Raw genomic sequence first — 56,219 nt, 5'->3', positions numbered from 1 at the left:
AGGAAACGACGTCATTCCCGCGCCCGCTGCGTCAGGGAACCGAGCCCACTCGCTCGGAAAATCCGGTCCAGGTGGTGGTTCAGCACTGCGGCGGCGGATTGTGGGCTGCGCTGGCCGACGAGGACGCTGATGCCGAGTCCCGCAGACATGGCAAGCAGGCTGACCGCCTCCAACTGGACGTCCACGCCGGGCTGAACGAGATCCGCCTCCTGCGCCTGACGGAGGAGTCCGGCCAGGGCCTCCTCGGCGGCATCAGGGTTCCGGATGAACGGCTGGGCGGCAAGCGCCTGGTCGGTCACGGCCAGAACTGCGTACGAGGTATAGACGAGGTGGAAGGCGCGGCTCTCCTCGTCGGTCGGCAACGACGCCATCAGAAGCGCCTCAATCACTGCGCGCGGTCCCGGGCTGTCGCCGGCGGCCCGGGACCTGGCTGCGACTCGTTCCCCGAATCTCTCCGCCAGATGCTGCAGCCCGTAGAGCAGCAGCTTTTCCTTGGTCTCGAAGTAGTACTGCACCAGCCGCAGTGACACCCCCGCCTCCGCTGCCACATCGCGCATCCCCACGGCGTGCAGGCCGCGTCGTCCGGCGACCCGGACGAGTGCCTCGGCAATCTCACTACGCCGTTCTGCGTGGTCCACGCGCTTGGGCATCGGCCGCCTCTCTCTTCATCGGTTGACCTGGGCTGGCCCCCCTGGGTCATGATGATACATCTGTACCATTAACGTGGTACGTTCGTATCACCAAGAATCGATATCCCGGAGGGGGCCGTACCCGAGACCACGACTCGCACCCAGACCGATGTCGGCCGCTATGTGAGCGATGCCTTGCGTGACCGCTACTTCGCGGCCTGCGACGCCGTTTATGCACTGGGGGCGCCCACGCTCGCGGAAATGGACGTGGAGACGTCCTTCGGCACCACGCACGTCTACCGGTACGACCCTGTGAACCCAGCCGCCCAGTCCCGCACCCCCGTCGTCCTGGTACACGGGGCGGGCTCTTGCTCTGCCATGTGGTATCCCAACACTCCCGCTCTCAGCACCGACCGCCCCGTCTACGCGATCGAAACGCCAGGCGATCCAGGACGCAGCGTGCAGCGTGAACCCATCCATCAACCCGACCGAGCCGCACAGTGGCTGGACGAGACGCTTACCGGGCTCGGGCTTGACCGCGTGCACCTTGTCGGCTCCTCCTATGGCGGATGGCTCACCCTCAACCAAGCGCACCGCAGGCCCGGCCGCCTCGCGTCGATCACGCTCCTCGACCCGGGCGGTCTGGAAAAGGTTGGGCTGCGCTTCTTCGTCTGGATCTTCGCCAGTCTCTTCGCGACCTTCGCCCCCAAGTCGCTGCGCCCACGATTGGCAGCCTGGCTGGAGCAACCCGTCCTCATCGTGCCGGAGCTGCGCACGATGATCAGATCGGGTGTCCGCGCCTACCGCGTACGCCACCCGGCTCCACTCCCCTTGTTCGAGGACGAACTGTCCAGCATTCGCACCCCGCTCCATCTGGTGCTTGGCAAGCGAAGCCTCCTCGTGCACCCACAGCGGCAACTGGAGCGCATTCCACGCCTGATACCCGGGGCCCGCGCCGAGATTGTCTCCGACACCGGCCACGGACCGCAGATCGACCACGCGCAGGAGATCAACCGCCGCATGCTGAGCTTCATGGACTCCGTCAGCTGACAGCCGGCCAAGGGGCGGCCCGGCTCGTGGCTCGCGGCAGACCCCTGGACCCCTGACAACTCCCCAGTGCAGTCAAAACTCGGGTTCTGGCACACATTCCATGAGGACGATCAGCGGGGTGCTGCCACCATGACGTTTCGCCCCTGGGTCGTCAGCACGCAAGCCGGGGAGCTTCCCGGTCTCCAGCCCTTCGTCACCGGCCTGGAGACTGGGGCGCCATCGTCCAGGGCCTGACCACTCACTGGAACTCCGGTCCCGTCGAAAGCCGGGGTCAGCAACGATTCACTTGCGTTCGTCCTCCCGATCCCCACCTGACACCTCAAGGGCGCCGTTTCCTCATCGCTCACCACGGCGGTCTTCAGGCAGGACGAAGCTTTCGGAGTCCGTACCCCGACAGCCAGCGGAGAGGGATCGAACTGTCGCCGGCCAATCGATGTGAATCTCGGCGGGGTGTCCATCCGTGGCAAGTACCACCTCCGCGACATCAGCCTCCTCTGCACGGGCCTTGTGGACATCAGCAAGGAGAGTGCCAAGCATCGGGACATGCTGCGGATTTTCGGCTGAGACCGTCCACGATCACATACCGTTCGGCAGAATTTTGCACACCGTGCAAAATTGCATATCATGCACCTTCATGAGTGTCGGCGACATACCTCTCGGGCTGCGCGAACGTAAGAAGCGTGCGACGCGTGACGCCCTCGCGGACGTGGCGCTGCGCATGGCCGCGGACCGCGGATTCGAGAACATGACCGTGGAAGCGGTCACCGATGTGGTCGGCGTCTCTGTGCGCACCTTCTTCAACTACTTCCCGTGCCTGGAAGACGCGATCACCCGTCCCGACCAGGACAGCGCAGAGCGGGCCCGTCGGGCAGTACTCAACGCACCGAAGGAACTCACGGCACTCAATGCTCTGCGCGAGGCGATCGGCCAGGAACTCGCCCATATCGAGGAGGATCACGAACGCTGGGAGCTCCAGATGGCCGTGCTGAGGACGAGCCCTTCACTGCTTCCCGGATTCCTGGCGGCCCAGGGCGCGGACGAACGCGCACTGGTCGCTGTCGTGGCCGAGCGCCTCGGCCAGGATCCCGAGTCCGATCTCCACCCTCGGCTTCTCGCGCACGTGACGATCGCTGCCGTGCGCGCCGCCGTCGAGCTCTGGGTGGCCTCCGGCCGTACCCGCACGTTCCAGAGCATCTATCGCGAGGCGTTCGCCTCGCTCGCCGCCGGTCTGAGCGGCTGAAGCACATCCGAAGCCCCCACCGGGGCCTTTCACCAGAGAATGAGGAACGTCAGCCGATGACCGCTGCCGTCACACCCGAAACCGGTACCGCCGGTGCGCCCGAGAGGGACGCACCAGCTATGACGCGTCGTCACATACTCCAGGCCATGTCGGGCCTGATGGCCGGCATGTTCGTGGCCATTCTGGCCTCCACCGTGGTCTCCAACGCCCTTCCCAGGATCATTGCCGATCTGCACGGCAGCCAGTCCTCATACACCTGGGTGGTCACCGCCGAGCTTCTGGCGATGACGGCGACCGTCCCGATCTGGGGCAAGCTGTCCGACCTCTACGACAAGAAGCTGCTCATCCAGCTCTCTCTTTCGATGTTCATCGTCGGCTCACTCGTCGCCGGCTTCTCGCACAGTGTCGGCCTGCTCATCGTGAGCCGTGTCGTGCAGGGCATCGGCGCGGGTGGTCTCACCGCGCTCGCCCAGGTCGTGATGGCTGCGATCATTCCCCCGCGTGAACTCGGCCGCTACTCCGGTATCTTCGGCGCCGTCTTCGCTGTCGGCACCGTCGCAGGACCGCTCATCGGCGGCGTGCTCGTGGACACCTCCTGGCTGGGGTGGCGCTGGTGCTTCTTCATCGGTGTGCCGTTCGCCCTGCTCGCGATCGTGCTGCTCCAGCTGACCCTGAAGCTGCCCACGGTCCGCAGAGAGGTGAAGATCGACTATCTCGGTGCCGTCCTCATCATGAGCGGGGTCAGCGCACTGCTGCTGTGGGTGACCCTCGCAGGCAACCGGTTCGACTGGGCGTCGTGGCAGACTGTCGCTCTGGTCACCGCCGGTGTGGTCCTGCTGGTCGCCGCAGTCCTGGTCGAATCCAGGGTCCAGGAACCGATCATCCCGCTGGACATCTTCCGCAACCGCACCGTGGCGCTGACGACGGTTGCGAGCCTACTGGTCGGCGTGGCCATGTTCGGCGGCACGGTGTTCCTCTCCCAGTACTTCCAGATCTCGCTCGGCAAGTCGCCGACCGTCGCGGGTCTGATGAGCCTGCCGATGATCCTCGGTCTGATGCTTTCCACAACCATCGCCGGGCAGATCATCTCCGCCCGGGGCAAGTGGAAGGGATTCCTGATCGCGGGCGGCGTCATCATGACCGCGGGCATGGGCCTGCTGGCCACGATCAGCGCGGATTCATCGTTCGGGCTGCTCAGCATCTACATGGTGGTACTCGGCGTCGGCGTCGGCATGCTGATGCAGAACCTGGTGCTGGCAGCTCAGAACGACGTGCCCGCGTCAGAGCTGGGCGCAGCGACTTCGGTGCTGTCGTTCTTCCGCAGCCTCGGTGGGGCGATCGGCACGAGCGCGCTGGGCGCCGTGCTCAGCCACCGGGTGGCGAGCGAGATGGAGAAGGGCTTCGGCGGGGCGGCGGACAACGGGGGCGCCGGACACGGCGTCCCCGACCTCACCACTCTTCCCGAACCGGCCCGGCAGGTGGTCGAGCATGCGTACGGGGTCGCGACCGCGGATGTCTTCCTGATCGGAGCCCCCTTCGCGTTTCTCGCCCTGATCGCGGTGCTGTTCATCAAGGAGAAGCCGCTCAAGACGCAGAGCGGCATGGAGCGGCTCGCGGAGGAGAACGCCGCCGCGGCAAAGGCACAGACTGCCCCGACGCACTGAGCCCACCGAGTTCCAGGAGGAGTACCGCCGTGCCCGGACAGAATCTACGGACACGCAAGATGCAGCGTACGCGTGAGGACGTGGCGCGCACGGCGGCCAGGCTCTTTCTCGCCCAGGGGTACGAACGGACCACCGTCGACCAGATCGCGGACGCGGCGGAGGTCTCCCAGCGCACGGTCTTCCGCTATTTTCCCGCCAAGGAGGATCTGGTGCTGGCCCCGCTGACCGCGAGCGGGGACGCTCTGGTCACGGCTCTTCGGTCGCGGCCGGAGGAATAGAGTCCCATGCGCGCGATGCGCGCGGCGTTCGGTACGGTCCTCAGCGCTCTGCAGGAGGGCGGCGCATCCGGTGTCGATGCGCCGCTGCTTCGGCTGATCGACCGGACGCCGAGCCTGAGCGCCGAACTGCTGCGCCGCGCCGCCGGCCTTGAGACGCGGCTTACCGAGGTCATCGCTGAACGGGAAGGCATCCACACCGGTTCTGACCTGCGCCCCAGCTGATGGTCGCCGTGTTCGCCGCGGCCGGCAGCGTGGCGATGGGGGGGCTGGTGCGGCAAGGAGGACACCACTCTGTCGCACATCGGAGCGCTGCTGGAATCGGCCCTCGACCACATGGGTCCGGGACTCTTCGGAGACTGGCGGAGCGGGAGCGACGGTGGCACGGTCACGTCACGGCTGGATACCGACAGGTAGAACTGGTCGACGGTGGCGACCTCGCGATCCCGCATACTGTCCTCGACCCGCGGACCGGACTCATCACGTCGACGCCGCCACCCGTACGCTGCCTGCTCCTCCGGCGCCGCATCAAGCCAGTTGCGCTCAGCACGTGGGAACCACAAGAAGTTGAAGAAGGTACACAGGTCCCAGGTTTTTTTCTACAGGGGTGAACGGGTTCAGGCACGGATTCCGTGAAGTCGATCGTGCTCCTGTGCGCCGGTGACGCCCCGTCATCTTCGGGCGGATGCTGGCCGCGTGTGAAGAACTCTTCCTTCTGCTTCCGCATCTCGCCGGGATACAGGTCGAGTGCATGGAGGTGCGGGACGGCCGCGTGGTGATCGAAGCGTCGACGCCGGAAGACGTCCCCGTACTCTGCCCGGGCTGCCAGGCACCGTCTGGCCGGGTGCACAGCCGGTACGGACGGCGCCTGGCGGACGCGCCGTGCGGCGGGCGGGGCGTGGTGATTGAACTGTCGGTGCGCCGGCTGTTCTGCGACAACGGCGAGTGCCGGCGGGTGACGTTCGCCGAGCAGATAGACGGGCTGACCAGCCGCTACGGTCGGCGAACGCCCGTCCTGCAGCGGATGCTCGCCGCGCTGGGCGTCGTCCTGGCCGCCCGCGCCGTGGCCCGTCTGGCGCTGCTACTCGGCATCGTGGTCAGCCGGACGACCGTCCTGCGCCTGGTCATGGCGTTGCCGGACCCGGCCTGGACGACCCCGCGCGTGCTGGGCATCGACGAGTTCGCCACCAGGAAGGGCCACCGGTACGGCACCATCCTGGTCGACTGCGAGTCCCACCAGCCCCTGGACCTGCTGCCCGACCGCGACGCGGACAGCGTCGCCGCCTGGCTAGGCGAGCACCCCGGCATCGAGATCATCTGCCGCGACCGCGCGCAGGTCTTCGCCGACGGAGCCCGCACAGGCGCCCCCAACGCCCAGCACTGCGCGGACAAATGGCACGTCTGGCACAACCTCGCCGAGGCCGTCGAACGCCTCGTCTCCCGCCACCGCGCCCTACTGCGCGACCTGGTCGAAACCTCCCCTGAACCCGAGCGACCGGAACCAGAGCCCGCACAGGTCGAGACGGTCAAAGCGGCCGAGGAACCGTCCGAGCCCTACCCGCAGGGGAAGTTCCTCGACCGGCTCCGCGACACCCACGCCGCCGTCCGGGCCCAGGTAGAGCAGGGCCTGAGTCTGCGCGAGATCGCCAGACGCCTCGGTCTCGGGCGCAACACCGTCCGCAAGTACGCCCGCGCGGCCAGTCCAGAGGCGATGCTGCACAGCCAGTGGCAGAACCGGACCAGCAAGCTCGACGCCTTCAAGCCCTACCTCGATCAGCGCATCGCCGAGGGCTGCACGAACGTGTCCCGGCTCCATCGCGAGCTGCAAGAACGCGGGGCACGCTGCAGTTACAGCACTCTGCGCGACTACGTCCGGCCGCTACGTTCCGACCGTCGGGCTGCCGGGAGCCCACCACCGATCGCGAGGCCGCCCTCACCCCGCGAGGCCACCGGCTGGATCATGCGCCACCCGGACCACCTACGCCAAGACGACCAGCAGCAGCTCAAGAACCTGCTGGCTCGCTCACCCGAGCTCACGGCCGCCGCAGGTCACGTCCGCACCTTCGCGACCATCATGACGAACCGCGAAGGAGACCGGCTGCGGCACTGGATCGCCGACGTCTGCGCGGACGAGCAGTGCGGCCTGGCCGGCTTCGCCGCCGGACTGATCCCCGACCTCGACGCCGTCGTCTACGGCATGAGCACCGACTGGTCCTCCGGGCCCGTCGAGGGCCGCGTCAACGACCTGAAAGCCCTCAAGCGCAGCATGTTCGGCAGAGCGAAACCACCGCTGCTGCGCAAGCGGCTCCTCCTGATCGCGGCCAGCCGCCGACCCTAACCTCTGCCGCCTCGGGCCTGGCGGTCCAGGAACTCGATCACTCGCGTTTCCGAACGTAGAAGCCGCTCTCGCTGCTCAGGAGGAAGAGAGGCGAGGAGGTCGACCAGGACTCGCTTCCGCGGGACGTACACCATGTTGCCGGAGTAGATCCTGCAACCTGCACACCAGGCGAGTCCGATGCAGCGCTCGAACATGGAGGACCCGGGCGGATGGAAGCGATACTGGTACGAGCAGGCGGACGTTCGGCAGGCGGCGCAGACCAGTTGATCGCCGTCGGGAATCGTGTCCCAGCCCCCGACCTTTCGCCAATGCTGTCGCCCGGCCGGTGCTCTTCAAGTCGTCATGCCGAGCATTCTCTCTCACCGCGAGTCGCCCGGTCTCGGCGTCCGGGGAAGAATCGGGCCGACCACAGACCGTGACGGACCCTCAGGCGGCCTGATCCACTTCACGGAATCCGTGCCTGAACCGGTGAACGAGAGCCATTCGGGCAACGGGAGTGAGAGCCAGGTTGCTCTGTCCGTGGAGGAGTTGGACTGCGGTACAGGTCCGTGATCGGCAACGAGAATGGGAGCCACCCCTATCGGGTGACATTTGGCTGTCCCGTGACAAGGCGGGAGTATCCGCGGTAGCGACGAGTGCGTGAACCGACAGCTTTGGTGGTCCCGGGCCCTCTTGCTCGCGTCCCTGACAGGCGCCGTTCAGAAGGGCTCGGCTCCATTAGGTCCTGTTTCCCGGATCTCCTGACAGGCACTGGCGCTGGGCGCCGAGGTGTGTTCCGTGGTTGGTCGGGGAGCGTTGATGAATACCGAGTGGGCGCGTCTGGAGCCGCTTCTGCCGCGTGGCGGTGGCCGTGGTGGCCGTTGGAGTGATCACCGGCGGGTGATCGATGGGGTGCTGTTCCGGGTGCGTACGGGGGTGCAATGGCGTGACCTGCCCAAACGCTTCGGTCCGTGGGAGACGGTCTACAAACGCCTCCGGCGCTGGTCGGCCTATGGCACCTGGGAACGTCCGCTGACGCAGGTGCAGGCGGACGAGGACGTGGCCGGTGGAATCGACTGGGAGGTGTCGGCCGATTCCACGACCGCTCGTGCTCATCAGCATGCGGCCGGCACCCGGAAGGCTCCACCGCCCGCGGCTCTTCGAAAGGGGCCCCACCGGGGGCAAACCGGGTCGATCCGGTGACGGCGAGCCTGTCCGCCCGCCTGGCGGAGGCGGTCAGGGCATCGCGCCCCCCGAGTCCAGCGCGCCCGCAGCCATCGGCAGAGCCGTGACCGCTCATGCTCACCAGGCTACGCGTCCTTCGACCGCACTTGAGGACGAACGGCCACTGGGCCCTCGGCCCGGACCACGGCCGTGCCGGCGTCCAGGTCGACGCCCATGCGCGGCGGTGCGCCGTCCAACGTGTCGTCCTTGAGGACCTGTTCCTCCACGCGGTGTTCTATCTGTACGCGCTTGGCCGAGTTCAGGAACGCATGCAGTTCGTCGGCGACCGAGGCACCGACGCCGAGCCCCTCGCGTGGGGTGCGGCCGGCCAGGACGCGGCCCAGCCAGGCGGGGTGGCCCGTGCGGATCACCGCGTAGCGGGCCGATGCCAGCATAAACGGCACCATCACCAGCACGGCCATGATCAGCAGACTCGACAGCATCATCATGTCCGCCCAACGTCACTGGTGAGGAAGCGAGTTCCCCGGCCGGGGCGGAGTCCGGGTCTCAGCCGAAACGCCACCGTGTCTGGCTGAAAGGCTCGCATTTTACCGAAGCTGAAGGCCGTGTGCGGGCGTCACGGGACACCGCCTGGCGTCCACCACCAGCGCGCCTGTCAGGAGATCCAAGAAGCAGAACCTAGTACTGCAACGGCGCTTGAGGGGGTCTGTCAAACGAACGGCTCAGGCGTCGCTCCTGAGCTGGTCGCGTTGGATCTGGTGAGCGAGCGTGCGACGCATGGAGGCTGATGCGGTGACGGTGGTGGTGGACTTCGCGGGAATGTCGAGACCACGGCTGATCTCATTGTACGCGTCCCGGTAGCTACCGGGCATTTCAGCCTGGTGCAGCATCAGGTCCTCTTCGAGGAGGCGCCGCAGCTCGTCGATGTTCTGAGGAGTGAATCGCTTCTTCCCCCGGGCGATGGCGCTGACGTAGCGGTTGCAGCGGGCGGCGTCGAAGGTTTCGGAGATTTCCTCGGCGAGACCCCAAAGGCGCCCTTCGAGCCATGGGACGTCGTGCTGGTCGAGGGAGAGTCCCATCGGAGACGATGGGTCGCCCGCCTTGCACTTCGTCACCTGCTTGGACACGGCGGGCTGACTCATGCTGGTGAGCTGGGCAATTCTGTCCTGGGTCCAGCCGAAGCCGGCGAAGAGTTTGACCATTTCGGCGCGCAGCTTCCGCATCTCCTCGCCCGCGCGGATGACCTCGTTCATGGCGGCAAGCATGCGCTCGGCCTGTTCCTCCGTCAGTGCCTCGGGGTTCTGGTGCGTGTCCTCTTCGGCTGCCATGGCTCGGTTATATACCCGGGCACCCCGCCAGTCATAACCAGGTTGTATAACCAGGTTATGACTGGCAGGATCCAGGTCATGCCAGCCTTCTCTGCACCTGACGGAACCCAGCTCGCCTACCGCGTGATCGGAGACGGCGACCCGGTTGTCTGCCTCCCGGGAGGTCCCACGGATTCTCTCTACCTCGGCGACCTCGGCGGACTGTCCACGCACCGTCAGCTGATCGTTTTGGATTTTCGCGGCACCGGCCGGTCCGCGATCCCCGAAGACACCTCTTCCTACCACTGCGATCGCCTGGTCGACGACGTCGAGGCGCTGCGTGAACACCTCCGGCTCCCCCGGATGGATCTGCTCGGCCACTCCGCCGGCACGAATGTTGCGACGCAATACGTGGCCCGGCACCCGGAGAACGTCAGCAAGCTCGTCTTGATCGGTCACAGTCCCCGAGCTGTTGGTATAGCGATCACTGGGGAGATGCGACGCGAGCACGCGCAGCTTCGGAAGAAAGAGCCGTGGTTCCCGACGGCGTTCGCCGCCCTGGAAGCGATCACCGAGGGCACGGGCGGCGACTGGGAGGCCATCGCGCCCTTCTTCTGGGGCCGTTGGGACGCCGCGGCACAGCAGCACCATGTGGCCAGCCAGCCGAGCAACAAGGAAGCTGTCGCTCTCTTCGAGGCCGAGGGCGCCTTCGACCCGGAGACCACTCGTGCCGCGCTCGCCGACTGTGAGGCACCAGTCCTGCTCCTCGCGGGAGAGTTCGACTTGAACAGCCCCCCTCAGTCAGCGGCCGAGTTCGCGACGCTGTTCCCCGATGCCACGCTCGTGGTGCAGCCGGGAGCGGGCCACTACCCCTGGCTCGACGACGCCGACCAGTTCGTGGCGACCACTGCGGCATTCCTGCGGTAGAGACCTCCTCTCCCGCCCACCGGCCCGGAGTCGGATACAAGACGGTACCCATCGGGCCCTCTGCGGCAGAAGCTCCCTCACATGGCCACATCGCCATTGCCACGACGGGACACGCGCCTTTCGGGGACGGGTTCGCCGGAGTCGAGTCTCGCCTGATAGCTGTGAGGTACTGATTCGTCAGAGGTCCCGCTGGTCGCAGGGTCGGTAAGTGACGCCCAATACCAGCGGCGCGCCCAACACGTTCGGGCCCCGCCACAGGCCCGGCCGAATGTGGGGGCTCCACAAAAGCAGACACCAGCAGCATCACCGCCCGCCGCCGGGAGCTGTACCAGTGCCCATGCCAGTACGGAGTTTCCTCGCCGGTCAGCGGGTCCGGCACGCAATGGAACGAACCCGTGCCTCGAGCCACGGGCGATGTTCCGCTGGGCAAGAAGGACTACAGACACGTGCTCACCTCCACGGCGAAGTCGACTGAGTAATCCGCTCCGGGCTGTCAGGCCCGCGTCGTTGATACATCTGACCGACCTCACTTCCATCAAAGATGGCACGCTCCAGCCTGCAATCCATGAACCTCGATGCTGAACTGCTGGCGCTGGTCGCCGAAGATGTTCTTCCAACCGACCTGATACGGCGTCTGCTCCAGCACCCGGAGACCCGCCGCTCAGTAGCGTTGCTGCACCGAGACCTGACCGAGGAGCTGATCGCGGAGATCAACGCCCTCGGATCCATCCGTACACTGGCCGTCAACTCCTCGGCGCCCGCAGAAATCAGGGCCCCCTGGCCAAGCATCCGCAGGCGTCGGTCCGGGTGGCGGCGATCGCAGCGAGCGCAGCCGACAACCCGCCCGGCCTTCTGGCCGGCCTGGCGGACGATCCGGATCGTTCCGTCCGAGACTTCCCCGCGATGAACGACCATCTGGCCCCGGGGCTCCATGCACGCCTGGCCGCGGACTCGGAGGCCCGAGTACGGTCGTGGGTCATCCAGCACTGGCGCGACGCCCCCGGACCGGTGCGGTCCGATCGACCATGCCGGAAATCGCCGACACGCTGGAGGTCGGACCGGAATCCGGCACCTGTCTGTCTCCCGTTCTCGCCGACGCCGCGGTCGGGGCAAGACAGGCGCCTCCCGAACACCTCAATGAGTGACTGAATTGCTGCTCGATAAAGCCATGCAGGGGCTCACGCCGATGACCAGGCCTATGCATTCCGGCTGGGCGGACAGGCAGGCGGCCACATACGGGCCAGCCGCTCGGTGCTCTTCCGCGCCCGTATCTCGGTAACCGACGACCTGTCGGCCGCGTCCGCACGAGTCAGGCTCCGGCAGGCTTCTCGGCCTGCCGCGCCTGCGTCACCGCCTTCCGCAGTCCGCCGGTCGTCCAGGGCGTCAGTGGCGCCAGATGCCCGACCACTCGGCCCAGCCAGTCCACGTCGGCGAGTTGGCGCGCCTCGCCCGCGTCGGCAGTCTGCCTCAGCAACTCCTCCAGAAGGAGGATCTCGAACACCCGGTACCACCGGCGGTGCCGGTGGAAGTCCACCCTCCGGTCCTCGTACGGGTGGCGCAGCGTCATGTCCAGGTGGCCACCGCCGCGCCCCTTGAAACCCGGCAGGCCACCGAGCAGGCCCAGCAGTGTGAAGTTGCCTCCCTTGGCCGGGTACCCGCGCCCCACGGTCACTCTCACCCCCAGCATGATCCTGGACCAGGGGATCAAGTCGCCCTGCGAGACACGCGTGTGCTGATACAGCCCCTCCGCACGGAACTCCACCCAGGAGCCGCCCGGCCGCCGGGAATCTCCCACCACCCAGCGGCCGGCCGCCGTCACTGCGGCCGGCCGCGAAAAGGTCAGCGGTTACGTGCGTTCTGGGTGCGGCGCTTAAGGGTGCGCCGGTAGTCCTGGAACCGGGCCTTGGCAATCACCGAACGGTCGCCGCTGCGGAGCACGATGCCCTCGGGGTGGCCGCCGGCGCCCTCGTCCAGGGCAACGCGGGTCGTCGGCAGGTGATCGACAAGGAACGTCTGCATCTCAGCGATGCCAGTCGGCAGGTCGCCCGCGTCCACCATGGCCAACCGCGGGACGAGCTCGATGTCTTCGGTCTTGGCGGCCTTGATCAGTGCGTACTCGGAGAGAAACCCCTGCCCGCCGCCCTCACGCCAGACGGAGATCTGGGCCCGCGGCCGCTCCAGGACGTCGAGAGGGACGTCGGCCGCATCGAACATGCGGTAGCCGACAGCGCGATTACTGGTGTATTCGCGGCTGGCCGCGGTGACCTTGCCGCCGTACACCTCCAGGTAGAGGACCCGAATGCCGCTGGTGGGCGGGGTGATGCGGTCGGCGAGGGGGCGCAGTGCGTCGGCGATTCCGAGGGCGGGGTTCCCGATCAGGTCGCCCCGGGCGTAGAGAAGTTCCTCTCTGCTACCGAGGACGTAGTCACCGCCGGGGAAGCTGATGATTCGGCCGTTGGTGCCGTCGACCTTCTCGGTGAGGTACACATCGCCGTTGAACGCGGTCGCCTCCTCGATGAGGCCGCCGTTCTTCGGGTCGAGCACGTGGTAGGTGGGGATTGACGGATACTTGGTCGCCGTGTTGAGGGCAGCGAGGTCGATGGTGCGGATCACGGTGTGCTGTCCTTCCTGATTGAGGTGAGTGTCGTGAATGCCGGGGCGGAATGCGGAATAGGGCCGTGGTCAGAACTAGCCGCACGACAGCAGGAGCCAGCATCGAACATCCTGCAGCGGGCTCAGGCCGAGGCCGCTCAGGGCGGCGGTGAGCTTGGCACCCCACCCTGCGCCGACAGCCCGTTCGGCGAGCTCAGCCATGTCAACAGCCTCGGACGTGGCCGCGGGCCACGGTGATGACGTGCGCGGCAAGCGTGCACCGTGGTCCGGCATTTGAGCAATACGTTTTGATCTCGACGTCCACGTGGTCCGCGCACAGGTGCAGTGGTACTTGTACATGTCGCCGCAGTGCTGAACGTGTTCGTTGCCAAGACTGACGGCGACGCTTACTTCATGGATGCGTACGCTGCCCGGTTCGAACGCTGTACCTCGGTACACGCTGTCCGGCACGCGGTCCCCCATGGCCCATGCTTCGTCGAGGTGTTCATCGGCTGCGTCATGGCGACCGGCCCGTCCCGCGACAACTGCAGCCCTCATGTGGAGTGCCTCACGGGCGGCGATGGCCTCATGGCCGACAGGGGGTGGGCAGGCATCGATCGCCCGCTCCGGTGCGCGCAGGCCTGATGCGTGGGCTCGGGCGGCGAAGAAGACCTCGGCTCGGACGTAGCTGACGGCGGAGTCCAAGAGGAGATCGTCCGAGCCCGAGGGAGCCCAGCGCATCAGCTCGACGAGTCGTGCGGACAGGTCATGGGTTCCGTATTTTGTAGGCCCCGGAGTCGGCAGAGCGGTACACCGCGACAAGGAGCATGGCAAGGTCACGCCTGTCGGTGCCGGCCGGGCCCTGTGTTGCGCGGGCGAGTTCGGCCAGGAAGTCACGGCCGGCCAGGGCGATCCGCAGATAATGGGCAGACCGGCGCCAGGCTGTGGTCTCGGCGACCGGGGACCTCAACTCAGGCAGCCGACGGGAACGGCCCGTCGTAGGCGGTGATTGCCGCCGCCAGGGCGGGCAGTGCGTCACGCGTCCGGGTCGACGCATGCTCTCCGTAGGCGATGAGCCCGCACGGGGTCACGCCGAGGGCTGCGGCAATCGCGTCGAGAGTGTCGTCGGTATCGCCTCGCTCACGCCGCTCTATGTTTCGGATCGTGCCCAGGGCTACGCTCGCGGCGCCGGCCGGCTTCTGCTGAGTCATGCTGGGGCGGGCGACGATGTGGTTGTACGCGATATATCGGCCTGTCACACCAGTTGAGGACGGCGGCATACGTGCTCCGTTCACGGCCTCCGCCTCGGACCGTACCGGGATTTTCATCTCAGAGGTATGCATACGGTTCCGCCCGAGTGCTTGAGTTCAGGCGAGGGCCCTCTGGCCGCGTCACTCGCTGACGATGCCCGTCAGGTCCGTGAGCGAAGTGATCGACCACTCCGCGGTGGCAACGACGTCGAGGTCGTCGGCCCACCAGTGTCCCCACGGTCCGCGGCGAATGTGGGCGGGCCGCAGTCCTGCAGCCTTGGCAGGGAAGACGTCGTTCGCCGGGTGGTCGCCCACGTAGACGGTCTCGTGAGGGGCGGCTCCCGACGCAGCGAGTACACGTCGGAAGAACTCCACATCCGGCTTCGCGACACCCCACTCCGCCGAGGTGGCGACGAGGTCGGCAGGAAGGCCGAGCGCGCGAAGCATCTCGCCGGCCTTGCTGGTCTGGTTCCCGGCGACGATCACACGGACGCCGAGCTCGCGAAGTCCTTCAAGAGCAAGGCGCACATCTGGGTAGAGGTCCGTCTCGTCGAGGTACTCACCCTGGCCGGCTGCTTCGCGGGCAGCGTACTCGGCGGCGATGTCGATGTCCGGACGGATTATACGCAACGCCTCTGTGTTGTCGCGACCTTGGGTGACGACAGCACCGACGAGGGCACTGACGGTGTGACGTGGGACGCCGAGCCAGTCGGCCCAGGATGCCCAGTAGCGGTCGTCTCGGGTGAGGGTTTCTCCGATGTCGAACACCACTGCGCGAATCATGGGCCGCATCCTATGCGGGCGCCCGACCCCGAGTACTGAATGTTGCGGCAGTCATCAGAACTCACACGCCACTACGGGTCACCATTTCCGCCGTCGCCGAGACGTGTCTGCCCATTCCGACCGGCAGCGCCATCACCGCCGTCCTTCCCCACGGGGCCAGGACCAGCAGGACCGGTGTCGCCCTTCGACCTGCGCAGTCCAGAGGCGGCATCTGGAGTGGTCAAAAGGTCGGCTTGGTTCAAGTCCTCCTACAGCGACGTCCAAGGAAGAGCATGCAGGGCGATAGCCGGCCTGGGGCCGACCCGGCACCTATCGCCCCAGGGCGGCATGGGTCTCTTCCTGGGCCTCGTCCACTCCGGCTGGGGCGACTTCAGCAAGACCACCCCACAGCCCTCAGGAGATCGGACCGCACCCTGGCGCCCGCGCAGCCAGAGATCGCCGATGCGTTCGGAGCCCGATACTGGATCCCGTACGAGGCCTGCAACAGTGGTCTTGAGTCCGGTGAGATATCCGGTACTTCGCATGGGAGTCAGTGCGCGATGCCATCGATCAGCTCGCGTGCGCCTTGGCGCAGCAAGCTGACGGCGACGGAGGTACCGAGGGTGGCGGGGTCGAGGGGGCCGGCCCATTCGTGGGCGTTGAGCACGGTCTTGCCGTCGGGCGTGAAGACCTTGGCCCGTAGCGACAGTTCGCCGTTACGTTCCACCTGTGCGTATCCGGCGATGGGGCTGTTGCAGTGGCCTTGCAGTACATGGAGGAACATCCGCTCGGCGGTGGTCTCACGGTACGTGGCGGGGTGGCCGAGTGGACTGACGGCGTCGGTCAGGGCGGTGTCGCCTTCGCGGCACTGGAGGGCCAGGATCCCGGCTCCGATCGGCGGGCACATCACCTCGGGCGACAGGATCTCGGTGATCACGTCGGTGCGGTCGATGCGTTCGAGTCCGGAGACGGCCAGAAGCAGGGCGTCGGCCTCGTCTGCGGCGAGTTTCTCCAGGCGGCGGTTGGCGTTGCCGCGCATCGGCACGCATTTCAGGTGCGGGTGGGATGCGGCCAGCTGAGCGATGCGGCGTACGGAGGAGGTACCGATTCGGGAGCCGGCAGGGAGCTGGTCGAGCTGCAGGCCGCCCGGATGGATGAGGGCGTCGCGGATGTCGTCGCGTTCGAGGAAGGCGGCGAAGGTGGTCCCGGCGGGCAGGGGTCGGTCGGCCGGGATGTCCTTGACGCAGTGCACCGCGAGGTCCGCCTCCCCGGTCAGCAGGGCCTGGTCGACTTCCTTGGTGAACGCGCCCTTGCCCTCAACCTGGGAGAGGTCACCCATCCATTTGTCGCCGGTCGTCTTGACGGGGACGACTTCGGTGGCAGTGGCGGGGTGGAGCGCGGCCAGCTCGGCACGGACGCGCTCCACCTGAGCGAGGGCCATGGGCGAGTCGCGGGACACGATGCGGATCAGCTCAGGGGCGGACATGCCGCTCACGATAGCCCGTCAGATGCGGGTTCCGATGAGCACCCCGGACGCCCATGTCGCGTGAGCGGCAGGCAAGTTGACTTGATCGGGCAGGTGTGCGAGGAACATGTCGACGCGGGACTGGTGGTCGTTGGGACATGTGGGTTGTGGCAGCAGGTCGTCGACGACGTGGAGACCACCGAGTCCAGCAGGTCGAGAAGGTCGTCCAGGCGGTGGAACTTTCCGGGTCGGCAGTCGACGTACGCCAGGGCGAGCGGCGGTCCGCGGTAGGTGCCGGCATCGGCCGGCGCGAAGGCAATGCGGGGGTCGGTACCGAGGTGCTCGGCTGCGACGGCCTGCCGGGCGCTGTCCGTCTCGACGCCGGTCAGGCGGGCGTCAGAGCTCATGCCGTGGAGCAGCCAGGTGGCCCCCGCGCCGACTCCGGTCCCGAGCTCGACCATGTCGCCGTGCGGCTTGGGCTCCTAAGAATCGGTTTCTTTTCCGAATCTGATGTGCGAGTTTCCGCAGGTCAGGCATGACGTCCGCGTTGTCGAGGCAGGCTTGGGCCATCTTGTTCGTCAGACGAGGCGGAGGCAGCGGATGCCATCGATGCGGGCAGTGCTCGAGCACCGTGAGAAGGCTGCTTTGATGCAGGTGGAGGAACTGCGGGCCGAGTTCGAGCGTGTGCGGGCGGCTCTGGCTGAGGCGGAAGAGCTGCTGAACCGCCGGGTGATCGGCCCGGAACAGTATCTCGAGGCGCTGGCTGAGCAGGACGCGCCCGCCGTGGGAAAGACGCCGGTGCCGACTGCTGTCCAGGCCCCGCTGAAGGAGCCGGTGCCGGTGGCCGGGCCGCGCAGGACGGTGGCCCGCCGTGAGGACGGGGTGCCGGTGGAGGTCCTCGGACCGGACTACCGGCGGATCATGGCCGCGCTCGACGAGGTGGGCGGGGACGGTCTTACCGCGCGGCAAACGGCGGTGGCACTGGGCTGGGACAGCTCTGTCGCGTCCCGGGTCGAGGGCGCCCGGGGGCGGTTGAAACGGCTGGTGGAGCGGGGCTGGCTGGTCGAGGGCGGGCCGGGCCGGTTCACGCTGCCCGGACCAGGTCCGGCCGCTGCTGCCGCGCAGTGACCGCGCGGCGGCCGAGGCGACGGCTCATCACCATGGTCATCGACCAAAGGATCATGGCTTCGCTGCTGGCCGGCTGTGCTTCGTAGTCACGGGCCAGCCGCCGGGTCCGCATCAGCCAGGAGAAGGTGCGTTCGCCGATCCAACGGCGGGGCAGCACGGTGAAGCCGCTGGTGCCGTCGCTGCGTTTGACCACCTCCAGGACGAGGCCAAGGTCCTGGGCGGCCCAGTCAACGAGGTGACCGGTGTAGCCACCGTCCGCCCAGATCAGCCGCAGTCGGCAAAAGCCTTCCCGCAGGGCGGGAAGTATCGTGCGGGCGGCGTCCCGATCCGTGGTGGAGGCAGGCGTGACCAGCACCATCAGCAGCAGGCCGAGGCAGTCCGTGATCAGGTGCCGTTTGCGGCCGTTGATCTTCTTGCCGCCGTCGTAGCCGCGCGAGTCGTTTTTGACGGTGGCGTCCGCCTTCACCGACTGCGAGTCCACGATGGCTGCCGTCGGCTCGACGTTGCGGCCTTCCGCCCGGCGGACGCCATCGCGTAGCCGGTCATGGAGTTCGCGGACCAGGCCATGATCGCGCCAGCGGCGGAAGAACGCATAGACGCGGTTCCACGGCGGGAAGTCCGCGGGCATGGAACGCCACTTGATGCCGTTGTCGGCCAGGTAGCGGACTGCGTCGAGCATCTGGCGGTGGCAATAGCTCTCCGGTCGGCCGCCCCGGCTGTCCATCCATGCCGGCGTCGGGAACGCCTGCCGGACCACCGCCCACTCCGCATCGCTCATATCCGACGTGTAGCGGGGCTCCCGGCCCGGATGATCGGCCGCGTTCCCGAACCTGTGGGCGAGACAGTCACACCCCGGGGTGGCCGAACTGGACTCCGCGGACGTGACCACGTACAACTGCGACACAGGGCCTCCTGCCCGCTCTGGCTTCGACAACCGCGAGCTACCAGGAGGCCCCCTCTTCATGCGCGTACGGCCGCCAACTCACTCAATCCAGCACTCTGTTCGATCAAGAGCGACCGCCTGATCGAAAGGACCGCGGCTTGTTAGGCAAGCCAGGGCTGATCGACGACCGGGCGCAGGCGCTGTCCGTGCGGGGTGAAGGTGAACGATTCCCGGAACAGGCCGTCGCCGTGGCGCACGGCGAGCAGCAGCGGCTGCTCGTGCGCGGGGGGCCAGCCGTCGCCGGGACCGGGCTCGGTGCCGTTCCACAGATGGAAAACCACCATGGGAAGCCCAGGGTCGTCGGTGAGGTAGCCCAGTGACTTGCTGTACAGCGGGTTGCTGCCGCCGAACAGTACCGAGGGCGGCCCGAACCGGTCAATGACGTCGGCCCAGGTGCGGTCCTTGCCCGCCCAGTCACGCACCTGGTCGACCATGGCCTGGTATGCCTCGGGGGCCAGAGTGCGGTCCGGCCTGAGCCAGCCACGCGCCTGCGCGAACTCCGCGTACACCGACGCCATCCCACAGCTGTAGTTCGGCTTCGGGATCAGGTCCCGGAAGGCCCCAGCCACCCCGATCGCGGTCCACATCCCGCGCTCTTCCCACGATCGCTGCAGCCGCCCGAACGCCTCCGGCTCCCGTTCGGCCATCAGCAGATGGTCGATCAGCAGCCGTAGGGAAATCTCGCCCCCGAACATCTCCGGCCCACTCAACGCCTTGTTCAGTCGCTCGACCAGATACGCGTGGATCTCTTCGGCCGACGCCAGCCCACGGGAATCACCAGAATCGCTCACCCGTACAGTTTCCTCCACCACCGACACCGGCAGCAACCCGCCCCGAGGCCACTGCGGGCTGAACGGTCAGCCGACGGCCTGCTGTTCACCGCCGGAGCGGCCCGTGGTCAGCGGATCACGTTCGGTTGAGATACGGCTTCTAACGCAACGCGGGTTGCAGGCGGGCCGTGTCTTAGGGGCGAGCCAGGGGTCCGATCAGGGTGATCACTGATGAACAACGGCGACTGCCCTCAGCAGAGTGCCGGAGTCCCGGCCGACACGACCGGCCGGGACGCGAACAAGAAGGTGCCGGGACGCAAGCGGGGACTGGCCGTTGACGTGCTGGGCCTGGTGATCGCGGTGGCGGTGCTGGCCGCCTCTGTCCAGGACAACGCCGTCGGCACCGCGCTGCTGGACAAGGTGATCGCCGGCACCGAGCCGGGCGCCGTGAAGAAGGCCCGGTGGACCAGGGGTTCAAGAACACTGTCAAGGACCACGGGGCGAAGGTGGGCATCGAGATCGAAGTGCTGAAACGCAACCCTGGCGACACCGGGTTCGTCCCGCAGCCCAAGAGATGGGTGGTGGAGCAGACGAACGGGGTCGTGATGCTGCACCGCAGGCCGGTGCGCGACTACGAGCATCGGCCCGCCTCGGCCGAGTCGAGGGTGTACTGGGCCATAAGCGACCGCATGTCGAGGATGCTGACGGAGACCTCCGATCCCCCCTGGCGCGGCGCATGACCGGTGGAGAGCTGACCTTGGGGGCGGTGCTGGCGCGGCCGGAAGAGCGGGAGCGGGAGATCGTCGCACAGGCCGAGGCGGCCCGGGAGAAGATCGCGGAGCTGACCGCGCTGCTGGACGGGTTCGACACGGCCGCCGAGGAGATCCGGATCACTCGCAAGACGCTGTTGGAGCTTCCCGATCCGCGGCCACCCACGCCGCCGTCCCCGAAGCTGCCGGATCATCCTGCCTACCAGCAGATCATGGCGGTGCTCGCCACAGCCGACGCCCCGTTGCGGGCGCGGGCGGTGTGCGGGGCGATGGACGTGGAGATCGCGCCCAACAACGTCAACAACGTCCGCCTGAAGCTCACGCGGCTGGTCGAACGCGGGATCCTCGTTGAGGCCGAGCAGGGGTTGTTCACCCGGCTGCGGCCATAGCCGCCCAGCGATCCCGCGACCAGGCCGCTTATCCCAACCGAAAGGGCAACACGGGCACCAACTCACATAGCCCCTCTGGGTTGCCAATCAGTCGATGCGGTCGCTCAGGCCCAACACTTTCGGATCATCGCCGGGGAAGTCCCTGGGCAAGCCGGGCACGTCGAGGGTCCGCCGGTACACGTCCGCCAGGAACTCGACGGCACCGACCGGGAACTCCGACCAGTCGCCGTTGTCTGTGCGGACGACCACCGGCCATGCGTCCGGGTCCGCGGGGCTCGTCCTCCAGTAGAAGGAGTCCCCCGAATTGGACTCCGCCCAGCAGATCAGGCCTCCCGGCTGCGGGAAGGGAACGTAACCCTCGGTGTCGCCCATCTCGTACAGATCCTGAAGGATCTCGTCCTCCCTGGACTCGGACGCCCATGACGCCTCGGCGCCGGGCCGGGGAACGGACACCTTCAGGAAGTCGTCGACGACCAGGATTGGATACGCCGCAGCGAGAGAGCGGAAGTCCGAGGGCAGCGCCGTCCCGAGGTCCGCCTCGAGGGCAGCCCAGTCCACGCTGCGTCCACCTGGCACACGCCACCGTGCAATCGAAGGAAGCGCGGCCTCCAGCTCTTCGACCCTCAGCATGCCGTCTGCCAATCCGGGGAGTTCTCAACCACGACGTTCTCGAACAATACTCAGTCCTCGGTGTAGGCGGACATGGTGACGACAAAACCGCTCAAAGAATCACGAACCGCCCTCTTAGAGGGCGTTTAAGTACCTCTGTTCCGAAAAGCGGCTTCTATCGCTGCCTCAGTTCATAATGATTACAGCCGTTATGCGGGCTTCATCTCCCCTTGATGGGTGAACCTCGTAGTCCGTTTCGCGAACTTCTGCTACCGGAAGTCCGTCTGGTTTGAAAATGCGACAGAACCGCCCGATGGTCAGCGGAACAATCCATTCCGCGCCATCCGTGAAGACGGTACAGCGTGAGCCAGCGCAAGCCGTACCCCAGCGACCTGTCCGACGCCCGGTGGGCCTTGATCGAGCCGACTCTGACGGCCTGGCGGAAAGCCCGGCTCGACCGCCGCCCAACCGGTCAGCCGGCGAAGGTCGAACTCCGCGATGTGTTCGACGCGATTCTCTACCTGAACCGCACCGGAATCCCCTGGAAATACCTCCCGCATGACTTTCCTGGCCACGGCACCGTCTACTTCTACTACGCCGCCTGGCGCGACGAGGGAATCTTCGCCCAGCTCAATTACGACCTCACCGCCCTGGCCCGCGTGAAGGAAGGCCGCAAGCCCGATCCGACGGCCTCCGTCATCGACACCCAGAGCATCAAAACCTCCACCAACGTGCCCGTGACCAGCCAGGGAACCGATGCCGCGAAGAAGATCGTGGGCCGGAAGCGAGGCATCCTCACCGACACGATCGGCCTGATCCTCGCCGTGACCGTCACCGCCGCCAGCCTCTCTGAAAACGCCCTGGGGATACGCCTCCTCGACCAGGCGAAAAACACCTACCCAACCATCGCCAAGAGCTGGGTCGACACCGGCTTCAAGAAGGCCGTCGTCGAACACGGCGCGAAGCTAGGAATCGATGTCGAAGTCGTCGACAAGAACCCCGGAACTCGCGGCTTTCACGTCCTGAAAAGGCGCTGGGTGGTGGAGCGGAGTATCGGTTGGATCATGATGCACCGACGCCTTGTCCGTGACTACGAAACCCTCTCCGTCAGCTCCGAAGCCATGATCCACCTCGCTTCGATCGACAACCTCGCCAAGCGCATAACGGACGAGACCACGCCAACCTGGCGAGGAACCTACTAGGGCATAAGAGGCAAGTCGCCCACTCTAAACGCCCTCTTAGAGGCGGCGAGTAGGGATCCGGTGCGGTCTTCGCACGACATGGCGAACCCGAGTTGCACCGCGTCGGCGAGGATGCCATCGAAAGCGGCCGGGCGGAAGCAGGGCGGTCATCCACGCCGTTCCTCCAGGGATGTGGACACCTGCTCGGCGGTGGAACAGCAGGCTCCTGAGTAGGGTCGCGGCCGGCGCTGACATACGCCCCTGCGTGTGCCTCAGCCCTGCTCTGCCTGGAGCTGGGCGACGAACGCTGCACGCCAGTCGGGAGGCTGACGCTGCTTCAAGGTGGTGTCGTCGGTATCCCACGGTGGCAGGGCCAGCAGACCGAGGAGTGCGGTAGCGGCCCGGGCCTGGTCCTGCCAGGCACTGCACTCGTCGGCGCTGAGCAGGGGCCGGCGGTTCTCGTCACGGGGCTGGTAACGGCTTGCCGCAGCATCCGCGAGGACGGTGCGCAGACGTCTACCGAGGGGCGATTCGGCGGCGGTGCCCGGCGGCTGCTCAGGTCGTCCTCGTCGCGGTTCAAGCGCTTCAGCGCGTCCGTCACCTCCGGGTACGTGTCGAAGCCGGTTCCCTGCTCCGGTGGGGAGGCCACGTTGAAAGCCTGCGGCATAAGCGTGGCTAGGCTGCCGAAGTAGCGCTGGGCACCTCCCGGACCGAGCGTGGTGCCCCATACGACACCCTCCGACCGTCAGGAACCGGCGGCGCGGAAGGCAGTAGCACGGACAGTGCTGCCGCACAGCGCGAAATCGCCACCGTCGTCCGGCGCCAGCTGCTGCCTCCCGCCCGCGACACCCACCACGATCGAGGGCGCGACGGAAGGCGCGGCGCCGGAGGCGCAATACCCGCCCGCCTCACCAAGAACCGGCGTAAAGGAGAGTTGCGTAGAGGCCCGGCCGCCGACCGCCAGTTGCACTGGCCCCACCTTGCCCTGCCGGACGACATTGAGGGGCTTGTTCCTGTCCGGCGAGCCCTGACCCGCTAGAGCCACGGCGGGAAAGCCACTCAGCACGCACGGATTCGGACCCTGGTTGACGACGGTGATCCGTACCTGGCTGGGCTCCATCCGCTGCGCACTGTTCGCGACGAGTTGGGTACGCGTGCATGGGGTAACCGGGGCCTGCCTAAGGGCGGTCCCATCTGCCGATGCCCCGGAACCGGCACCTGCCAGCAGGCATCCAACCAAAGCACCCACCACGAGCAACACGGACGAGTACTTGGTCACGCTGCTTCCCGATGTGTATTTCATGGGCCGTCCTCCCACGGTTCACAAAACGCCTCAAAGCCCCGGCCGCCAAGTGCTCTCCAACTGGTTCGACAACCGGGCCCAACGGAGCGCTGGAGCGGAACCGCCACAAGACTGAATGACACCGCCCCGCTCCATACCGGCTCCCACCCCCTCCCAGCGTCGCACCAACCCCCGCCATCGGCCCGCGTAGGGCTCTGACCTGGTCGTGACCACGGATGGTGCACGGACGGCCACGCGAGAAAAAGAGCCGTAACCGTGCGCCGCCCCGTGAGCACAGGACCGGTCTGAAGTCTCACTCGCCGACGGGCCAGGCGTACGGGCAGCACCTCTTCGCTCATCCCCTCGACGCGGTGCGGCACGAGCAGCATCCCGCCGGCTCCCGACGCTTGCGTCGCCGGCGGATCCGGCTCCACCGGATCGGGCTCCACCACCGGATCGTCCCGCCTGCCGCCGTCCGTCGCCTCGGCGTACCGGCCGAACACCACCTCCGCGGCCTCCAGCCGGGCCACCTCGACATCGATCTCGGCGAGCTCCTTACGCAGCCGCTCGGCGCGGTCGGCCAGCAGGACCCGCCGTTCCACCGTCCATGTCAGTACATCCACCATGAACTCCCCCTCCCCGGGCCGGATCTTCCTGCCGGACCCTACGAGGAGACAACCGCCCGTACGGCGACTTCCGCGAACGAGGCCCGTGGCAATCGATCACCTGCTACCGATCATGTTCCAGACCAGCCCGAGTACCCCGCCATCGACTCACGCCAGCCCCGTGACCTGCGAAATCAGGATGGAAATTGATCAATGCTTCCAAGACCCGCCCTCCGAGAGGTTTCAGGAGTTTTGGGCTTCCTTGACGCGCTGATAGTGGCGTCGGGCCTTCATCCGGTTGCCGCACTCGGCCATGGAGCACCAGCGGGCACTGTTGGGCTTGCTACGGTCGAGCAGGAAGCGTCGACACTGCGGGTTGGCGCAGGGCCTGAGCCGTCCCGGCTTGGCCTCCTGCAGGCCGGCCCAGGTCAGCACCGACTCAACCGCCATGCGGCGCGTGGCATGTACCTGAAGGGACCATTCGAGCTTCCCGCCCGAGATGTCGGGAACGCTGCTGACTCCCTTCAGGAATTCACCCAGGCACGCCGCTTCGCGCCCGCCTCTCACGACGTCCTGAAGGGCGTCGCGTGCGGCAATGAGACACCTGAGTTCGTCGCTCGCCCCGCTCCCTCCGTGCCGGCGCGCCCATGCACGGCCTGCAGAAGGCGTGCCGAGAGCATCCCATGTCGAGCCCTCGATCACGGGGGTCGTGTTGAGCAGTTCCAGCAGCGCGTCTTCTTGGGCCCTGTCGATCACCACACCCCGACCCCTAACCTGTTTCCTGTCATTGACAGGTTAACCTACTTCGAATTCAACATAACCGCCAAACTTCACCATATAGGTTACATATGAGTGGGCGGACATCACGCTCGTTCGCTGACGGCACTGCGACGGCTCGGGGATCTTCTTCGCGAGCTCTGGCGACAGCCGGTGGCAAATGTCCGGTCGGCGAAGTCGGCGACCAGCCGGGCCATCTCGATCGCGCCGCCTTCCAGCTGAGAGGTGTCGGGTTGAGTGAGACCGATCACGCCGGACGCCGCAGATCTGCCAGGAGCGTCGTTGCAACACTCTCGATGGGCGACCAAGTCGCAGTCACGGCAAGCAGTTGAGGGCGCCGAGCCACGCCTGGGACCGCTTCGGGACCTTGCGCAACGAGTGCGGATGAGCACTGGTCAGTCGAGAAGGACCTGCCCAGCAGGCGCACCTCGCCGCGTAGGACACCGTCCAAGTTCTCGCCGGACAGTTCTCACACCAGCAGGCCGCCGCCCTGTCCGGCAATCCGCGAAAGTGAACCCTGAAGTCGAATCACGGCTCTCGATGCGCCACCGCCAACCATGCACGAGCTCGTAAAGGCTGCCTCGTAACTCGGCCGGCGGCCTGAGGTCATGTGCCCGCCGGATCGGTGGTGTTCAGCCGGCGAGGGCGAGGCTGTACATACAGGCGATGCCACTGGCGGCCCAGCGGACGGCTTCAACCCTTGCGCCGGCAGGCGCGGAGGATCTTCCAGTTCTTCGTGTGGGAGATGGTGTGTTCGATGCGGGCCCGTACCTGACGGTGGGGGCGGTTGGCGTCCTTCCGCCTCGCCGTCGGTGCGGGATGAGCATGCCGGTGTCGCGGCGTGCGCCGTCGGCGAGCGCGCCGGCAGCGCGGCCGCCGGCGATACGCTGAAAAGCGGTGCCAGCTGGCGCATCGCCAGATCGGTCCGGCAGTAGACCTCGACCGGCAAGACCCGGCGCGAGTTTCTCAGCGGGACCCACCGGGCGTCCGCCGACGACCACATCGCGTCCGCCGACACCAACGACGTCCCTGACCAGCAAAGCAGGAGAGACGGTCCGGGCGCACCGGGATCGCAGAACCGGCTACGCGCCACGGACGGCTGTCCCCCTGCCCTGGAAGCCGGCCCCCCTGCCGCCCACTCCGCCCTCAAGGACCCGTGGGTGCTCAGCAGATTGCGGGCGGTCTTCGCGTTCGACCGGCTCCGGCCGTGCCGGGCGCAAGCCTCCGGGTGGCATCCATACTCCCGCTCACCGAACGGCCGGCCCGAGGACGGGCCCATCCGCGAGAGGCGCACGGCGAGGGCCGGCAACCAGCAAATCCAACCATTAAAACTTATTTGACAGGTTAGGCATAGCATGCTGAACTGCAACCAACCGTTCAAAGCCATCTTGGAGATTGGTATGAGCAGCGTTGTGCATCACCGCACCGCCACCGTCAACGGCATGGATGTCTTCTACCGGGAGGCCGGAGACCCGCAGTCACCGGCGCTCGTGCTGCTGCACGGCTTCCCGACGAGCTCACACATGTTCCGGAACCTGATCCCGGCGCTCGCTGACACCTACCGCGTAGTCGCGCCCGACATGATTGGGTTCGGGCAGTCGGCCATGCCGACGGTCGACGAGTTCGACTACACCTTCGACGCCCTCACCGACGTGACCGCCGGCCTGCTGGAGCAGCTCGGCATCGAGCGGTTTGCGGTCTATGTACAGGACTACGGAGCACCGATCGCCTGGCGGCTCGCCATGCAGTCTCCGCAGAGCATCACCGCGATCATCACGCAGAACGGCAACGCCTACACCGACGGATTCGTCAAAGCATTCTGGGACGGGCTGTTCGCCTACGCCGAGAGCCCGACGCCCGAGACCGAAGCCCCTCTCCGCGGAGCCCTGACCCTCGAACTGACCCGCTGGCAGTACCTGAACGGGGTTACGGATCCGAGCCTCGTCAGCCCGGACAACTGGACCATTGACCAGGCGCTGCTCGACCGTACGGGCAACGACGCCATCCAGCTCGCGCTGTTTCGAAACTATCCGACCAACGTTGCCCTCTACCCCCACCTGCAGCAGTACTTCCGCGAGAGCCAGGTGCCGCTGCTGGCTGTTTGGGGAGCCAACGACGAGATCTTCGGCCCCGAGGGAGCCCGCGCCTTCCAGCGCGACCTGCCCGACGCCGAGATCCACCTCATCGAATCCGGACACTTCGCCCTGGAGAGCCACCTGGAGGACATCACCGGCTACATCCGCGGATTCCTCGCCCGCGTCACCTCCTGACACCCACGGTCTGTGTGCCCCGGCGGCCGACCGGGGGCAAGCCTTGGCCGGTGTGCCACAACGGCCCGGCCCTGGCCGGCCGCGGCGCCGAGGCAGTCAAAGACGCGATCGCCGCCACGATCACCGCGCTGCCCGAGCATTTGCGCCGCTCGCTGACCTGGGACCGCGGCAAAGAACTGGCCCAGCATGCCCAGCTCCGCATCGACACCGGGCTGCAGGTCTACTTCGCCGACCCGCACAGCCCCTGGCAACGGGGCACCAATGAGAACACGAACGGACTCCTTCGCCAGTACTTTCCGAAGGGCACCGACCTGTCGCGATGGGATACCGACGAACTCGCGGCCGTTGCTCTCGCACTCAACAACAGGCCCCGCAAGACCCTCGGTTGGAAGACACCCGCCGAAGCCCTGAACGAGCACCTACTCTTGATCCAGGAAGCCGGTGTTGCGACGACCGATTGAGTCCGGGCAGGTTCCACCGATCGGCCTGCCTCTCACTTCTCACAGTGCCGCTGCCGGCGATGCGTGTGAGCCCGGCACCTGACGGTCCCCCACCCGCCGCACAGAGAAGGTGCCCCGCGCAGGTCTTGCGCGGGGCCACGGCGGCGCTCCGCTCCGACGGCCGGCCGGTCACAGCAGATGTTCGATCCTGATGGGCAGTTCGCGGACGCGGCGGCCGGTTGCGTGCAAGACGGCGTTGGCGATGGCAGCGGCGACGCCGACTGTGCCGATCTCCCCGATCCCTTTGACTTCCAGGGGGTTGATCACCTTGTCCTGGACGTCCACGAACTCGATGTCGGGGGCGTCCGCGTTCACGGGCACGAGGTATTCGCCGAGGCCGGCGTTGGCCCAGCGGCCGTCGCGGGCGTCGACGAGGGTAGATTCCAGCAGGGCATGGCTGAGGCCCCACAGCATGCCGCCCATGGCTTGGCTGCGGGCGGTTTTGGCGTTGAGCACGCGGCCGGGGGCGAACACTCCAGTCATACGTCGTACGCGGGCGATGCCGAGGTCGGGGTCGACGGCGACCTCGGCGAACTGGGCACCGAAGGTGGCGAGCCCGTGGGGCACGTCGTGAGGCGGCGTGTTCCAGCTGCCGAGCGCGTCGAAGTCCGTCTGAACCCGCCCCCATGCGTGCGCAGCACAGAGAAATGTACGAACGCATCGCCGCGGGAGACGCCGATGCCGCATGGGCGATCGCCCTCCTGCACGTCCGCAAAAGCCGGGAACTCGCACTGCAGGCAGTGACCGCCACAACCATCCCCTGAACAGTCTGTATGTGCGGCCGTGGGGCCCTGCGTGCTCGGAGCGTGCCCGGAAGCCAATGGCGGTTCTCCGGCCGCTCTTTGCTTACCCAGACGATCTGGCAACAGAAGGGCAGGGCTGGTTCGACGTCTTCCCGTTTCCCCGCGGCCGCCACCGTTCCCCGGCACCGGGCAGGGCAGCCGGTCGCGGTGAGCGAGATCTGTGGGGTTGGCGCCCACCCAACAGCGGATGTCGCCCGTCGCCCAAACCGGCACGGCTCAGAGCCCGACCACGATCCCGAAGCGGGGGCCCACTCGCCTGATTGCCATCGTCTTTTCGGGCGATCGATGCGCTACGACAGCACAGGGTGCAGGGCGTATGACCCGAGGAATGGTCGGATGTGATCCAGAGTCAGGAAATGAGCGAGAGGAATGGTCATGTTGAAAATCTCGGAGAGGCACGCTCGTCGCATCGCCGTAGGCTCGGGCGCTGCCGCAGTCATCGTGCTCGGTGCTCCGCTGCTGGCCGCTGCGGCTCCCGCTCAGGCTTCTGTTCCCGTGGAGCCCTACGCCACGGTGATCAGTCAGAGTGGGGTGAACGAGCGACAGTACCCCAGCACCGACTCGTCGGTGCTGGGCATCCTCCAGTACGCCGATCAAGTGGGCCTGCGATGCAAGGTGCGTGCGCAAAGCATCGCCGACAACAACCTCTGGTACCTGCTGCGTGACGAGCAGACATGGATCTCGGCCAGGCACGTAGTCCAGACCGGGACCGTCCCCTACTGCAAGGACCTCGTGCAGGACCGGCTCACTTACAACCCGCAGGCGACCGACGCCACGGGCTGAGCGCACCCGTCCCTCAGAACGTTCGACCATGGCGGACACGGTCTGGGTCGACAGCTGCGCCGCGGGGCGGCTCTGAGCCGACAGTGTTGGCGAATCCGAAATGAACAGAGACCCTTGGTCCAGTCACTTCGTTGGTGACTGGACCAAGGGTCGTTTCGCGTTGGAGGGTTCGGTGTCGCTTCGAAGTGGCGTCGTGGGTGAGGTTCCGCCGAGCACGGCTTTGGTGGCGAAGGCTGCGTTGCCCCAGGGGCAGCCTGGCGATCCGTGTGCGTGATGAGCTGAGACAACTGATCGACTGTCACGGTCGACGGCCCGGCACAGACCAGTCGATCTTCGTCACCGGACTGGTCAGCCACCTCCACAAACGTGGATTCACCAGCGCACCCCGCTGTTTCGGCCTGCAACGAGACCGGCGGTGACACGTTCCGCTGTCTGCCCGGCCGTGTACCGGCCAGATTCCAGCGCCGGAGCGGCGATCAGCTTGCGGGCGCAGGTGCTCTTCTGCGCCCGCTGCACAAAGCCACTCGCGGCAGCCACCTCGCCGGAGACTGCCAAGTCGTACGCCATCACGCCCCGGCCCGCACACCGTCGCCTTCCGCAACGACCGGCCCGCGGCACCGCACATGCGCAGGCGGCCCGGGTGCGGATCCCCGCCGGTGCCTGCGGGATCGACGCCCCTGTCCCTGCCGGACTCTTCGATGCTGTGCTCGACCGCCAAGTCCGCAACACCCTTCGGCCGAGCGAGCGCCTCATCGCTCCCGCGCCACACGTGGCCGGCAGCGAGGACATCCGCTCCCGCCTCGCTGGGTCCAGCGTGAACACGACCACACAGCCACCAGAGGCGCCATCTTCGCGGCGGCCCTGCGCTGACTCCAGCGGGTTGGCCGGGCCGGGGTGGGACAGGACTCGCAGCGGCGCATGGCCCGCCCGGTCGACGTGCGAAGGGCTCCCGGGCGGGCTCCGCCCTCCACATTGCCCGGCTCCCGCTGTTGCCGCACGCGGCACGGCCGTTGGCTGGGCCGAATGGAACGTTGGCCACTGCCAGGACTTGTCCGGTCGATCACACGTCCAGTGCCGCGGCACGCAACGTGAGCCCCGATCGGCTTGCGGTGCTGTCGCCTGGTAGTGTCGCTCTCTTTGGCGGCGGCCTGCTGGAGTCTTTTCGGGGTGCTCTCTTTCTCTTCCGAATGCCGGTGTTCTTGGTGTTGTGGTGGCCAGGGTCGCGGAAACCTTCGGTGGCATGACTGCCCAGGCGGACGAGCCCGGCTGCGGCCGGTGCTTCGACGAGGGGGAGGTCGCGCTCCTGGGGACTCCTGATGTCCCTCTCCCGGCGGACCTTGTCCACCAGGTCGCGCAGAAAGATCCTTTCCACTGGAACGACCAGCCTGCCATCATCCGGCGGGTACTCCCTCAGCTCGTCGCGTTGCTGGCCGAAGGAGCGCACGAGTCCGATCTCATGGCCCGAGAACTCTCCGCGGCAGGCTGGTCGCGCCGGCCCCGTGAGCAGGCCCAGACTGCCGCCGGTTTCCTGGATGTGTGGTGAAGACCCATTCCTCCCCGGGCTGAAGCCCGGGGCATCCTGGGAGAAATCCTGTGAAGCGGCCGCACGGGCACGGGCCAGCCCGAAGTCAGTGACCTTGACTACGAGGTCGCCGTCGGCAGGGTCGAGGAGAACATTGGCCGGCTTCACGTCCTGGTGAACAAGACCCCGGCAGTGCGCGTAGTCCAGTCCCCACGCGAACTGGATCGCCACGTCAAGGACGCGCAGCGCGGTCTCGATGGGCGAGCCTTGATAGAGGCGGCGGTCGGCGATCCAGTTGTGCAGGCTGCCGCCGGGGACGTATTCGGCGAACACCATCGGCACGCCGTCGAACTGCCGGACATAGTGGCAGCAGCAGACGTTGGGATACAGCCCCAGCGATACCCAGGTCTCTGCTTCGTCGATGAAATGCTCGCGCTGCTCGGAGTCGAGTTGGGCGTCCGGGCGGAGGAGCTTCAATGCCAGGTCGGTGCCCCACTGTAGGTGCCTGACTTGGTAGACCAGCCCCATCCCGCCTTTCCCCGCAAGCCGTACCACTTCGTACCGGCCGTCGACGGCATCGCCCGGTTGCCACACCGGACTGTCCGTGGCTGTGGGCACCTCAGTCTTCCTCGTCCAGGAGAAACAGGTCGTCGGGTATCAGAGTGGCGCTCTTCAAGAGCGCCCGGATGAGGTTGACGTTGAGGGTGTTGCCCACGGGTTCGCCGATACCGTCCTCACGGAGGATCCCGGAGACAGGGTTCTTGCCGCCCGACAAGCGTTTGCGGACCGCGGCGACCGTGTGCTCGGCGATCCGTGGCGTCCACGGCCGGTATGCGGCCACCCGGTTCAGGTCGTCGGACACCTGCTTCCACGACACCGGCTGCGGACTTCTCTCATTGCGCAGATAGCGCTGGGCCAGCACGGTGACGACCAGTCGCTCGGCATGACTCAGATCGTAGACATCGGAGGCGACGGTAGGCAGTTGTGAATCGCCGTCCTGCTCGACTCCGAGGTACCCGACGATGTGGACCTCCAGTAGATGCGACCGGTATTTCGGCGTCTCGATCGTCAGCGGTGTGTAGCCCGGCGCCATCTGCAGCTCGTGCCCGCGCAGAACCATGTCCGCGCCCGGCAAGTGGATCGGCCTCCTGCCCTCGTTGCGCAGCCACCACTGATTGCCGTCACAGGTGAAGACCCCGTGCAGTCGGCTCACGAAAGGGTCCTCGGCTCCAATTGCAACGTGGACGTACTCCGGCGCACTCGACGGTCAATGTGGGCTCAATTGCTCATGATCTGGCGACGGGCTGTTCCCAGGACACAGCTCACCGCTACGCACACCGCAGGTCAAAGGCCCGCGAGTGCTCACGGATCCTACAAATGAAACGGTCCGGCGCGTCCCGTGAAACGATTCGGCTTCGGCCCGCCCAAGTCGGCAGCCGGCCCGCCCACGCGGCCCTCGGCACGCATGCGTGCACTCTTTCACCAGGACCGCGAGATAGCTACCGTACGCCACCTTTTGACTACCCGTGGTATCGAAGCGGGGAAGTGTGTGCACCGCCGACGGGTGGTCGCGCCTCGTGCAGGTTGCCCTGGAGCGGTGCACGGGACGACTCTGGAGGGGGCATGGCCTGCGGCTCGGAGAACTCGGCATCAGGCTGTCCATCCGAAAGACGACGGAGAGGCGCCGACCGTGAACGGTCGGGAACCTGTGGGGAAGCAGCCCGGCGCGTGTGGGCACCGGGCTGTGCCACACACCGCGGACATGCGGGTGGAGGCATGGTCGCCAACGGCCGAGGGGTGCATCGGAGAGGCGGTGCGCGCGGTGCTGGAGGGCTTCGCCGACACGTCCGGGGCCACAGTTGTCGGTGAACGCGAATACGTGGTCACGGCGGAGTCCGATGAGGATCTACTGGTGTCCGTCCTGGAGGAGGTCGTCTACCGGATGGATGCCGACGGTGAGATCCCACTCGCTGTTGAGGTGGGGTCGATCCGGTCGGCGGGGGACGGTCGGGGCCTGTCGGTCCGCTTCCGGATGGCCGACGCTGGCACCGCCGTGCCGATCGGTGCGGTGCCGAAGGCCGTTTCGCTGCACGACCTGCAACTGCGCGGCGGCCCTGGCGGCTGGACCTGCCGGGTGACCCTCGACGTCTGAGTGCAGGGCGGGAAGGGACAAGATCATGACACTCACGGTGGCACTGGCAGGCGACACCATGCTCGGGCGCAGCGTCGCCGAGGAGCTGCGCCGCTCGCCGGCGCCGGGGACGCTGGTCTCCACGGGGGTCAGGAAGGCGCTCGCGGAGGCGGACCTGTTCGTGCTCAACCTGGAGTGCTGTGTCTCCGACCGCGGGCAGCGCTGGCCAGACCCGCGAAAGGCTTTCTTCTTCCGCGCTCCCTCCGCTGCCGCGATGGTGCTCGCCGAACTGGGGGTGAGCTGTGTGACGCTCGCCAACAACCACGCCCTGGACTACGGGTTCGACGCCATGGCCGACACCCGAACCCTGCTGGTCGGGGCGGGTGTCCACGCGGTCGGTGCCGGGGCGGACGTACGCGCGGCCCGGGAGTTCGCGGTGCTGGAGGCGGGCGGTGTGCGGCTTGCGGTGGTGGGCGTCACGGATCACCCGCGGGAGTACGCAGCCGGCGAGGACAGCCCCGGTGCGGCCTGGGCCGATCTCCACGCGGGGGTGCCCGACTGGCTGACGGAGTCGGTGGGCCGGGCCGCTGCGGCGGCGGATGTCGTGCTGGTCACCCCGCACTGGGGCCCCAACATGACCTCCCGGCCGCCGCGCCACATCTCGGCCGCGGCCCCGGAGCTGCTGGCGGCGGGAGCGACGCTGGTCGCCGGGCACTCCGCCCATGTCTTCCACGGGATCGCCGACCGGATCCTCTACGACCTGGGCGACTTCGTCGACGACTACGCCGTCGACCCGGTCCTGCGCAACGACCTGGGGCTCCTCTTCCTGGTGACCTTGGACGGCCCGGATGCTGCGCACCTGGTTCCCGCTCGGGTGGCGGCGGTGCCGCTGGCCCTGGACTACTGCCACACGTGCCTGGCGCGCGGCGAGGACCGGGAGTGGATCCGCGAGCGGCTCACCACCGCCTGCGCCGAGTTCGGCACCGCCGTCGCCGACCGGAACGGACGGCTGACGGTCGACTGGAGGTGAGGGACGTGGACATCGCACTGGTGGAGAAGAGCCAGTACCGCTTCTGCATCGAGCGGCGCGAGCCGATGCGCGTACCCGGGGTGGTGTTCGCCTCGCGTGCGCTGCTGCCGCAGGCCGCCGGGGACAAGGCGCTGGAGCAGGTGGCGAACGTGGCGACGCTGCCCGGCATCGTCCGCGCCTCCTTCGCCATGCCCGACGTCCACTGGGGCTACGGCTTCCCGATCGGCGGGGTGGCCGCCACCGACATCTCCCACGGCGGGGTCATCTCGCCCGGCGGCGTCGGGTTCGACATCTCCTGCGGCGTACGGCTGCTGGCCGCCGGCATCGACCGCGAGGCGCTCGGCCACGACCGGATGCGGCGGCTGATGGACATCCTCGACAGCACCATCCCGCGCGGCATGGGGCGCGGCGGCCTGTGGAAGCTGTCGGGGGCCGCGGAGATGGACGAGCTGCTGGTCGGCGGCGCTCGGTACGCGGTCGAGCACGGCCACGGCGTGCCACGCGACCTCGCACGCTGCGAGGACTACGGCGTCCTGGACGGCGCGGCCCCGGGGCAGGTGAGCACGCGCGCCGTCGAGCGCGGCCTCCACCAGGTGGGAAGCCTCGGCTCGGGCAACCACTTCCTGGAGGTCCAGGCGGTCGACCGGATCTACGACCCGGCCACCGCGGCGGCCTTCGGGCTGCGGGTGGGCCAGGTGTGCGTCATGATCCACTGCGGCTCGCGCGGCCTGGGACACCAGGTGTGCACCGACCACGTCCGCGTCATGGACCAGGAGCTGCACCGGCACCACATCCAGGTCCCGGACCGGCAGCTGGCCTGCACGCCGGTCGACTCGCCGCGGGGCCGCGGCTACCTGGGAGCGATGGCGGCGGCCGCCAACTACGGCCGGGCCAACCGCCAGCTGCTGTCCGAAGCCACCCGCCACGCCTTCACGACGGCGGCGGGAGTCGGTCTGGATCTGGTCTACGACATCTCGCACAACACCGCCAAAATCGAGACCCACGAAGTGGACGGTGCGGCACGTCCACTGTGCGTCCACCGCAAGGGCGCGACGCGGGCGCTGCCGCCCGGCGACCCGAGCCTGCCGGAGGACCTCGTCCGGGCGGGCCAGCCGGTACTGGTCCCCGGGACGATGGGCACTGCCTCGTACGTGATGGTCGGCCTGCCCGGTAACGACGCCTTCCACTCCGCCTGCCACGGTGCCGGCCGGGTCTGGAGCCGCCACCACGCGCTGCGCATGGTCCGTGGGGAGCAGCTTCGCGGCGAGCTGGAGGCCCGGGGCATCGCCGTGCGTCCCTCCTCATGGCGTGGTCTCGCCGAGGAGGCGCCGGAGGCGTACAAGGACGTCGACGCGGTCGCCGCCGTCACCGAGGGCGCCGGACTCGCCCGGCTGGTCGCCCGTCTGGTGCCGCTGGGCGTCGTCAAGGGCTGAGCCGGTACGGAGCGGGAGAGAGGGACGCAGCTTCCCAGAGAGCCTGGTGCGCGCGGCCGGTGCCCGCGAGAGTGGCTCCTCCGCGCTCCCGCCCGGCTCGTCGGCAGCACGCGGACTCACCAGACCTTCGAGCGTGCTCCGACCAGGTGGGCTCCCGCGCCTGGTCGGAACGCGAGTAGCGTGGAGGTAGGTGCAGGGTCGGCAAGAATTCCGGTCGAAAGCCGAGAGCAAGGATGACAGATTGCCGTCCTGCAGTTGTCGGAGATCGTGGGGCGAAAAGGCCCACCTTCTTGAGGCCATCGAGCAACAGCACGTAGACGCAGCAACCGTGGGAGGAGCGGCGATGGCGGCCTCGGATCCGGAAGTCGTCGTGCACGCCGGACCGGTCCGGCTCCACGGGCAGCTGTCTGTCCCCGAAGGAGCCATGGGCGTCGTCGTGTTTGCCCACGGCAGCGGCAGCAGCCGGCACAGCCCGCGCAACCGATTCGTCTCGACCTCGCTGAACAAGGCCGGCCTGGCCACGCTGCTGTTCGACCTTCTCACGGCGGAGGAAGAATTGGACCGCGCCAACGTCTTCGACACCGCTTTGCTGGGCCGTCGCTTGGCCGACGCCACGCGCTGGCTGCTCGGCCGGTCCGAGACCGATGGCCTCGCGGTCGGCTACTTCGGCGCCAGTACCGGCGCAGCCGCCGCGTTGTGGGCGGCCGCGGAGGCGGACTCCGCTGCCGCGGCGGTCGTCTCACGCGGCGGCAGGCCCGATCTGGCCGGGGCCCGCCTGCCAGCGGTGACCGCGCCCACGCTGCTCATCGTAGGAGGCGATGACGTAGTGGTACTGGACCTCAACCGCCAGGCCCAGGCGCTGCTGCGCTGCGAGAGCCGACTGGCCGTGGTCCCCGGCGCCAGTCACCTGTTCGAGGAGCCCGGTGCTCTCGGAGAGGTGGCGGACCTGGCCAGAGAGTGGTTCGCCGGCCACCTGGGTCGTCGTGCAGGGCCAGGAGGTTGAGCCCGGCGCGCCGCGCGGACAGGTTCGCCCCCGTCGATCGACGCGGAGCAAGGTCCTTGGCCATGCGGAACGAAGCCGTCTATGCAAGCCGCTTGTCTACGCGCATCATTGGGTTGCTTCGCTCGCACAACCATCCCCGGCCGCAATACGGGCGCCCCCGCTTCACATGTGCCTGTCCCCGGTCGGTCCAGCATTTGTCATGCACTTGTCACTTCCTGGGAGGGCAACACGATGGCTTGCGGATCAACCAGCCTGTGGGCCGGTGAAACCAGCTGGTTCTGCTGCGGCAACGCCTGGGGGCCATGCTCCAGTGCCGGCGGCGGCGCCTGCGGCAACTGCCAGTCCAGCGCACACCACGGCGCGTGGCCCAACGCCTCACAGGCGTGCTGGAACATCACCCGGCCCGACCTCTGTGGCGAGAACATCCCCAGACGCGGCTGCGGTGCGGTGATGAACGTCAAGCACCAGTGCTCCGGCGCGACGGTGTGCATCACGATCACCGACTGCGGTCCGCGCACCAAGGACTGGTGCGGTGAGGCGACTTGCTGCAACGGCACCTGTCGCACCAACCGGGTCCTCGACCTGACCCCGGCCGCCTTCTCGGCGATCGGCAACCTGAGCTCGGGCAAGCTGCCGGTCTACATCTACGAGTGAGGAGGACCGACATGACCGTACGACACGACCGGGCCGACGGGATGCGCCGCAGGCGCTTCCTCACCAATGCCGCCCTCGGCGGCGCGACCATCATCGGCGCGACCGCGCTCGGCGGCCTCGACGCCGAGGCCGCTTTCGCCGCGGAACCCTCGCTCGACCCCGCGATAGCCAAGTCCACCTTCGTTGAGGGCCGCATCACGGGCATCACCGGCAGCATCCTGGAGGTGGCCGGATCCAATGGCGGCCACTCCCGGGTGCAGATGACCAACGTCACCAGCGTGTGGAAGGTACGCGCCACCACGGCCGAAGTGATCGAGGTCGGCGACGGGCTCTACGCACGCGGCGTCAAAATGCCCGACAGCACCGTGGCCGCCGACGCGGTGTGGGTGAACATCGTGAATCTGGACACGCAGATCCGCGGCATCGCGAAGAACCGGCTGCACCTCGCCCACGGGCAGCACGAACTGGTGGGCCACGTCGCCCCGGACGCCAGCGCCTCCTACGCGGGCCGCGCGCTGACGTCCGACCTGTCCCGGCTGCGCATCGGACAGAGCGCCCAGGTGCTCGGTGCCTGGCGGCCGTCCGACAACTCCGTGGACGTCGTCCGCATCTCCGTCGGGCACTGATGCAGGCCCAAGGACGTCGGGCACTGATGCAGGCCCAAGGACACAGAGAGAGGAAGAGATGCTGTCACTGACAACGAGCCTCGCCCCGCTGGTCCTCGCGGGCCTGCTCGGGTGGACCGGAGCGGTCAAGGCGTTCAGCCGGGGCACCGCACAGCTGGCGCCGAAGACGGTGCTGGCCCGCATGCTGCGCAGCAGTGAGCGAGCCACGACGGTGCTGCGCGCGACCGGTGCAGGTGAACTCCTCATCGCCGCAGGTCTGCTGGTGGTCCCGGCGAACCCGGTGCCGGGGGCCGCTGCCGCGCTCCTCGGGGCGGGCTTCCTCGCCTACCTCGGCTACGGCCGGGCCATGGCGCCGGAGTCCTCCTGCGGCTGCTCGGCAAGTGAGGACACCCGCATCACCTGGCGGGCGTTCGCACGGGCGGCGGTCGTGCTCATCGGCGGGGCCACGGTGGCGGTGGCACAGGGCACCTGGTGGTCGGCAGTCTTCGAGCGGCCTGGCGGCGCCCTTGCCTTCCTGGCCGGGGCGGCGGCGATTCTGGTCGCCCTCTCGGCGGACCTCGACCGGTGGTGGCTACTGCCACTGCGCCGGACGAGACTGCGTGTCTTCGGGCACCCGCTCCTCGGCACCGCCGCCGGGAATCAGGTGCCGGTCGCGGCGAGCGTCGAAATCCTGGAGAACTCCCTGGCCTGGCAGGCCGCCGCGCCAGTGGTCCGGTCTGCCTTGCTGGACCACTGGGAGGACGACGGCTGGCGCATTCTCCAGTACTCGGGTGTGTACGGGGACCGGGAGAACGCGCGCCCGGTCGCGGTGGTGTTCGCACTCGACGCCACGGCCGGCCGCGACAGCGGTGGCGACCCGATCGTCCGTGTCAGTTATGTCGACGCGGACAGCGGGGAAGCGGTGGCCGTGGACGAACTGAACGCGGTGCCGTCGCGGAGGATCCTGCCGATGGCGGGCTGACGCCACGGACGGATACCTCGGCCCGCACACAGGCCTGAGGAGCACAGCAGTGCCGGTCCCGCGACCGCCGCGGGTCCGGCACTGTTGGGACGGCGAGCCGAAACCTACTGCCTACGCGCCGCCGACTGGATCCCCAGTTGCCGCGGAAAAACCCCGGACTTCTGCTGCACGAGACGGGTCGCGCCGAGGAAGGCGAAACCGTCAGGCGCCACGCCGCCACCGGACACCAGTGCCGCCACCAAGCTCGTGCTGAAATACAGGCGCGTAATGTCCAGCTCCCCAGTCTCTTTCATTACAGGCGGCAGGTCCTCCATCGCCCCCTGGGGCGACGTCTACCGCACCCACGGCGGGACCTACTTCCACGGCTGCTACCCCATCGGCGACGACACACTCCGGGGCGCCAACCGCCGCCGGAAGAGCACCGCCAACAGCCTGGCCGCGCTCAGGTCAAACCGCGCCGCCCACGCCGACGGCGCCCCACGCCGAGATCCGCGGGTGGGCGCGGAAGAACAACGGCGAGTTGTGCTTCACGCCGACGAACGCCTCCTGGGCCAGTCCGATCGAGGCGCACTTCGGGCGGCTGCGGTAATTCACCCTGGCAGACTCGAACCAGCCCAACCACACCGTTCATACTCGCGAGCTGCACCGCCATCTGCGATGGCGCAACGCCAACGCCCGCCACCCCGACCTCCCGGCCGCCCACCGCACCGAACGAACCCGCAGCCGCAGCCGCAGCGAATAAGGCCTCCGATGGGGCGGCCGACCGCGGCAGCGGTCTGAGGTTTCCCGCCACGACGGTCTACTCGGCCATCTCCTCGGGAGATGGCCGAGTGACCTTCTTTCCCGCTTCGGTCGCGACCAGGGTCAACGCGCCAATCCAGTTCCCGTCTTCGGGATACTCCCAGGTGGCCGCGTCATCGACAATCACCGGAAGCTGATCACGAGGCACCAGCTCGCCGGGCTGGAAGCCGTTTTCCCCGGCGGGGGAGGTCCACGGCTCAAGTCGGCGGACCTCGATCCGCCCACGGTCGATGAGAGCGAGCAAGATTCCCGCCAGCTCGTTGACCGGTCGGGACTGGTCGGCTTCGTCGAGATCGCCCCAGACACCAGGCAGGATGTCGATCTCATTGGAATTGGCCAAGAAGGCTTCTTCAGACTTGGTCAATGTGTCCCACTCTTGCTTGCTCACTCAGCAATCCTCGCAGAGCCGGGGGCACAGGCCCCGGCCCCTCGGCGGCAGCGCCCGGCCCGGAAGCCCGCCAACCGGGCGGGCTTCCGGGCCGGTCCGGCATGGCGCCGTGCCGAGGCGCGATGTGCCCGAATGCTGATGGCCTCCGAACCATGCAGGAGAGATCGTGGACGACCTCAGCTCTCAAGAAGCCCGGCAATCATCATCCATTGGCGCGGGCCATGACACTCCCGGCCAGCCGGGGGTCATCGGCATTGCGCTCGCCGCCGTGTTAACGGCCGCACTCGCGCAGGGTTCCTGGCAATGGTTCTCCACATACATCGGAGTGACGCTTCTCGCGTTGATTTTCTGCTTTTACCGACTGCCGACGTGGATCCCTGGCCTCGGATCCACGTACATGCGGAATCTGGCCGCGTATTCGCTGGTTGTCGGTCTGTGCGTAGCGATCACACTGGCCCCAGCGCTGCAGCGCTGGGCATGGCTGTTTCCGATGCCCGGCACTCGTAGCGGGTGCCCTGAGCTCGGCAGGTACGAAGGCATCCGCACGGAGGCCGCGCTGGCAAACCTGGTTGGTCGCGACAGTGCCGCCGTGGCTCACGCGCAGGAGGTCCAGATCCATGATGCTGTTGCCGACTGCCTGTCAGCCACTACAACCCTGTGGCTGCCGGTGTACGGAGCCGGGGCGGCCGTACTGGTGGGTCTGGGCGCGTGGTCCCTTGACCGGGCTCGGGTGAGGAGGGAAACGGCCGTGGCCAGCCGAAATCCCCCTAGTAAGGACTGAGCAGGAGTGCGAACGCCACAGGACGGCGAGGAGTGACTGTCAGGGCCACCGCCAGCCTCTGACCGATTGTGACAAGCGGTGTGTCTCGATTCCCCGTCGGCCCCGCCGAAGCGGACCCTTCGCGATCGCGCAAACTGCGTAAACCCAGTGTCCAGCAGCGCTGAGCAGTGGGCCGGGAACACCCGGCATCACATGCGCGCGTGGTGCTCGATGTCTTCTCTGAACTTGGTGAGAGCCTGGTCGGTGAGTGTGGGGCGGGTGTCGGCGATGGCAGCGAGGTAGTCCTCGGTGCTGGCCGGCGCGCCTTTGCGGTCGATGACTTCGCGTTCGAATGCGGTGTGGGAGCCTTTGCGAGCGGCGAACTCGATGTCGGCGGGTGTGAACATCTCACTGGCTGACACCAGTCGGTGCAGCTTGATGTCGTTGGCCGCAGGGCCGAGGTAGCGCTGCCAGATCGCCGCCCGTGCTTTCGGATCAGGAGGGCCGACCGGAATGACGTAGTCGAACCGGCCGGGGCGCAGGAACGCGGGATCGAGGGAGCGGACGGAGTTGGTGGCGCAGATCAGCAGGCGGTTGTCGTGGTCGCGGAAACCGGGGATCAGCTTGAGCAGCTCATTGGTGACGCCGTGGCCGGGATCGACAGCCTGACCGGACCGGACGCCGGCGATCTCCTCGACCTCGTCGATGAACAGCAGAACGGATTCCAGCTCCGCCAGTTCGGCGAATGTGTCCCGCAGTGAGGCGGCCAGGCCGCCGGTGGCGCCCTCCGTGAGCCGGGAGGGAAAGAGTTCCACGAACGGCCAGGCCAGCCGGGAGGCGACCGCCTTGGCGAAACTGGTCTTTCCGGTGCCCGGCGGTCCGAAGAGGATGACGGCTTTCGGCGGCGTCACTCCGTATCGGTCGGCCAACACGGGCTCGGCCAACGGCAGCACGATCCGCCGCTCGATGGCTTCCCTCTCTCGTTCCATGCCCGCGAGGGCACCCCAGAGTCCCTGCGGCAGCACCCTTCCGCCGAGCTCCGCGAGCAGACCTGCATCACTCGCCCCGAGATGCTCGACCTTCTCGTAGAAAGTCAACCCGTCGCGAGTGCGGTAGCCGGAGTTTTCCAGCGCCGTGGCTCCGGTGGCCCCTGGAGCGAGCAACGCACCGATCCGGCGCACCCCCTGTATGCGCAGACGCCTCTCGATCTCCGCGATCAGCGCGCTCCCGAGTCCGCGGTTACGCCACATCCTTGCGAGCGCCACCAGCGTGATCCAGGCCCGCTCGCCCTGGGCCTGCGCCACCGCCATGCCCACCAGGTCCTCGCCGACCACTGCAACGACTACGGTCCCGCCGGTCCGGGCTGAGGTCATGGCCTCAGAGACGGGGAACACAGGAGGCATATCGTCGTCCTGCCGGTCCTGATCCCAAATCTGGATTGCACGGTCCAGATCGTCGTCACGGAAGTCCCGCAATCGCCATGTAGGCATCATCGCCACCTTGCCGGCAGGTCGCCACCGCCACGCCGACACCCTTGCCGCAGGCTGCCCAGCGCCTGGCCCACTCCTGCTCCTACCTCATTCTCCGCGCCGATCAGATGCCCGTCGACCGGGCGGGCGGGTGTCCACCCCCCGGGGAGAGATCCCGGCGTTTGATAATCGGCAGCAGTCCCGGCAGGTCCCGGCCTTTCAATTTCGGTGGCACGGTCTTCAATCTTCAGCGGCAACGCTCAAGCTTCTATGGCACAGCACACCTGTGGGTGACCCCGCCGACGGGGGTGCGCCGGGGTCAAGGCCAGTGTGCCAGGCGCATCCTCCCTCTCACTGCGCCTCACACAAGGCGACCTCACTTGAGGTGTCCTAGCTTGGGAAGGGCAAGAATTCGTCCACGTGAGGAGTCGTGATGGCTCACGGAAGCAGCAAGGACAAACTCACAGGCAAGGCGAAGGAAGCCATGGGCAAGATGACTGGCAACCGACGCAAGGAAGCCGAAGGGAAGGCAGACCAGGCCAAGGCGCGGGCGAAGGAAGCCGTAGATGACGCCCAGAAGCGCATTCCCGGAAGGTCCGACCCAAAGGATCCGCTGATCACCGACGACGAATAGTTGCAGGCCCCGGGCCCCCGTCCGAGCGACGGGGGCCCGGCCCCATAGCAGATATCCCTTAATCAAACAAGTGTCTGCCGACACATTGACGATTTGGCTCGTCGTTTCCCTGGACCGGGGTCTGGCAGCAGGTCGCGGCGGTCGCACAGCGGCAACGTCCGTCCGGATGCATCAGACGCTTTTCGGCTTGCGCGCGTCTGCCTCTTCGACGCCGGATGGGCCATCTCGGTGGGTGCTTGGCCGCAGGACGGGTGCACATCGCGCTCCCGAACCGGCCCGAAGCAACCCAGCAGAGCGGCTACTTCCACGCGGGAGCCACCAGCGCCATCGCGGACCGCGCTGGCGGCCGCGCGGCATTCACCCTGTTCACCGAGAACACCTCGGCGCTCACGGTGGAGTACAAGATCAATCTCCTGGCCCGGCGGCGACCACATTGAAGCCATGGGAACTTGAAGTCCGGACGAACGCTGACCGTGTACCCACTGGGGGTATTCGACGTCCAGAGCAGCCAGAGGCCGCTCATTGCCACGGCCAGTAGCCGCTGGTATCTGCGTGAACGCACGCCCCGAACAGTGAATGACCCCTGCCAGGGAGACAGATTCCTGATGGATCGAGGCACCGAGCAGTGGCAACCTCGTTCAGACGCAGACAGCGCCCACGGTTCTTTCGCCGATGACGCGGCTCAGGTCTCACTGCGTCATGCCGAGATCCGCGAGAACCCAGATGCCGGCAGGCGGCCCGGCCAGCCAGTTAGGGAGACAGGCCAGGGGCGACCGGGCCACCGCCGGCATCTCCATCCTCATGCCAGACCCGCACCGCCGCATCCGGGCCGGCCAGATGCGCCCGCCGTTACCTCAGGCCACCCTGGAGTCATGGCAACACCACCGAAGCTGCGCCATCTTGAAGTGGCTGGTCAAGGTGCTGGTGTGATGCCGGTTCGGGATGCTCGTGCTGGTCGTGGGCGGCAGTCTGGGGTGTAGATCGTCCGGCGGGGGTGGGTTTGTGGATTCCCGTCCGTCGTCGCGGGTGCCGTTCCTACGCTCCGGCGCATGATGGATCCCGAGGTGCTGGAGCGGATCGCCGCGCGGCGTGCGGAGTTGGACGGACTCGAAGAGCAGCTGGTCAAGCAGCTATCGGAGGTGCGGGCTGAGCGGGACGAGCTCGCCGTGGCCGAGCGGGTGTGGCAGCGGATGAGCGAGCAGCTCGCCGACGAGCGCGCAGAGGCCGGGTCGCCGGTGGTTCAGGTGGCGGGTCGGGCGGTGCGGCTGGTCCCGGACCGTGGTCCGGGGGTGGCCGAGTCCGCGCTGCCGGCGGAGTACCAGCGCATCCTGACCGCCGTGCGGCAGGCCGCCGGTCCGGTCGCCACCCGGCAGATCGGCGAGGTGCTGGGCTTGGAGGTGGGCGTACGGGGCAAGCTGGAGCCGCTGCGCGGGAAGCTCACGAAGCTGGCCGACCGCGGCTGGCTGCACAAACGGCCCGACGGGAAGTTCACTGCCCGCCCGTGACCGGGCCGCTGGGCGGCGGCGTAACTGAGGTGACCCCGGCGGCCGTTGGAATTGTGTGACGAAAACCAAAGGTGCGCCGTGAAGCGCGAGTTGTTCGAGTGGCGGTGAAAGGACGCCACCGCCGCCCTGTCGCAGCAGGGCGGTTGAAGCCGAGGGCAGCCCGACCCGGGAGGTGCCGGGAAGGGTGGCAAGCGGCCCTGAAAAAGCCGGGACGTATCAGCACTGCCAGATGGTGCGGGTCCGGCAAGCGAGACGGAAAGGAGTACGCGAGGAACCGGCGTTGACGCCTCCTTACTCGTCACCAGCTCGAACCTGGTGGATCTGGGCTGGATGCGGTGAGTCCCTGTCTTGCTTTGGGGGCGGGGAACTTCCCGGGTGGTTGCTATGTGTCGTCCGGGGAGGCCACGACGAAGTGCTGCGGGGTAGTCGTGGCGATGCCGCGGGGGTATAGCCGGGCTCCTACTCCGTCGATCGAACGACACGTGAACACGGGAACTGTTCCGGTCCTGACCTGGGGCAACGCCTCCAGTGCGGTCGCAGGCTGGGCCCACCGTCGGCCGATCGGGCCGGGACAGGACGGAGCCGCCGTAGTACTCCGAGCCGGGGAGAGCCCGGCACATGGGGAAGGGCGGCAGCGGAATCGAGAAGGGAAGGAGGCTGCAATGCCGAAAGACGCGCCGCTGAACAGCGGTGCACCAGAGGCCCCGATGGGGTCTCACCAGCGGGTATCGGGGATGCAGGCCAAACTTCACCGTTGGGCGGCGGCCGACGACGGCCGCAGGTTCGACGATCTGTTCAACCTCGTGTGCGACCCGGCGACGCTACTGGTGGCGTTCGAACGGGTCGCGGGAAACAAAGGGGCTAAAACGCCCGGGGTTGACGGCGTCACCGCCGTCAACGTCGAGCGCGATATTGGCTCCTACGGGTTCCTGGAGGACCTTCGCCACGTACTGAAAACGGGTGAGTTCCGCCCGCTGCCGGTACGCGAGCGCAAGATCCCCAAACAGGGCGGCTCGGGCAAGGTCAGAAGCCTAGGCATTCCGACCATCACCGACCGCGTGGTCCAGGCAGCCCTCAAGCTGGTGCTGGAGCCGATCTTCGAGGCCGACTTCAAGCCGATCTCCTACGGCTTCCGGCCCCTGCGGCGGGCACACGACGCGATCGCCGAGATCCACTTCTATGGCACCCGCGGCTACCGCTGGGTCCTGGACGCGGACATCGCGGCGTGCTTTGACTCGATCGACCACACGGCCCTGATGGACCGGGTGCGAGCGCGAGTCAAGGACAAGCGCGTGCTGCGGCTGGTCAAGGCGTTTCTCAAGGCCGGCGTCCTTACTGAGGACAACAGCCGCGAGGACACGCTCACCGGCACCCCGCAAGGCGGCATCCTCTCCCCGCTCCTGGCGAACATCGCCCTGTCGGCGCTCGACGAGCACCTGACCAGGCCGTGGGAGTCGGGCGGGGAGATGGCCACCGGCAACCTGCGCAGGCGTCGCCGTGTTGCCGGACATCCGAACTGGCGCATCGTCCGCTACGCGGACGATTTCGTGGTTCTGGTCGACGGCGAGCGCTACGACGTCGAGGCGTTGCGCGAGGACATCTCCGACGTGCTGCAACCTCTCGGTCTTCGTCTCTCCGAGGCAAAAACACAGGTGGTGCACATGTCGGCTGGGTTCGACTTCCTGGGGTTCCGCATCCAGTGGCGCCGCAAGCGAGGAACGGACAAGTGGTACGTCTACACCTTCATCGCTGACCGGCCCATCCGGCAGCTGAAGGACAAGATCCGTGCCCTGACGAACAGAACGTCGCAGCAGAACCCCAGGGACGTGCTGATCAGGCTCAACCAGATCATGCGCGGCTGGGCCAACTACTTCAAGCACGCAGTCTGCAAAGCCACCCTGAGCTCCCTGGCCAAGTTCACATGGCACCGGGTGATCAGCTGGTGGATGGCACTGCACCGCTGGAAGTGGAAGGACATTCGCCGACGCCTCACCGACCACAACGGGCGGTGGCAAAGGCCCTCGGCAGATGGGATCGAACTGTTCGACCTCCAGGCGGTGACGGTCACCCGCTACCGCTACAGAGGCAACAGGATCCCCAACCCCTGGACACGTCTCAACCACGCCTGAACGGCAGAGTCCGTGGAGAGCCCGGTACTCGGAGACGGGTACGCCGGGTTCGGCGAGCGGCACGGAGAAACGGACTGGCGGCAACATCGGCACCGCGCTCCGTGCCGACTCAACAGCACGCCGGGGACACCGAGTCTCTGGTCTACCAGTGCCGCCTGCCGCTGTCCACGCACACCCTGAACTACCTCACCGACCTGCTGCGACGCCACCTGAAGGCCATACGCTCCAGGTGGCGGGCGCTGCCGCCCGGGAGGATCGCGGTGATCGTCCTGGCCGTACTGCGGCACGACCAGCGCCTGGCTGACATGGCCGGCGGCAACGACATCTCCGCCACCACCGTGCGCCGCTGGCGGGACGAGCTGATCGCCCTGCTGGCCGCGAAGGCCCCGCGGCTGGACCGCGCCCTGAAGAAGATCGCCAAGCGGGGCGGGGAGGTCGTCCTGATCGACGGCACCCTCATCCCCACCCAGCGCCGCACCGGCAAGGCGAACCGCCCGAACTACTCCGGCAAACACCACCGCCACGGCCTGCACGTCCTCGCCCTGACCGACGAGCGAGGCCGGATGATCTGGATATCGGCCGCCCGGCCCGGCCGCACCCACGACATCACCGCCGCCCGCCGCGACCGCATCCTGGCCCACCTGCGTGCTGCCGGCCTCGGCTCCCTGGCCGACCTGGGCTTCCTCGGCCTGGACGACGACGGGGACGATCCCGTGGTCGTCACCGGCTTCAAGGCCACCCGCGCCCGTAAGCTAACCCCCGCCGAGAAGGAGGCCAACCGGGTCCTGGCCGCTGGACGCGTCCCCGTCGAACGCGGCTTTGCCCACCTGAAGAACTGGCGGATCCTCACCAAGCTCCGTACTGACCCCGCCCGCGCCACCCACCTGTTTCGTGCGCTGCTCGTCCTGACGAACATCGAGGCCACTACCGACAATTGATCTTTACCGCAGGTAGCCCACGATCAGCACATGCCCCCGGAACAGCGTCACCGGGCCGGGATCGGCTGAGTGAGGTTCACCGGGTTGCCGTCGGGGTCCTGGATGTGGGCGACGCGCTGTCCCCACGGCATGTCGTTGGGGCCGCTGCGGACCGAGCCGCCCAGCGCCGCCACCCGGCCGAGCGTCTCGTCGACGTCGTCGACACCGATGCTGAGCAGGATCCGCGACGCCGCCCCAGTCCCCGTGTTCGCCTTGGCCACCAGCCCGAGGTCGGTGTCGCCGATGCGCAAGCCGAGGTAGAAGGACGGGCCTTCCGCCGGTACCCGGAAGATCTCCTCAGCGCCGAACAATTTCGTATAGAAGCCGAGCAGAACGTCCTGGTCGGCAGTCACGATCACTGGCTGGATGGTGGACATGGCACTCCTGTCGAGAACGGTCGTGTCGCTGGGTAGACCGTTTGAGGACGGTGAACTCATCGGCAAAACCACCCCGCCGGACGATCTACAACACAGACTGCCGCCCACGACCAGCACGAGCACCCCGAAACCAGGTCACGCCACCCCGCTGACCAGCCACTTCAAGATGGCGGAGCTTCACCGATCACCATCCACGCACCCACCCCGTCCGGCGCCCGGCCCGTGACAGTGCACGTCAACAGTGGCGACGAAAGACTCGGACTCGCACACAGCGATCACGACCTCATCGTGTTCCTCGCCGACGCCGGCTTGGCGGACCCGGAACGGATCCTCGACAACCCCGCTGTGGTCCAGTGGCAAGGCGCCGCAGCACATCGGTACGAGGTCATCGCCAGCCGTTCGCCAAAGACGCGATGACGGTCGGGCCTGTTGATCTGTTGCAGCCTCTGCACGCCGCGCAAGGCATCGAGCAGTTCGAGAGCGTGGTGAGCGGTGCCCATATATTAACGTCGTGAACGTCACCAGGGCGATGAAGCCGTTGATCACCGGTGTATATCGCTCAGGAGATTCAGCGGACCGACACCTACGGCGGCCACAGCGGTCAGCCCTCCGGGCTCGGACAGCCACAGCCACTCACGGCCGAGGGCGGACTCCGCCGGGCCGCCGCCGTTCTTGAACTCTCCGACGGTATGCACCAGCTGACCACCCACGACCAGGATCTGAGGGGCGCCGACTACGCACTGGGCAACGGCGAGTAATTCCGGTCGTCATCCTTATCCAGAGCAGGCGCTGAATCATTTGATGGAAGAGTGCACGGTGCGCGATTGACCGGGCGAGCGCATCAGCGTGACATGCAGCATCTTCCGCGCCCTGATGAATGGGGACCGCGACCGCAGAGGCATCAGAGAGAAGGCATCAGACCTGTGAAGCAAACAGGTCTGATGCAGTGGGGGGCACTAAAGGTCACTACAGGTCCCTACAGGGCCCCCGGAACGACGCTGCCGAGTGGTCAGTCCCCCGTGTTGGTGGCCCAGACCGGGCGCCTGTCCGCGTTGTAGACGACTACGTTGCCGTCGTCCTGGACGGCGAGGTACGCACCCTTGCGCCAGGTGCCGGAGGCCCAGAGCGGGTGGCCGCCACGGTCGTACAGGACGAAGTTCCCGTCCTCCTGCATGACCGCGTGGTCGCCGTTGGGGTAGGCGCCGGGGGCCTGCCACACCGGCCGGTTGTCCTTGTAGAGGACGAAGTTCCCGTCCTGCTGCACCCGCAGGATGGCCCGGCCGTTGCCCGAGGTCCAGGCGTGGTTCTTGTGCAGCGTCGCCCTCGGGTGGATCAGCGTGTCGGACGTGGGGCGCGCACCGGAGGACTGGGCGTGGCGGACCGCAGCCGGCGCGGACACGGAGGCGTGAGCGGTGCCCGCCAGCGTTCCGCCGACCGCGAGCAGCGCGGTCGCGACGGCGAGCGACGGGAAGGTACGGAGTTTCATCAATTCCCCTTCAAGGGATCGGAGGCGTCCTGTTTTCAGGCCGCGCCATGAAACTCCCACAGATCCTTCGGAGAAAACCTGTTCCGAGAGATCTCGAATTAGTGCGGATTACTGAACTCCATATCATTATGGATGGATGCTTGTTTCACGGAAAACCATCTCCCGGACTCAGGGTGATTTTCACCAGGAATTAGATGCAACTACTGTTCGAATTTTTACCACGTCTCCTCCGGCGGCACCGACAGGAGCTCGGCGCACGCAGGGCAATAGACAGCGCCCTGGGGCTGTCCTCTTTCCGTCCACTCCCCCGGCAGTTCCGTTTCCTCGGCGCCTGACTGGTTCGCAGGCCGTATCCCGACGGAAGGCCTTCGAGGCGGGCGAGCAGCCCTGCGGCGTTGGCCTCACCGCGCGGCCACCACCTGACCGGCAGTGATCGGATCCGCAGGCCGACGACCTGCATTCGAGGGGTGCGAGAGATCGGGGCCTATGGGGCGCTCCGCCGGTTCCGGTCTTCCGGCGGTGCGAGGGGCGGCTGGGAAAGGACCGGCGGCAGGGGCTCGGGTGGGTCGGCCGGGTGGGCGCGCAGGGACTGGAGCAGCAGGGCCACGAGTCGGCGGGCCGCGGCCGACGCCGCCGCGTCGGGGGAGTTCGCGACGATGCCAGCGTTGGCCACGAGCAGAAGCCTGAGGTCGCCTGGTGCGAAGTCGGCGCGCAGCCGGTCACTCTCCTTGGCGCGCAGGGTGAGTTCGGCAAAGCCGCGGGCATTGCGGTCGAGACCCTGCGCGAAGCCTGCTCCGTCGGGGATGGCCGAGAGGAACGCCCCGGAGAAACCCCTGTCGATGGCCTGCATGGCGCAGGCCTTCTCGATGACCAAGCAGAGAACCCGCCATCGGAATCCGCGAAGGCGTCGTCAACAGCCGCCACGCAGGCCGCCACCTGCTCGGCGAACACCTCGGTGATCACGCGCATCGTCACGTCGAGTCCGCGCGCGGCGAACCTCTCGCGGACGGCCTCGACGATGCGGTTGCGATTGTCCAACGCGTCGGCGCGCAGCGCCTGGGGTGCGGTGGGGGCTGACCTGGAACGCACCGAACACGGGGGCTGCCGCACCGGCTGCCCGCCCAGGCCCGTGCACAATGCGCCGACGGGCAGCTGACCATGGCAGAGGCCCAGCCCTCCGGCGTACGGCTGGTGTTCCGCACGCGGGCCACCGCGGTCGAGTTGGATGCACCCCGTACCAAGAATGCCTACCAGGGCGCCCCGCCCCGCCCCGACGGCATGTACGACCTGCTCGTCGACGGCCGACTGGCCCGGCAGACCAGTGTGCCCGGTGGCAACGTCCTGACGGTGGACATGACCGCCGGCTCCGCGGAAACCCGGCCCGGCCCGGCCCGGTCGGCACCGTCCGGTTCTCCGGCCCCCCGGCCGCGTCAAGGACGTCGAGATCTGGCTGCCGTACAACGAAATCACCCAGCTGGTCGCCCTGCGCACCGACGCCCCCGTCGAGCCCCTACCGGATGAGGGCCACAAGAAGTGGCTGCACCACGGCAGTTCGATCAGCCACGGCACCGACGCCGCAAGCCCCAGCACAGCCTGGCCCGCGCTGGCCGGCTCCCTCGGCGGCGTGGCACTGACCAACCTGGTCCTGAGCGGCAGCGCCCTGCTCGACCCGTTCACCGCCCGCGCCCTGCGCGACACCCCCGCGGACTTGATCAGCGTCAAGATCGGCATCAACCTCGTCAACACCGACCTGATGCGCCTGCGCGCCTTCGGCCCCGCGGTGCACGGCTTCCTCGACACCATCTGCGAGTGCCACCCCACCACTCCGCTCCTGGTCGCATCGCCCATACTGTGCCCCATCCATGAGGACACCCCAGGCCCCAGCGCACCGGACCTCGGCAACCTCAGCGCGGGAAGGCTCCAGTTCCGGACCGCGGGCGACCCCGCGGAACGCGCCAGCGGGAAGCTGACCCTCGACGTCATCCGGGACGAACTGGCCCGCCTGGTGAAGAAGCGGGCAAGCGACGACCCGAACCTGCACTACCTCGACGGCCACGACCTCTACGGCAACGCGGACTTCGCCGAACTGCCGCTGCCCGACCAACTCCACCCGGACGCGGCCACACACCGCCTCATCGGCGAACGCTTCACCGCCCTGGCCTTCGGCTCCGGCGGCCTGTTCGCCGCCAAGCGTGCCTGAAACTCCCACTCCTCATCCGGCTCCGGTCGTGAGCGAAGCCGGATGAGGAGCGCAGCGGCAGTGACGGTGCCGAGGCAGGCGTATCCGCGCTTGCTGGTGGTGGCTCAGCAGGTCGATGGTGCCCAGCGGCCCGGCCTCCTGCGGCGCCTCGCTGCCCAGCGCCGCGTCCACGCCAAGAGTGGACTGGATGACCACGGGTGCCACAGAGCGGTGGCTACCCCGGCGGCAGCCCAGTTCCCTGGACACCTCCACACCGGTGATCAGATTGTGCGCGAGTGAGTCGCCGATGTCTTGCTGTACCTGTGATGCGAGATCCGCGAAGCCTGGGGGCCGCCGGAAGCTCGACCGTGTTCGACACTGCGGGTTCGCAGCGCGGCCCAGGCGTCGGTATCAAGGCCGCATTCGCACCGCTCGAAGCGCGGCGGGGTGGTGGCAGCCGGTTCGCGCAGCAGAGGGAGGCGCGGGGCGGGCGCGACAGCCCACCTCAGCAGCCGACAAGACAGCCGAGTACGTCGCGGTCCTGGCGCCTTCGGGGTGGGAAGAAATCGGGCCGGCCCCGGGCCGGGTGCTCGAAGGCCTGGACACGTCCTTGGGTCCTGTGGAGCGTCGTTGCCCCCCGTCGGCCTGCTGCTTCTGCAGCCCGGCGGCCTACCACTTCACCCCGGGCAGACCTCGGGCCCCGGCCCCTGCCTCACCACGCGGACATCGAGGCCCCACCACCAAACGCACAAACGACGGGTGTCCCCTCAGCTATTCAGGGGACACCCGCCTTGCGCAAATATGTCAGTGGTCGTCCCAGTGCCCGTCATGGCCGGCGTGCCGGTGACCGTTGTGCACGTAGTCCACGTGATCTCCATGCGGCACCGCAACATGCCCGCACCCGTCGCCGTGCTGGTGCGCGTGGTCGCCGTGAACGGTGTGCCCGCTCGACTCACACTCATCCACATGCTCGTCGTGAACACGGTGGAAATGACCGTCGTGCGCGTAGTCCACGTGGTCCTCATGCGGGACGGCGACGTGGCCGCAGCCCTCACTGTGCTGATGCGTGTGGTTGGGATGGGGGGCGTGTTCAGCGGTCATGACATTCTCCGGTCGTACCTCGGAAGCCACCTGCGCGCATTCGGACTGCACCACTGGCTCGATCTTCCCCTCCAACGAGCGCCGATACAGCCTTGTCACCGTGGCGCGTCCCGTTCGGGTGCGAATGGCATCCAAATGCGGGGTGCCCCTCCAGGACCAGGGCCCCTCTGCGCGTCCAGCCCGTGCTGCCCCGGCACGCCTCAGCCTCGGGGAAGCCCGGCGAGCGCACGAGCGGCGTGCCGCCACCCCGGGGGCGAGGGGTGGCGGCACGCCGCAGCTCCGGGAGGGCCCGCGGTCAGTGGCGGGCGGGGGTCAGGTCAACGGCGGCGCCCGCGGTCGTCGCTGCGGTAGTCGCGGTCACGGCCCCAGGACTCGGTGTCGACGGTGCGACCGCGGTCGTCGCGCAGCGTGGCCCGGTCGGAATAGTTGCTCCAGATGTAGTCGCCGCGGCGGTTCTGGTAGACGTCGGTGCAGGTGTCGCGGCCGCGCCCGGTGTGGACACGGAGCGTGGCCCGGCCGGCCAGACGCAGGTCGTCGAAGCGGTAACGGTTGCCGTCCCGGTCCGACAGAGTCCACCCGTCCAGGTTCACCGCCCGGCGACCGGTGTTGGTGACCTCGACCCACTCCCCGTTCAGCGAACGGTTGGAGAAGTCGTCACGGCCGGGGCTGTTGTACTGGATGTCACCGAGCACCACCTTGGAGTACGCCTGGTGGTGACGGCCACGGTCACGGCCGTCATCCGCGGAGGCCGGCATCGCCACCACGGCAACGGCGGAACCGGCCACCAGACCGGTAGCGACAAGGCGACGGACGGTACGAGAAGCAGACACGTGATGTCCCCTCAAGTAAGAGCGCCCAGGCTCAGGTCAGAGCCATGCTGCGCAGTGCGGGTCCCGGCCCAGCAAGCCGAGGACCCACACTGTGGAGCACCCGCCCCGGCTCCGGCCGAGGCTTCGACCCGCGTTACACAATGCGGACATTTCCGTAACTGGCGACTGTAACGGTCAAACAATCCACATGAGCGTGACCCTGACATTCACTGCGCGTGGCAATCACCCCGGCCGCCCCGGACGGCAAGCCCTTTCCGACTCCCCGGTGCACCCCACTGCACCACCCCGCGCTCCGCCATCAGTGCCGCGCAAATCAGGTAACAGGCATAGCGCTCCACAGTTCGGACAGTGATGCGGTGATCGCGCATCCGCGCGAGCAGTTCGCGCCGGCCGGCTGCGGCGAGGTCTGGCTGGGCAGCGGAGAAACAGCTGCACTCCGGTTACCGGTCCAGCAGACCCAACAGCCCCGGACAGACCGACGAGGCGGCATGGGGCGGTTGGGCGGCGGCCTGGGCGGGCTTGTAGCGATATGCGATCTCCAAGCCGGTCGGCTTGGGCAGCTGGTGGGTCATGAGGTGGCGTTGGAGGGTCAGGGCGGTGCGGCGCCGGTTCTGATACGAGCGGGCATTGTCGATGTACACCGCAGCGCGAGCAGCCAGCTCACCGGCCAGGACGACATCGTCGCGGTCGAACGGCAGCGGGTTGCGGGCGCGGCACAGATCCATAGCGCCCAGGACTTCCCCACGGGCGATCAGCGGCACGGCCAGGTGGGCGTGCAGGCCGGCCTGGGCGAGCGACTCCCCGCGGTTCGGCGGCGATGTGCCGCAGGTCCGTATCGGCCACCCGATTCACCAGGACGGGGCGGCCGGTGGTCACACACCGGGCGATGAGACGGCCGGCATCGTAGGCGACGAGGTCGGCCAGCTCGGGCACCAGGATGTCGGCCAGCTCCCGGGCGGTTTGTTCCACATCCAAGGTGGTGCCCACCGTCACCGAGGCCCGGGCGACGGTCGCCAGCCGCTCGCGAGCGTCGGCCGCCTCCAAGCCGGCGCAGTGCTGCTCGGTCACATACACCACCGACGCCGCCACACCCAGGACCCGCCCGGCCGGATCCTCGAGCCGGTAGTACGACACCGACCGGGCAATGTCGGCGGCAGGAGCGGTCGGTGACCGGCCCAAGACGAACTGATTGACCAGCGGTCTACCGGTGTCCAGAACCTGCCTCATCATCGACGCGGCAGCCTCGGGATCACCCAGGAACCGGAGGACCTCATGGACATCACGGCCGATGTGCTGAGCGGCCGGCAGGTCGTTGAGCCGCTCCAGCGCTGGGTTGACCATCACGTACCGCAGGTCGGCGTCAAGGACCGCCAGGCCGATCGGGGACTGGGCCACCAGCCGCACCGACGGCGCCAGGTCCCGTTCCACCTCCCGCAATGTGGCCTGATCGGTGGCGATACCCAGGGCGTATGACTGTCCGCGCTCGTTCAGAAGCCACATGTTACGGAACTCCACCAGGCGCGTATCACCGCCCTTGTGCCGCACGGGAAGCGGCCCAGTCCTCGCGATGCATGCCCGGGCACCGATCCCGCGGATCCAACCCGGCCGGCGACCGCACTCCGGCCTCCCCACCCCGTCGCCGCGCCGCCACGCTCTGCCGGTCGCCGCCCGGCTCGCCGACCACCCCGGCATCGCGCTGCATCTCGTCGGCGGCCGGGTCCGGCACCGTACCCGTGCCGCGGTCGATGCCTGGGCGTTGAACGCCTACAGCGAGATCAACGCCGACGTCGTCCTCCTCGCCACCAACGGCTTCTCTCCGAAGGGCGGTCTGACCACGCCGGATATGGCCGAGGCCGCCGTCAAGCGCGCAATGATCTCTGCCGCCCGGCGGGTGGTGCTCCTGGCCGACTCCACCAAGTTCGGCCAGGAACACTTCACCCGCTTCGGCGACCTCGCGCAGGTCGATCTGCTCATCACCGACACCGGACTCGGCTCCGACGACGCCCTCGTCATCGAGGGCCAGGGCACGGAAGTAGTACGCGCGTGATCCTCACCGTCACCCCCAATCCAAGCCTGGACCGTACATACGAGCTGCCCGGGCTGACCCGCGGTGCCGTGCTGCGGGCCACGGACGACCGAGTCGACCCCGGCGGCAGAGGCATCAACGTCTCGCGCGCGGTCGCGGCAGCCGGCCACCGCACGATCGCGGTCGCACCGCTCGGCGGGCCAGAGGGCGCGCTGCTCGCCCGGCTGCTCGGCAAACACGGCATCGAGGCGGCCGGAGTACCGATCGCCGGCAGCACCCGTATCAACGTCACGCTCGTCGAACCCGACGGAACGCTGACCAAGGTGAACGCGGTAGGCCCGGAGATCACCGTGGCCGAGGCGGAGGCCCTGCTGGATGCCGCACAGACCCGGTCGGCCACCACGGACTGGATCGCCTGCTGTGGCAGTCTGCCCCGTCCGTCAGGGGCCGAGTGTGCACCAGCCGGAGTCTCTTCGAACGCTCTTCTGGAAAGCTATCCACTTCCTTGCGGTCAACGGACTGTTCTCGGCCAGCGACTCCACCACAACCCTCACGCCTATCGACGGTGGGTGCGCCGTCCACGAGGACGGGCCGGTGAAGATCTGGCAGCACATCGAGCGTGTCCTGGACGCCTACGATGCGGTCGGCCGTCCGGGGCCCGGAGACCTTCACCCTGCATGTGGACGACGGCGGGCAGCATCTGCGGCACCCGCAGATGTCCGAT

The 56,219-nt window shown here is 67.6% G+C and carries 55 protein-coding genes and 8 pseudogenes; 35 read left to right on the top strand and 28 right to left on the bottom strand.

Annotated features, from left to right (window positions below):
• Positions 1-11: 11 nt before the first annotated feature.
• Positions 12-650 (bottom strand): TetR/AcrR family transcriptional regulator, encoded by a 639-nt coding sequence (locus NRF20_RS45150; protein WP_398633016.1) that lies wholly within the window; start codon positions 648-650, stop codon positions 12-14.
• Between the two features lie 174 nt (positions 651-824).
• On the opposite strand from NRF20_RS45150, the gene NRF20_RS45145 reads away from it, so the two are divergent.
• The 7 genes and pseudogenes from NRF20_RS45145 to NRF20_RS45115 form a co-directional block, all read left to right on the top strand.
• Positions 825-1,679, top strand: coding sequence for an alpha/beta fold hydrolase (locus tag NRF20_RS45145; RefSeq protein ID WP_413754424.1), 855 nt, complete (start codon positions 825-827; stop codon positions 1,677-1,679).
• 634 nt (positions 1,680-2,313) lie between these two features.
• A complete protein-coding gene (locus NRF20_RS45140) occupies positions 2,314-2,919 on the top strand; it encodes a TetR family transcriptional regulator (protein WP_398633014.1) in 606 nt (201 codons plus the stop codon).
• A 56-nt stretch (positions 2,920-2,975) separates the two neighbouring features.
• On the top strand, positions 2,976-4,583 hold the full coding sequence (locus tag NRF20_RS45135; protein WP_398633013.1) for an MDR family MFS transporter: 1,608 nt from the start codon (positions 2,976-2,978) through the stop codon (positions 4,581-4,583).
• 59 nt (positions 4,584-4,642) lie between these two features.
• Positions 4,643-4,861, top strand: a complete 219-nt coding sequence (locus tag NRF20_RS45130; RefSeq protein ID WP_398633012.1) for a helix-turn-helix domain-containing protein — start codon at positions 4,643-4,645, stop codon at positions 4,859-4,861.
• 6 nt (positions 4,862-4,867) lie between these two features.
• Positions 4,868-5,083, top strand: a complete 216-nt coding sequence (locus NRF20_RS45125) for a hypothetical protein (RefSeq protein WP_413754423.1) — start codon at positions 4,868-4,870, stop codon at positions 5,081-5,083.
• A 460-nt stretch (positions 5,084-5,543) separates the two neighbouring features.
• The gene (locus tag NRF20_RS45120; protein ID WP_413752175.1) at positions 5,544-7,196 is read left to right on the top strand and encodes an ISL3 family transposase; all 1,653 of its coding nucleotides are present in this window, start codon (positions 5,544-5,546) and stop codon (positions 7,194-7,196) included.
• 798 nt (positions 7,197-7,994) lie between these two features.
• A pseudogene (locus NRF20_RS45115) lies at positions 7,995-8,324 on the top strand (IS5 family transposase); the annotation flags it as partial.
• Between the two features lie 161 nt (positions 8,325-8,485).
• Here the strand turns inward: NRF20_RS45115 and NRF20_RS45110 are convergent.
• Both NRF20_RS45110 and NRF20_RS45105 read right to left on the bottom strand, forming a co-directional pair.
• Positions 8,486-8,848: a DUF6191 domain-containing protein gene (locus tag NRF20_RS45110; RefSeq protein WP_398635162.1), complete on the bottom strand. Its 363-nt coding sequence runs from the start codon at positions 8,846-8,848 to the stop codon at positions 8,486-8,488.
• Between the two features lie 234 nt (positions 8,849-9,082).
• On the bottom strand, positions 9,083-9,688 hold the full coding sequence (locus tag NRF20_RS45105; protein WP_398635161.1) for a sigma-70 family RNA polymerase sigma factor: 606 nt from the start codon (positions 9,686-9,688) through the stop codon (positions 9,083-9,085).
• A gap of 78 nt (positions 9,689-9,766) precedes the next feature.
• Here NRF20_RS45105 and NRF20_RS45100 point away from each other — a divergent pair, with 78 nt between their 5' ends.
• Both NRF20_RS45100 and NRF20_RS45095 read left to right on the top strand, forming a co-directional pair.
• Entirely contained in the window at positions 9,767-10,594 is an 828-nt protein-coding gene (locus NRF20_RS45100; protein WP_398635160.1) for an alpha/beta fold hydrolase, read from the top strand.
• A gap of 565 nt (positions 10,595-11,159) precedes the next feature.
• On the top strand, positions 11,160-11,501 hold the full coding sequence (locus NRF20_RS45095) for a hypothetical protein (protein WP_398635159.1): 342 nt from the start codon (positions 11,160-11,162) through the stop codon (positions 11,499-11,501).
• A gap of 402 nt (positions 11,502-11,903) precedes the next feature.
• Here the strand turns inward: NRF20_RS45095 and NRF20_RS45090 are convergent, their stop codons facing one another.
• The 7 genes from NRF20_RS45090 to NRF20_RS45060 form a co-directional block, all read right to left on the bottom strand.
• On the bottom strand, positions 11,904-12,272 hold the full coding sequence (locus NRF20_RS45090) for a hypothetical protein (RefSeq protein WP_398635158.1): 369 nt from the start codon (positions 12,270-12,272) through the stop codon (positions 11,904-11,906).
• A 161-nt stretch (positions 12,273-12,433) separates the two neighbouring features.
• Positions 12,434-13,207, bottom strand: coding sequence for an RNA ligase family protein (locus NRF20_RS45085; protein WP_413754422.1), 774 nt, complete (start codon positions 13,205-13,207; stop codon positions 12,434-12,436).
• A 75-nt stretch (positions 13,208-13,282) separates the two neighbouring features.
• Entirely contained in the window at positions 13,283-13,891 is a 609-nt protein-coding gene (locus tag NRF20_RS45080; RefSeq protein ID WP_398635155.1) for a hypothetical protein, read from the bottom strand.
• A 266-nt stretch (positions 13,892-14,157) separates the two neighbouring features.
• The gene (locus NRF20_RS45075; protein WP_413754421.1) at positions 14,158-14,397 is read right to left on the bottom strand and encodes a helix-turn-helix domain-containing protein; all 240 of its coding nucleotides are present in this window, start codon (positions 14,395-14,397) and stop codon (positions 14,158-14,160) included.
• Positions 14,398-14,577: 180 nt separating this feature from the next.
• A complete protein-coding gene (locus NRF20_RS45070; RefSeq protein WP_398635153.1) occupies positions 14,578-15,219 on the bottom strand; it encodes an HAD family hydrolase in 642 nt (213 codons plus the stop codon).
• Positions 15,220-15,748: 529 nt separating this feature from the next.
• A complete protein-coding gene (gene hemC, locus NRF20_RS45065; RefSeq protein ID WP_398635152.1) occupies positions 15,749-16,684 on the bottom strand; it encodes a hydroxymethylbilane synthase in 936 nt (311 codons plus the stop codon).
• 5 nt (positions 16,685-16,689) lie between these two features.
• Entirely contained in the window at positions 16,690-17,124 is a 435-nt protein-coding gene (locus NRF20_RS45060) for a hypothetical protein (protein WP_398635151.1), read from the bottom strand.
• A 148-nt stretch (positions 17,125-17,272) separates the two neighbouring features.
• Here NRF20_RS45060 and NRF20_RS45055 point away from each other — a divergent pair, with 148 nt between their 5' ends.
• Positions 17,273-17,791 (top strand): hypothetical protein, encoded by a 519-nt coding sequence (locus NRF20_RS45055; RefSeq protein WP_398635315.1) that lies wholly within the window; start codon positions 17,273-17,275, stop codon positions 17,789-17,791.
• Here NRF20_RS45055 and NRF20_RS45050 read toward each other — a convergent pair.
• Both NRF20_RS45050 and NRF20_RS45045 read right to left on the bottom strand, forming a co-directional pair.
• On the bottom strand, positions 17,748-18,569 hold the full coding sequence (locus NRF20_RS45050; protein ID WP_398635314.1) for an IS5 family transposase: 822 nt from the start codon (positions 18,567-18,569) through the stop codon (positions 17,748-17,750). The genes NRF20_RS45055 and NRF20_RS45050 overlap by 44 nt on opposite strands.
• A 266-nt stretch (positions 18,570-18,835) precedes the next feature.
• Complete coding sequence (locus NRF20_RS45045) at positions 18,836-19,525, bottom strand: hypothetical protein (RefSeq protein ID WP_398635313.1); 690 nt, start codon at positions 19,523-19,525, stop codon at positions 18,836-18,838.
• 210 nt (positions 19,526-19,735) lie between these two features.
• Here NRF20_RS45045 and NRF20_RS45040 point away from each other — a divergent pair, with 210 nt between their 5' ends.
• Genes NRF20_RS45040 through NRF20_RS45030 form a run of 3 tightly spaced genes read left to right on the top strand, consistent with a single transcriptional unit; the run spans position 19,736 to position 20,663 of the window.
• Positions 19,736-20,035, top strand: coding sequence for a transposase (locus NRF20_RS45040; RefSeq protein ID WP_398635312.1), 300 nt, complete (start codon positions 19,736-19,738; stop codon positions 20,033-20,035).
• Positions 20,011-20,244 carry a hypothetical protein gene (locus tag NRF20_RS45035; protein ID WP_398635311.1) on the top strand — a complete coding sequence of 78 codons (234 nt, stop codon included), beginning with the start codon at positions 20,011-20,013 and terminating at the stop codon, positions 20,242-20,244. Before NRF20_RS45040 ends, NRF20_RS45035 begins: the two co-directional genes overlap by 25 nt.
• Positions 20,241-20,663 (top strand): hypothetical protein, encoded by a 423-nt coding sequence (locus NRF20_RS45030; RefSeq protein WP_413754419.1) that lies wholly within the window; start codon positions 20,241-20,243, stop codon positions 20,661-20,663. The genes NRF20_RS45035 and NRF20_RS45030 overlap by 4 nt, the downstream gene beginning before the upstream one ends.
• 87 nt (positions 20,664-20,750) lie before the next feature.
• Here NRF20_RS45030 and NRF20_RS45025 read toward each other — a convergent pair whose 3' ends face one another.
• Positions 20,751-21,221 carry an SMI1/KNR4 family protein gene (locus tag NRF20_RS45025; RefSeq protein ID WP_413754418.1) on the bottom strand — a complete coding sequence of 157 codons (471 nt, stop codon included), beginning with the start codon at positions 21,219-21,221 and terminating at the stop codon, positions 20,751-20,753.
• A gap of 413 nt (positions 21,222-21,634) precedes the next feature.
• On the opposite strand from NRF20_RS45025, the gene NRF20_RS45020 reads away from it, so the two are divergent.
• A complete protein-coding gene (locus NRF20_RS45020; RefSeq protein ID WP_413754386.1) occupies positions 21,635-22,474 on the top strand; it encodes an IS5 family transposase in 840 nt (279 codons plus the stop codon).
• 724 nt (positions 22,475-23,198) lie between these two features.
• Here the strand turns inward: NRF20_RS45020 and NRF20_RS45015 are convergent.
• Positions 23,199-23,756, bottom strand: coding sequence for a DUF4232 domain-containing protein (locus NRF20_RS45015; protein WP_398634678.1), 558 nt, complete (start codon positions 23,754-23,756; stop codon positions 23,199-23,201).
• Between the two features lie 827 nt (positions 23,757-24,583).
• On the bottom strand, positions 24,584-25,096 hold the full coding sequence (locus tag NRF20_RS45010) for a CGNR zinc finger domain-containing protein (RefSeq protein ID WP_398634679.1): 513 nt from the start codon (positions 25,094-25,096) through the stop codon (positions 24,584-24,586).
• A gap of 1,421 nt (positions 25,097-26,517) precedes the next feature.
• Here NRF20_RS45010 and NRF20_RS45005 point away from each other — a divergent pair.
• Both NRF20_RS45005 and NRF20_RS45000 read left to right on the top strand, forming a co-directional pair.
• Positions 26,518-27,387: an alpha/beta fold hydrolase gene (locus NRF20_RS45005; protein ID WP_398634677.1), complete on the top strand. Its 870-nt coding sequence runs from the start codon at positions 26,518-26,520 to the stop codon at positions 27,385-27,387.
• 47 nt (positions 27,388-27,434) lie between these two features.
• Positions 27,435-27,848, top strand: a pseudogene (locus tag NRF20_RS45000) (IS30 family transposase); the annotation flags it as partial.
• Positions 27,849-28,016: 168 nt separating this feature from the next.
• Here the strand turns inward: NRF20_RS45000 and NRF20_RS44995 are convergent.
• Entirely contained in the window at positions 28,017-28,574 is a 558-nt protein-coding gene (locus NRF20_RS44995; protein WP_398634676.1) for a molybdopterin cofactor-binding domain-containing protein, read from the bottom strand.
• 491 nt (positions 28,575-29,065) lie between these two features.
• Between NRF20_RS44995 and NRF20_RS44990 the strand changes: the two genes are divergently transcribed.
• A complete protein-coding gene (locus tag NRF20_RS44990) occupies positions 29,066-29,473 on the top strand; it encodes an SH3 domain-containing protein (RefSeq protein WP_398634675.1) in 408 nt (135 codons plus the stop codon).
• A 1,060-nt stretch (positions 29,474-30,533) separates the two neighbouring features.
• Here the strand turns inward: NRF20_RS44990 and NRF20_RS44985 are convergent.
• Complete coding sequence (locus NRF20_RS44985; RefSeq protein WP_398634674.1) at positions 30,534-31,613, bottom strand: serine/threonine-protein kinase; 1,080 nt, start codon at positions 31,611-31,613, stop codon at positions 30,534-30,536.
• A gap of 1 nt (position 31,614) precedes the next feature.
• The gene (locus tag NRF20_RS44980; protein ID WP_398634673.1) at positions 31,615-32,208 is read right to left on the bottom strand and encodes an FHA domain-containing protein; all 594 of its coding nucleotides are present in this window, start codon (positions 32,206-32,208) and stop codon (positions 31,615-31,617) included.
• A gap of 477 nt (positions 32,209-32,685) precedes the next feature.
• Here NRF20_RS44980 and NRF20_RS44975 point away from each other — a divergent pair, with 477 nt between their 5' ends.
• The 4 genes and pseudogenes from NRF20_RS44975 to NRF20_RS44960 form a co-directional block, all read left to right on the top strand.
• Positions 32,686-33,147 carry an archease gene (locus tag NRF20_RS44975; RefSeq protein ID WP_398634672.1) on the top strand — a complete coding sequence of 154 codons (462 nt, stop codon included), beginning with the start codon at positions 32,686-32,688 and terminating at the stop codon, positions 33,145-33,147.
• Positions 33,148-33,172: 25 nt separating this feature from the next.
• Positions 33,173-34,156: a CapA family protein gene (locus NRF20_RS44970; protein WP_398634671.1), complete on the top strand. Its 984-nt coding sequence runs from the start codon at positions 33,173-33,175 to the stop codon at positions 34,154-34,156.
• A gap of 5 nt (positions 34,157-34,161) precedes the next feature.
• Positions 34,162-35,589 carry an RtcB family protein gene (locus NRF20_RS44965; protein WP_398634670.1) on the top strand — a complete coding sequence of 476 codons (1,428 nt, stop codon included), beginning with the start codon at positions 34,162-34,164 and terminating at the stop codon, positions 35,587-35,589.
• Between the two features lie 361 nt (positions 35,590-35,950).
• A pseudogene (locus NRF20_RS44960) lies at positions 35,951-36,592 on the top strand (dienelactone hydrolase family protein); the annotation flags it as partial.
• Between the two features lie 197 nt (positions 36,593-36,789).
• Here NRF20_RS44960 and NRF20_RS44955 read toward each other — a convergent pair.
• Positions 36,790-37,053, bottom strand: a complete 264-nt coding sequence (locus NRF20_RS44955) for a hypothetical protein (RefSeq protein ID WP_398634669.1) — start codon at positions 37,051-37,053, stop codon at positions 36,790-36,792.
• Between NRF20_RS44955 and NRF20_RS44950 the strand changes: the two genes are divergently transcribed.
• From NRF20_RS44950 to NRF20_RS44935, 4 genes and pseudogenes are all read left to right on the top strand, one after another.
• Entirely contained in the window at positions 37,043-37,246 is a 204-nt protein-coding gene (locus NRF20_RS44950; RefSeq protein WP_326603381.1) for an RlpA-like double-psi beta-barrel domain-containing protein, read from the top strand. The two genes, NRF20_RS44955 and NRF20_RS44950, sit on opposite strands and share 11 nt — an antisense overlap.
• 11 nt (positions 37,247-37,257) lie before the next feature.
• The gene (locus NRF20_RS44945; protein ID WP_398634668.1) at positions 37,258-37,872 is read left to right on the top strand and encodes a cell wall protein; all 615 of its coding nucleotides are present in this window, start codon (positions 37,258-37,260) and stop codon (positions 37,870-37,872) included.
• 58 nt (positions 37,873-37,930) lie between these two features.
• Positions 37,931-38,833, top strand: coding sequence for a MauE/DoxX family redox-associated membrane protein (locus NRF20_RS44940; RefSeq protein WP_398634667.1), 903 nt, complete (start codon positions 37,931-37,933; stop codon positions 38,831-38,833).
• 333 nt (positions 38,834-39,166) lie between these two features.
• A pseudogene (locus tag NRF20_RS44935) lies at positions 39,167-39,575 on the top strand (IS630 family transposase); the annotation flags it as partial.
• 57 nt (positions 39,576-39,632) lie between these two features.
• Here the strand turns inward: NRF20_RS44935 and NRF20_RS44930 are convergent.
• A complete protein-coding gene (locus NRF20_RS44930; RefSeq protein ID WP_398634666.1) occupies positions 39,633-40,022 on the bottom strand; it encodes a hypothetical protein in 390 nt (129 codons plus the stop codon).
• A 166-nt stretch (positions 40,023-40,188) separates the two neighbouring features.
• On the opposite strand from NRF20_RS44930, the gene NRF20_RS44925 reads away from it, so the two are divergent.
• A complete protein-coding gene (locus NRF20_RS44925) occupies positions 40,189-40,803 on the top strand; it encodes a hypothetical protein (RefSeq protein WP_398634665.1) in 615 nt (204 codons plus the stop codon).
• A 188-nt stretch (positions 40,804-40,991) separates the two neighbouring features.
• Here NRF20_RS44925 and NRF20_RS44920 read toward each other — a convergent pair whose 3' ends face one another.
• Complete coding sequence (locus tag NRF20_RS44920; RefSeq protein WP_398634664.1) at positions 40,992-42,272, bottom strand: ATP-binding protein; 1,281 nt, start codon at positions 42,270-42,272, stop codon at positions 40,992-40,994.
• 412 nt (positions 42,273-42,684) lie between these two features.
• Between NRF20_RS44920 and NRF20_RS44915 the strand changes: the two genes are divergently transcribed.
• From NRF20_RS44915 to NRF20_RS44895, 5 genes are all read left to right on the top strand, one after another.
• The gene (locus tag NRF20_RS44915; RefSeq protein ID WP_398634663.1) at positions 42,685-42,885 is read left to right on the top strand and encodes a CsbD family protein; all 201 of its coding nucleotides are present in this window, start codon (positions 42,685-42,687) and stop codon (positions 42,883-42,885) included.
• Positions 42,886-43,121: 236 nt separating this feature from the next.
• Complete coding sequence (locus NRF20_RS44910) at positions 43,122-43,322, top strand: PaaI family thioesterase (protein WP_413754417.1); 201 nt, start codon at positions 43,122-43,124, stop codon at positions 43,320-43,322.
• Between the two features lie 612 nt (positions 43,323-43,934).
• The gene (locus tag NRF20_RS44905; protein ID WP_413754416.1) at positions 43,935-44,390 is read left to right on the top strand and encodes a hypothetical protein; all 456 of its coding nucleotides are present in this window, start codon (positions 43,935-43,937) and stop codon (positions 44,388-44,390) included.
• Between the two features lie 662 nt (positions 44,391-45,052).
• The gene (gene ltrA / locus NRF20_RS44900; protein ID WP_413752108.1) at positions 45,053-46,519 is read left to right on the top strand and encodes a group II intron reverse transcriptase/maturase; all 1,467 of its coding nucleotides are present in this window, start codon (positions 45,053-45,055) and stop codon (positions 46,517-46,519) included.
• A gap of 101 nt (positions 46,520-46,620) precedes the next feature.
• The gene (locus NRF20_RS44895) at positions 46,621-47,457 is read left to right on the top strand and encodes a transposase family protein (RefSeq protein WP_398633257.1); all 837 of its coding nucleotides are present in this window, start codon (positions 46,621-46,623) and stop codon (positions 47,455-47,457) included.
• A 47-nt stretch (positions 47,458-47,504) separates the two neighbouring features.
• On the opposite strand, the gene NRF20_RS44890 is transcribed toward NRF20_RS44895, so the two are convergent.
• Complete coding sequence (locus NRF20_RS44890) at positions 47,505-47,873, bottom strand: VOC family protein (protein WP_413754415.1); 369 nt, start codon at positions 47,871-47,873, stop codon at positions 47,505-47,507.
• A 548-nt stretch (positions 47,874-48,421) separates the two neighbouring features.
• On the opposite strand from NRF20_RS44890, the gene NRF20_RS44885 reads away from it, so the two are divergent.
• Entirely contained in the window at positions 48,422-48,631 is a 210-nt protein-coding gene (locus tag NRF20_RS44885) for a hypothetical protein (protein WP_398633251.1), read from the top strand.
• A gap of 251 nt (positions 48,632-48,882) precedes the next feature.
• Here NRF20_RS44885 and NRF20_RS44880 read toward each other — a convergent pair whose 3' ends face one another.
• Both NRF20_RS44880 and NRF20_RS44875 read right to left on the bottom strand, forming a co-directional pair.
• Positions 48,883-49,359 carry a hypothetical protein gene (locus NRF20_RS44880; protein ID WP_398633250.1) on the bottom strand — a complete coding sequence of 159 codons (477 nt, stop codon included), beginning with the start codon at positions 49,357-49,359 and terminating at the stop codon, positions 48,883-48,885.
• Positions 49,360-49,843: 484 nt separating this feature from the next.
• Positions 49,844-50,233 (bottom strand): hypothetical protein, encoded by a 390-nt coding sequence (locus tag NRF20_RS44875; protein WP_413754414.1) that lies wholly within the window; start codon positions 50,231-50,233, stop codon positions 49,844-49,846.
• Positions 50,234-50,377: 144 nt separating this feature from the next.
• Between NRF20_RS44875 and NRF20_RS44870 the strand changes: the two are divergent.
• Positions 50,378-51,559: pseudogene (locus NRF20_RS44870) on the top strand (GDSL-type esterase/lipase family protein).
• 12 nt (positions 51,560-51,571) lie between these two features.
• Here NRF20_RS44870 and NRF20_RS44865 read toward each other — a convergent pair.
• The 4 genes and pseudogenes from NRF20_RS44865 to NRF20_RS44850 all read right to left on the bottom strand — a co-directional run.
• A complete protein-coding gene (locus NRF20_RS44865) occupies positions 51,572-51,763 on the bottom strand; it encodes a hypothetical protein (RefSeq protein ID WP_398633248.1) in 192 nt (63 codons plus the stop codon).
• 579 nt (positions 51,764-52,342) lie between these two features.
• Complete coding sequence (locus NRF20_RS44860; RefSeq protein ID WP_413754413.1) at positions 52,343-52,639, bottom strand: hypothetical protein; 297 nt, start codon at positions 52,637-52,639, stop codon at positions 52,343-52,345.
• A gap of 317 nt (positions 52,640-52,956) precedes the next feature.
• Positions 52,957-53,469, bottom strand: a complete 513-nt coding sequence (locus NRF20_RS44855) for a lamin tail domain-containing protein (protein WP_398633246.1) — start codon at positions 53,467-53,469, stop codon at positions 52,957-52,959.
• A 497-nt stretch (positions 53,470-53,966) separates the two neighbouring features.
• Positions 53,967-55,026 (bottom strand): annotated as a pseudogene (locus NRF20_RS44850) (PAS domain-containing protein); the annotation flags it as partial.
• 91 nt (positions 55,027-55,117) lie between these two features.
• On the opposite strand from NRF20_RS44850, the pseudogene NRF20_RS44845 reads away from it, so the two are divergent.
• Positions 55,118-55,516: pseudogene (locus tag NRF20_RS44845) on the top strand (DeoR/GlpR family DNA-binding transcription regulator); the annotation flags it as partial.
• Positions 55,513-55,932 (top strand): annotated as a pseudogene (locus NRF20_RS44840) (PfkB family carbohydrate kinase); the annotation flags it as partial. The pseudogenes NRF20_RS44845 and NRF20_RS44840, both read left to right, overlap by 4 nt.
• Between the last annotated feature and the right edge of the window lie 287 nt (positions 55,933-56,219).

This window comes from Streptomyces sp. R-74717, assembly GCF_047305335.1.
In the GTDB taxonomy this organism is placed as follows: domain Bacteria; phylum Actinomycetota; class Actinomycetes; order Streptomycetales; family Streptomycetaceae; genus Streptomyces; species Streptomyces atratus.
The sequence above is the reverse complement of the archived record's forward strand: the minus strand, read 5'-3'. Positions and strand labels throughout refer to the sequence as shown.

Excerpts from the sequence above, each read along its gene's own strand:
- NRF20_RS45150 (WP_398633016.1), bottom strand. The coding sequence starts at position 650 with ATGCCCAAGCGCGTGGACCACGCAGAACGGCGTAGTGAGATTGCCGAG.
- NRF20_RS45140 (WP_398633014.1), top strand. The coding sequence starts at position 2,314 with ATGAGTGTCGGCGACATACCTCTCGGGCTGCGCGAACGTAAGAAGCGT.
- NRF20_RS45135 (WP_398633013.1), top strand. The coding sequence starts at position 2,976 with ATGACCGCTGCCGTCACACCCGAAACCGGTACCGCCGGTGCGCCCGAG.
- NRF20_RS45130 (WP_398633012.1), top strand. The coding sequence starts at position 4,643 with ATGCAGCGTACGCGTGAGGACGTGGCGCGCACGGCGGCCAGGCTCTTT.
- NRF20_RS45125 (WP_413754423.1), top strand. The coding sequence starts at position 4,868 with ATGCGCGCGATGCGCGCGGCGTTCGGTACGGTCCTCAGCGCTCTGCAG.
- NRF20_RS45120 (WP_413752175.1), top strand. The coding sequence starts at position 5,544 with ATGCTGGCCGCGTGTGAAGAACTCTTCCTTCTGCTTCCGCATCTCGCC.
- NRF20_RS45110 (WP_398635162.1), bottom strand. The coding sequence starts at position 8,848 with ATGATGATGCTGTCGAGTCTGCTGATCATGGCCGTGCTGGTGATGGTG.
- NRF20_RS45105 (WP_398635161.1), bottom strand. The coding sequence starts at position 9,688 with ATGGCAGCCGAAGAGGACACGCACCAGAACCCCGAGGCACTGACGGAG.
- NRF20_RS45100 (WP_398635160.1), top strand. The coding sequence starts at position 9,767 with ATGCCAGCCTTCTCTGCACCTGACGGAACCCAGCTCGCCTACCGCGTG.
- NRF20_RS45095 (WP_398635159.1), top strand. The coding sequence starts at position 11,160 with ATGAACCTCGATGCTGAACTGCTGGCGCTGGTCGCCGAAGATGTTCTT.
- NRF20_RS45075 (WP_413754421.1), bottom strand. The coding sequence starts at position 14,397 with ATGACTCAGCAGAAGCCGGCCGGCGCCGCGAGCGTAGCCCTGGGCACG.
- NRF20_RS45070 (WP_398635153.1), bottom strand. The coding sequence starts at position 15,219 with ATGATTCGCGCAGTGGTGTTCGACATCGGAGAAACCCTCACCCGAGAC.
- hemC (WP_398635152.1), bottom strand. The coding sequence starts at position 16,684 with ATGTCCGCCCCTGAGCTGATCCGCATCGTGTCCCGCGACTCGCCCATG.
- NRF20_RS45060 (WP_398635151.1), bottom strand. The coding sequence starts at position 17,124 with ATGGTCGAGCTCGGGACCGGAGTCGGCGCGGGGGCCACCTGGCTGCTC.
- NRF20_RS45055 (WP_398635315.1), top strand. The coding sequence starts at position 17,273 with ATGCGGGCAGTGCTCGAGCACCGTGAGAAGGCTGCTTTGATGCAGGTG.
- NRF20_RS45050 (WP_398635314.1), bottom strand. The coding sequence starts at position 18,569 with ATGAGCGATGCGGAGTGGGCGGTGGTCCGGCAGGCGTTCCCGACGCCG.
- NRF20_RS45040 (WP_398635312.1), top strand. The coding sequence starts at position 19,736 with ATGAACAACGGCGACTGCCCTCAGCAGAGTGCCGGAGTCCCGGCCGAC.
- NRF20_RS45030 (WP_413754419.1), top strand. The coding sequence starts at position 20,241 with ATGACCGGTGGAGAGCTGACCTTGGGGGCGGTGCTGGCGCGGCCGGAA.
- NRF20_RS45015 (WP_398634678.1), bottom strand. The coding sequence starts at position 23,756 with ATGAAATACACATCGGGAAGCAGCGTGACCAAGTACTCGTCCGTGTTG.
- NRF20_RS45005 (WP_398634677.1), top strand. The coding sequence starts at position 26,518 with ATGAGCAGCGTTGTGCATCACCGCACCGCCACCGTCAACGGCATGGAT.
- NRF20_RS44995 (WP_398634676.1), bottom strand. The coding sequence starts at position 28,574 with ATGCGGCATCGGCGTCTCCCGCGGCGATGCGTTCGTACATTTCTCTGT.
- NRF20_RS44990 (WP_398634675.1), top strand. The coding sequence starts at position 29,066 with ATGTTGAAAATCTCGGAGAGGCACGCTCGTCGCATCGCCGTAGGCTCG.
- NRF20_RS44970 (WP_398634671.1), top strand. The coding sequence starts at position 33,173 with ATGACACTCACGGTGGCACTGGCAGGCGACACCATGCTCGGGCGCAGC.
- NRF20_RS44950 (WP_326603381.1), top strand. The coding sequence starts at position 37,043 with ATGAACGTCAAGCACCAGTGCTCCGGCGCGACGGTGTGCATCACGATC.
- NRF20_RS44945 (WP_398634668.1), top strand. The coding sequence starts at position 37,258 with ATGACCGTACGACACGACCGGGCCGACGGGATGCGCCGCAGGCGCTTC.
- NRF20_RS44940 (WP_398634667.1), top strand. The coding sequence starts at position 37,931 with ATGCTGTCACTGACAACGAGCCTCGCCCCGCTGGTCCTCGCGGGCCTG.
- NRF20_RS44920 (WP_398634664.1), bottom strand. The coding sequence starts at position 42,272 with ATGCCTACATGGCGATTGCGGGACTTCCGTGACGACGATCTGGACCGT.
- NRF20_RS44915 (WP_398634663.1), top strand. The coding sequence starts at position 42,685 with ATGGCTCACGGAAGCAGCAAGGACAAACTCACAGGCAAGGCGAAGGAA.
- NRF20_RS44905 (WP_413754416.1), top strand. The coding sequence starts at position 43,935 with ATGATGGATCCCGAGGTGCTGGAGCGGATCGCCGCGCGGCGTGCGGAG.
- ltrA (WP_413752108.1), top strand. The coding sequence starts at position 45,053 with ATGCCGAAAGACGCGCCGCTGAACAGCGGTGCACCAGAGGCCCCGATG.
- NRF20_RS44890 (WP_413754415.1), bottom strand. The coding sequence starts at position 47,873 with ATGTCCACCATCCAGCCAGTGATCGTGACTGCCGACCAGGACGTTCTG.
- NRF20_RS44880 (WP_398633250.1), bottom strand. The coding sequence starts at position 49,359 with ATGAAACTCCGTACCTTCCCGTCGCTCGCCGTCGCGACCGCGCTGCTC.
- NRF20_RS44860 (WP_413754413.1), bottom strand. The coding sequence starts at position 52,639 with ATGACCGCTGAACACGCCCCCCATCCCAACCACACGCATCAGCACAGT.